Source organism: Ensifer sp. 1H6, from assembly GCF_001976035.1.
In the GTDB taxonomy this organism is placed as follows: Bacteria; Pseudomonadota; Alphaproteobacteria; order Rhizobiales; family Rhizobiaceae; genus Ensifer; species Ensifer canadensis.
The window spans coordinates 1-40,824 of the sequence record NZ_MOAI01000045.1 but is presented as its reverse complement, the minus strand read 5'-3'; the positions used below and the strand labels follow the sequence as shown (position 1 = coordinate 40,824).

The window sequence follows — 40,824 nt, the reverse complement described above, 5'->3', positions numbered from 1 at the left end:
ATCGGCCAGCGCCGACCTGCCCGGCGGCGAGGAAGCCGAAGAATCCGAAGGGGGCAGCGGTGCTTTCTCCGCATCTGTCGGCGTTTCCGTTGGCCGGACTGGCGGCAGTGGCGGGACGGCGGGCACGGCCACAGTCACCACCAGGGGTAAAATCAATACCTCTGGCGCAGATGCGGACGGGGTGCTCGCGCAGTCGATCGGCGGTGGCGGCGGGCTAGGCGGCTCGGTAGGGCAGGCTACTTCTGACGATTCCGAGCCGCTCGACGACGAGGGTGGCAGCGAATGCGCCAGCGAAGACGGCGATGGACATGGCTACTGCTTCAACGTCAGTGTCGGCGCACCATTGACGACGGTGGGAGTGGCGGCACGGCCGCCAATGGCAACACGGTGACGCTGACGCATGGCGGGCACATTGCCACCACGGGCGACTGGGCAGACGGCATCGTCGCCCAATCGATCGGCGGCGGTGGCGGTGCCGGTGGCACGTCCACCGCATCCGGCAGCCAAGCAACGGCCAACATCACCGTCGGTGTTGGCGGCAGTGGCGGTGCGGGCGGTAATGGCGGCACGGTCGACGTCACCTTCGACAGTGACCACGGCACCGCCGGCATCAGTACCGCTGGTTATAGCGCCTATGGTGTGCTGCTGCAGTCGATCGGCGGCGGCGGCGGTTTCGGCGGCAACGCGACCAGTGCTTTCATCGGCTCCAACGGCAATCTCTCGTCGGCCGGCAACAGCGGCGATGTGACGGTCACCCTCGATGCTGGCAAAACTATCCAGGCGACCGGCAAAGACTCGATCGGCATGTTCGCGCAGAGCGATGCAGGGACGGACAACAACGGCAAGATCAATGTGACCGTCAATGGTTCCGTCACCGGCGGCTCCGACAACGGCGCCGGTGTCTGGGTTTCGGCTGGGAAATACAACGTGGTGACCGTCAATTCCGGAGGCAGCGTCTCGGCTGCTTCAGGCCTTGCCGTCAACTATACAGTCGGCAGAAGCTCGCCCGTCGGCAGCACCCTGACCGTTCTTAACTCCGGCACGATCAGCGGCAGCGTGAGAGGGGATCTCATCGAAAGCAAAGTCGTATCCGACGACGACAACTTGCCGGTGGCGGCCCGCTTCGGCAGCAGCATGGCCGTCTCCGTGATCAATGAGGCCGGCGGCCTGCTTACGGATGCGGAGATTTATGAGGCTGACGTGATGAATCATGGCCGGCTGATGATCGGTCATTCCGACGGCATCGACGCCACCAGAATCACTGGCGACCTCACGCAGGACGCGGGTGGCATACTGGGGCTCACCGCCGACTTCGCCGGCTCGCGCATGGATCGGCTGACCATCGACGGTGACGCTACGCTGGACGGCAACTTCGCGGTGAACGCCATCAGCGTCCTGCCCGACATCAGTCTGCCGTTCCTCACCGTCGGAGGCACCCTGGACCATTCGCTGAGCGCCCAGTCGGCAATCTTCGACTATGCCATCACCCGGGCAGGAAACGAGCTGTCGGTTTCGGCTGAGTCGGCCCACTTCGCCGAGCCCGGCGTCGCGCTAAACGACGGCCAGGATAGAGTCGCAGGTCACCTGCAGGAGATCTGGGATGCCGGCGGCGGCTCCTTTGGCACACTGTTCGGCACGCTCGGCTCTCTCGCCGACGGCGATGCGGGCAGCTATGGAGCAGCTCTGTCAGACATGTCGCCCGGTGTCTCCGGTGCAGCTGCGGCCGGCAGCATCGCCATGACGCAGCAGCACCTCGACCTTTTGCTCAGCTGCCCCGTGTTTGCCGCGGGCACCTCGTTCCTGACGGAGACGGAGTGTGGCTGGGCTCAGGCCGGCGCACAGACGCTCGACCAGAAGACCAGCGCCAGCGTGTCGGGCTTCGACACCACGACCTATGCCCTGCAAGCCGGCGCCCAGGTCGAGGTGTCGCCGAACTGGTTCGTCGGCTTCGCTGGCGGCTATGACCGCAGTTCCATCCGCGGCGACGACGCCCGGGTCAACGCCAACGGCGACATCCTCTACGCCGGTGTTTCCCTGAAGCATCAGAGCGGCCCCTGGTTGCTGTCGGGTGCCGTTGCCGGCAGCTACGGTTGGTACGACAATACTCGCACGATCCGGATTCCTGATTTCGCCGGCCAGGCCGAAGGCGACCCTGAGGTTAGCAATGTCAGCACCCGCGTGCGCGCAGCCTATACCTTCGCGCAGGATCCTTACTATGTGCGGCCTCTGGTGGACTTTGACCTGATCTATTCGCATGCCAATGGCTATCGCGAGTCGGGAGCCGGCACCCTCGACCTCCTGGTCGATGATGCCGGCCAATGGAGCTTCCACGCCACTCCGGCCATTGAAGTCGGTACGCGAGTTGACGTTAACAAGACAACGGTCATGCGGGCATTCGCGGCCGCCGGAGTGAGCTTCAGCAGCGCAGATAGCTGGGATACGTCTGCACGGCTGGCCAATGCGCCCGCCGGGATAGGCACGTTCGGCAGTGAGGTGCCGCTGGGCGACGTGGTGGGGCGGCTGACCGCCGGCGTCGATCTGGCGAGCGACAACGGCTTCAGTTTGCGCTTGAACTACCAGGGTTCGTTTTCCGACACCTACACGAGCCACGGCGGCGCGTTGCGCTTGGGTTATAAGTTCTGAGGGGAGACAGGGGCCTTGAGACAGTGCTTATCATCGTGGTTCCGGTCGAATCGGACAATCTTCGCTACCTTCTGCCTGGTGGTCCTGGCCATTGGTGAAACGTTCGCGCAGGAGCACGCCCCGCTGCCGGGCGGTGCGTCCTCTCTGCAGGAAACCTACGCGGACTGGATCGTTAGCTGCGTCCACGGTGCAGCCCTTGCCGAGCTGCGGACCGGAGCGGTGCTCAAGATGATGGCCAAGGCTAACAATACCAACGAACCGATCTCGTTGTCGGCTTCCCTGAAAGGCTTTTCCGCTGTCTTGGATCGGGTGACAGCCCTGATGAAATGACATCTGCGGTGTGTCGCCCGGGCGGACCGTCTTGCTCCATCTTTTTACAGCTCGCTTCCAATCTTTTTCGGCGGATAACGATGTGCACTTTGAACAAGTTCATTTCCAAAACCATCAAATGGTTTCTCATCGTCTTCGGTTTGGCGACCTGTGGGACATTGCCGTTCGCGCTCGACATCAAACTCATCACACCGATGCTCGGTGGACTTGTCGATTTCACCTCTTCGAGCGTACCTGCTCTGCGACACTGGGGAATCATGATCTTCGGAATTGGCGCACTGATGGTGGTCGCGGGGTTCCGTCCGTGGCTACGATTTGAGACCATGGTGTTCAGCACCTTCGAGAAGGCATTTATGGTCTATCTGTATTTAACTAATCTCGGGGAGCCTTGGATAGAAGGTTATTTTGCTGCCTTCCTTGTCGATTTCACGATCGTCGCATATGGCGTGCTGTACTTCATCAGTGCCGAGGGCCGGCCCAGCCGCTGGACCGTGAGGAGATTGGTCTGCCCCCTGAAAAGTGGTCCTTCTTGAAGTATGGCTTGTAAGCCGCAAAAGGACATTGAAATGGCGGCGAAAAGACACAAGGCGGAAGAGATCGTCTGGAAGCTTTGTCAGGTATGCACTGTTCTTGAGCGTCGTTCCACGCAGCGCAAAGTCGCTAAGACAGCGGATGATGAGGCGGCATTGACCGCCAGCATCACAGCGCTCGCCCACAAATATGGCCGATATGGCTTTCGGCCCATCAAGGCGAATGCTGCACCCAGGCGGGCTGGATTGTTGACGTCAAGCGGGTTGGGTGGGCTGAAGGTTCCGGCGGGTCTGCGTTACGTCGTGGACGACATCTACCGCTGTCAAAGCTTGATGCATCGCAGTTCAATTTGTTTCTGAGAGGTACTCTTGCACACACCGCCTATCGTCACAGACCATGCCTCTGTCATACAAACATCCCTTGCGCCGGTGTTTTTGTTGGCTGGCACCGCAGGCTTTGTCAGTATCTACACCATTCGCCTCGGGAGAGTTTCGGACCGGCTGAACGAGGTCGCGGATAGGGGTAAGCAGGGCAAGTTGTTTCGCATGCAGATCGCGTATCTGCGGCGAAGGGCACTTGCACTGGAGGTTGCGGTCGTGCTTGGGGTGATGGCCGGCATTTGCACGGGCGGCGCAATCCTAAATCTGCTTGCTGGCGCTCTTGCCATAGGACTGCGCCAAGAAAATCTCTTCTGGTTTTTTGGTGGTGCCATCGTCTCGCTTATCGGATCGCTTGTCGCGTTCCTGTTTGAATTGCTGATCGCTGGACGGAACATGTTGCGGCAAATACGAATGGACCAAGTTTCCATGGAGCAAGACTGACCACGTGCTTGTCACGTTGGTAACCGACCACAATTGAATTGGTCGCACCCGACCATACCGAAAAACACGGAAACTATTTGGCGGCTTCCGAGAACGTTCTGTGGCTTCGCACGCTTCGACGATCTCTACCCAGTGCGTTGGCAGGGCCGGAGACTAACTCAAAGTCCATAGTCGAGCCTTATGCCGCCTACCCTAAATTGTGGGTTTTGGGTTCGTATCCCTTCAAGGGCTACAATTCTCGCCTGTTACAGTTGCTCAAAACGGGCTCGGCGGTTCCTTTGCCATCAATCCCTACAGATGAAGCTCGGGATGCAAGTACGATAGACGATGATCAATGCCGCATGGTATCTGCCCTCTCGGGTAGGTCGGAAGCGGTGATCCAGATGCGACCGTCGAAGGCGAATTCTCCGCCATCGAGCTTTCGGCTGGCGATCCTCTCAAGCAACGTGAGCTTGGAACGAATATCGCCGATCACGCTGTCATTGACCACGCAGACGGCCTGACAGGTGCTGCCATCCCTCATCACGATCAAGGTGTGGTGGCTGTGCTCCAGAATTCTTCCTGACAATGTCACGAGCCTCATGCTGTTTTCCTTCCGTAAGAGATTGCGGAAAGCCCCCGGGCAGAAGGTTCGGAAAATATGGTTAACGAAAGGTTAACAGGAGCTGCGGCTAGTCGGCCATGGGACGGTCAAACTCACCTTGCACGGTCCGCTGCCTACCGCGTTTCGCTTCGCCGGGCGTGTCCTTCATTTGGAATTACGGGAAGCGCGAACGGTCGGATTTGCCGACAATTTTCCTATGGCAAGGATGCACCTACTCATGGGCAAGATCCTCAATCCGCACTATCAGGCAGTTGGGGTACGCACCGGCTAAGGTTTCCATATCCACAAATACTCGTCGCGCATGAGCTAAAGCGAAAACGGGTCATCGTCGATGCGTGGCGTTTCTCGTCTCAAGGTGAATGACCTTGGCAGCATCTCGGAAAATCGTCGCCCTTGATTACGATCGTGGGGAGGCTTTGAAATCTGAACTATGGCTGGTCCGAAGGTTCAACTCCCTTCAAAAACGTCAAGTTTTGAATTCGCTTGGCTTCAACTCATGCATCCGCTGATCTTACTTCAGTCCTTCGATTTCTCCCGCGCTGATGCCTAAGCGGCCGCTCGTGTGGTGGAGCAAGGTAGATTTCCAACAAACGCAATCCGAGGATCAGTGCCGAATTGATGATCAAATATATGGCGGCTACCATGCAGAATACCTGGATGACGGCGAAGGTCTCGCTCATCAGATCCTTTGCTACACCGGTCAGTTCCATCACCGTGATGGTGCTGGCAAGCGACGTCGCCTTGAGCGACACGACGATCTCGTTGCTGTAGGCCGGCAAAGCGCGTCTCACAGCTATCGGAGCGGTGACGAGAAAAAAGACCTTGATCGACGACAGTCCCAGCGCGCGGGCTGCCTCGATCGCGCCTTTGGGCACGGCGGCCAGACCGCCGCGCATCACCTCGGCCGTATATGCGCCCGAGCAAAGGCTCATGGCGATCACAGCACAGGCGAAAGGCTCCCTCAACAGGATCCATGCTGGACTTTCGCGCAGCCATGCGAACTGGCTGAGGCCATAGTAAAGTACGAAGATCTGAACCAGCAGCGGCGTGGAGCGGAACGCTAGAACATAGGCTGATGCGATAGCCCGAAGAGACCCATGACGCGAAGCACGCGCCCAAGTGGCAATACCCGCCAGGACGAAACCAAGTGGGAGGGTTGCTGCCGCCAGTGCCAATGTGACCCAGATTGCGCCAGCCAGTTCGCTAGCAACGTGTAGTGTCGTTTCGAAATCCATGATCAGCCCCAGCGCATTCTGTTCTCGACGGCGACGAACACCCGCGAGGATACGGCGACAAGCACGAAATAGATGACAGTCGCGGCGCCGTAAAAGACGAAGGGTTGTCCGGTCGTGCGCCCGGCGAGGCCGACGACCCGCATAAGCTCGGCCACAGAGATCACGGAAAGCAGTGTCGTTTCCTTGATGGCCATGATCCAGACATTGCCCAGGCCCGGCAGGGCCTGCCGGAACATTTGCGGCATGATGACCAAATAGAGTCCCAGAAACGGACGAAGGCCGAGCGCGGCGAAAGCCTCAAACTGCCCGGCTGGAATGGTGCCGTGCGCGCCGCGGAACACTTCGGAGCTATAGGATGCCGAGACGAGGGTGACGGCCATCACGCCGACCGAAAACGCGTCTATCTCGATGTAGCCGGTGTAACCGAAACCGCGCGCGACCCACATCAGCGCCCCGTTGGTTCCGAAAAAGAGAAGGAAAATGACGAGCAAGGGCGGCACTCCTCGCATCACCGTCGTATAGAGATTGGCTGCGCCCGCGATCCAGCGATTGCTTCCGAGCTTCGCCAGTGCAATCGCAAACCCAAGGGCGACACCGAGAACGTAGCCGAGGCTCGCGCAGGTTACGGTGACGCCGAGTCCGACAAGGAGCGGCCTGGACCAGCCCTGATCGCCCCAGGCCAGCATTTGAAGAATGGACGCGTCCGCAGCCATCAAAAATCATTCCCCGCAGATTTTCGGGTCGGCCTTGGTCGAGATATCGAAACCAAACCATTGCTGCGAAATCCGTGTGACTTCGCCGTCTTTCTTCAGTTGGCAAAGGGCCACGTCCCATGCTTTGCGAAGCACCGCGGTATCCTTGCGCATCAGTCCGCCGACACCGACGCCGAGATAGTCGAACTGCTCGAAATCAAGATTGGGTGACAGGATCTCGATCGTTTCGCCTTGTGACGAACCCGTGAGAGCTATCCACGGGGAACGCCCCGCAAGTGCGGCGTCAATCCTTCCAGCCAATAGGTCGAGATTGAGGCTGTCCTGATTGTCGTAGAGGCGGACGTTAACTTCGCCCTTCAGTTCATTGTCCATGAACTTTTGACTTTGCGTGCCGGATTGGACGCCGACCGTCTTGCCTACCAGCGCATTCTTGAGCTCTGCCCAGGAGCTTTTCCCGTTCAGGCCGGAATTCTTGGCGGCCGCAAAATTGATCGGGAGGTTGCCGTAGCTCTGCGTGAAGGCAAGGCGTTTCTGCCGCTCTGGGGTGATCGATATCCCACCGACGAGGATGTCATATTTGCCCTGCTCAAGAGCGGGAATCTGTCCTTCCCAGGGTTGGGCGGTGAAGCGGCAGCTGCGCTGCATTCGCTGACACACGAGCCTTGCCAGTTCAATATCGAAACCGGTCAGTTCTCCCGCAGGCGTCATCGAGGTCCAGGGAAGATAGCCGCCATCCGTTCCGATGCGCACTTCAGGTAAGTCCTCAGCCAAGACTGGCGTCGCGCATAATGCTGCAAGCGTCAATGCTGCGACCAGTTCCGTCCATTTTGCATTCATGATTGTCCCCCTCATTGTATTTGTGTTGGCAGGTTCAAAAGCGTTCGGGTCGGTCGTCCGTGCCGAGGTCCCAGAACAGGCCCGCCATGATTGCAAGACCCTCTGCGACAAGTGGCGTCAGCAGATGTTCGTCCGGCGCATGCTGGCAGCATCCCGAATAGGAGTGCGGCACCCAGACCGTTGGAATTCCTAACAGATCTGCGAAGCAATCGTTCGGTAGAGAGCCTCCGGCATTCGGCAGAATTGTCGGTTCCACCGCCGTCGTCCTTTGAACGGACGCGGCCGCCCAGCGCATCAAGGGATGCTCGGGATCGAGGCGTGTGGCGCCCCATTCCAGTTCCGTTGCCTTTGGGACGACGGCGACATTGCCAAAGCCGTTTTCGTCGAGGTAGGCGCGAATTGTCTGCATGAAGCCCGCCGGATCGGTATCGACGGTGTAACGGATCTGCAGTCGTGCAGATGCGCGGGGCGGAATGGCATTGATCGGTAGAGCCGGCGTGCCTGCCGTCATCGCCAAGACTTCGAGTGCCGTCCAGCCGAAGACGCGTTGCGATGGCGTCAATCCCGGCTCGCCCCACCAGCCGTCAAGCTCCGGGCCGCCGCTCTCGGCTTGAAGCTCTATTCGACCGAGTGCGGCCATGACGCCTGGAGGAACTTCAGTCGGAAGAATCCCTCGAACATTGATTTGACCGGTCGCCGACACCAGGCTGGCGATGGCGTTGGCGAGGATCACGGCCGGGTTGGCAATCAGGCCGCCCCAATTGCCGGAATGATGTGCGCCAGCCCTGAGATCGCAGATCAGATCGAAATCAACGGTTCCACGGGTGCCACCATCAAGTGTCGCGCGGTCGCGGGCCAGGCGAGGTCCGTCCGATGAGATCAGCCAATCGGCCTTGAGCTTCGAACGATGTTCCGAACAAATCTGGTGAAGTCCGGCCGAACCGGTCTCCTCAGAGGTTTCGATAAGCACCACGACGTTAAAGCCGAGGGATCCGCGCGTCGCCAGAACCGCTTCCAGAGCCAGCATCACGATTGTGTGCTGGCCCTTGTTGTCGGCGGTACCGCGACCGTAGAGGCGGTCGCCCTCGACACTCACGCGCCAGGGATCACGGCCATTCGACCATGCGCCTTCCATGCCAGCCACCACGTCCGCATGTCCGTAGACGAGCAGTGTCGGCAGATGTCCTGCTTCGTCGCGCCGCGCGATCAGCAGCGGGCCGCCCATGGGATCCGGGTTGTCCAGAATGTCGCCAGTAAAGCCGAGGCTTGTGAGATCCTGCCTGAACTCGTTTAAATAACGCACGCATTCCGGGCGCCGTGCGGGATTCTGGCTTTCGGTCGCGATTGCGACGCGGCGTGTCAAATCGGCCAGAAAGCGCCCGTTGGCCAGATAGGCGACGGCAGTGGCTATAGATTGATCCCTAGACATAATCCTGCTCATTCATTGCGTTGACAGCACGATGTCACGCGGACGAATATGCAAGCAAACCAAAAGTTCTCTCGGTTACCCTTAGCTGGATTGAGTCTCGACATGGCCCGTCATTTACCACCGCTGCCCGCACTGCGCGCTTTCGAAGCTGCGGCGCGCCATCTGAGCTTCGCCAGGGCGGCTGGTGAGCTGAGCGTGACCCCGGGCGCAGTCAGTCATCACATGAAACAGCTCGAAGAGTGGGTCGGTGGACCGCTGTTTGAACGGCGCGCCAATGGCGTGGGATTGACGGAGACCGGCCGGGTCTTTGCAACGCGCCTCGGTGCGATCTTCGATCAACTCACCGCCGTCGGCGCTGCGGCACGAGTACCCGGCGGGCTCAGCACCGTCACCGTTCGTTGCCAGTTTTCACTCGCAACGAAGTGGCTTGCACCCCGCATTGGCAAGTTTCGCAAGGCCCATCCCGACATCTCCGTGGCTGTCATGGCTCTGCCGCACCGGTGGAGCGCTAGGGAACCGGATCCGGATCTTGCAATCTATCATGGCCGTGGAACGATTCCGGGCGTCCGACAGGATACGCTGATCAATGGCAGCCTGATTGTCGTCGGTTCGCCCGACTTGGCGGCCACCCTCCCGCCTGCGTCGACACCTGCTGACTTGTTGTCCCGGCCCCTGATCAAGGTGGATTATGCCGAACCGGGCTGGCACGATGAAGGGTGGGAAGCATGGTTTGCTGCAACTGGGTTTGGGCATCTCGAACTGCGGTCAACATTGTCGTTCAATCTGGTGCACCTTGCGATCGATGCCTGTCTGTCGGGCGCCGGCTTCGCTCTGGTTCCAGATTTCCTGGTCGAGACCGAACTATGCACCGGGCGGCTGGTCGATGCCTTCGGGATATCGCTGCCGATTAGGCAGCCCTATGTCATCATGACACCCGACGCTAATCTTGCGCGACCAGAGGTTGCGATCTTAAGAAGCTGGCTCTTGGATCAAGGTCTTGCGACGGCGAAACTGGGGTAACCAGTCCCGCATGTGCTTTCAGTCCGAGTACTGTTCTCGCCGGCCTCGTTCGAGCAAGAGACGCATGTTGTGCAGGTTGGTTAGTTTCACGTTGGTCCGACGTCTTCGGTTCTCGACGAAGGAAATCGCGGCCGGTGCTCTCTTCAGCCTCAAGCGGTGGGAACGGTCCCGCCGTCGATGACATATTCGGTGCCGGTTATTGCCGCGGCACGCGGGGACGCCACGAAGGTAATCAGATCGGCCACCTCGTCGGGTTTCGCCGGCCGTCCGAGCGGAATTCCGCCGAGAGAATTCATGATGATCTTCTTGCCGCCTTCATAATCGGTGCAGGCATCCCTCGCGAGCCGTTCTGCGAGGGCTACGGCGGCGTCGGTCTCGATCCAGCCCGGCGACACGCGAACCACCCTGATCCCCTTGGGGGTCACTTCCTTCGACAGGCTCTTGCTGTATGTCGATAGCGCGGCCTTCGCTGCTGCGTAGGCCGTTGTCGATTCCGGCAGAGGCAGTTCATGTTGGATCGAAGTCACATGGATAATGACGCCTGATCCTTGGGCGATCATCGACGGTAGCAGCGCGCGGTCGAGCCGGACCGCAGGCATGAGATTGTGATCGATCTCCTTCTGCCATTCCTCATCGGTCAATGCTGCGAAGCCGCCCGCTGGCGCGCTCGATCCTCCAAGCACATCGACGATGATGTCGATGCCGCCGAACTCGCGCAGCACCTCCTCGGCGACTTTCGCGCAACCCTGCCCAGTCATGAGGTCGGCGGCGACGTAATGGATTTTCTCTGATCCTTTCTCGGGGCACGGTCCTGGCTGTCGTCGCGACTCTCACGCCTGCGGCCACCAACGCCTGAACGACCGCCGCACCCACACCCTTGGTGCCGCCCGTCACCAGGGCTCGCTTTCCATCAAGACCGAGTTCGACGCTCATAGGGCGATCTCCAGGCGAGCGATTTCGTTTCCTGCGAGAGTGAAAGCGTAACGAAGTTCCACCGGGCTTCCCGGAAAGTTTCCAGTCAGATGCGCGGTGACGATGATCCTGTCGTCCTGGTCGTCAATGGCCACAGGTTCGCTGTCATAGTCGTATTTTGCCGACGCCTCGGTCTTCCAGCGCGCGATCGCCTCGCGTCCCCGGTGCGTTTGCTTCTCGTCGATGACCACGGCATCGGCGGTGAAGCATTTGGCGACCGCCGTCCCATCCGTCGCATCCGCGGCGAAGTAGTCGGCTATGGGCTTGGGCAGTGAAAGGGGCATGATCGATCTCCGAGCAGAGCTTGTTCGGCTATCGAAAATGGCTTAACCTCCCAAAAATGCAAGAACGTACGAAAAAGTAAGGTACTTACAAGAAAGTATGTCTTATCAATATACGCGAGAAACGGCAGCCGAAGGCGTCGAGAACGCGCTCAAGCTCCTCGAGGGGCGCTGGAAACTCGTGATCCTGTTTCACCTCTTTGGTGGGCATGTTCTGCGCTTCTCCGATCTCGAACGCGCAATCCCGGGAATTTCCCAGAAAATGCTGATCCAGCAGCTTCGCCAAATGGAGAAGGACGGGATCGTGCGCCGCATCGTCCACCATCAGGTGCCCCCGAAAGTCGAATATGGCCTGACGGACTGGGGCCAGGCCCTGTGTCCAGCTTTGGACGCGCTGCTCACATGGGCTGCCCAGCGGGAGAGTGCGGACGGCGCCGATCAGGAGGGCATAAAACGGGGTGGTAAGAAATGAGCTTCATTGAAGGCGAGGACAGAGGACAGGTCGCCTTATTGCACGATCTTAAGCATCGGGCTGTTGAGGCCTTGGGCCGCCATAGGGATGGCCCAATATATCTGGGAGCGAACTGGGGTCGTGATTGCAGGGACTGTTGGGACACTAATGGGTGAAGTCGAGGAACAGGCATCTGCGGTCGGGGCAGAGTTCATTGAGCTCGAAGGCTTTGATTTTGGTTTTTAGGATCCAAGTAAAGGTGCCGCCTCGTTCACCGGCAACCACGATTTTCTGCCGAGAGCAAAGCCGCGCAGTGCGCGTTCAGCCGCATTGTTGGTGACACAAATCAGCCCATCAGTTCCCCAAGCACCGCCGTTTCCTCGAGGAAAGCCGGGTCCTTCTTGCCGCAGGCGAAGTCAGGATCGCGGCTGGGTCGCCGCGCAGCACCGGCCTGGTCGGCGTGGGTGTCACCAGTTTACTTTTTTCTCAAGCCGCACGATGGAATCCGAGCGCCTCTTAGACCTCGGCCCAAACGCTGATAGGGCCTTCGTGACCAAACTTCACGCCGGGCAGTTTGCGCGGGACGATACCCTTAAGCACGCACCAATCGCCATAATGTTTATTGCTCAAGGCCCCAGTGTCGATTTCGTCGTGGGCCGCATCTATTCGGCGGTTGTGCAGAAGACGTTCGATCAGATGGCGAAAAATGACAACAATGGCGCTTCGCTGCCGTCCGACAAATGGATCACCGACGTGTCGCTTTTGAAGCCTATCGCGGAGACCAAGTACCGAGCCGCAAATTGCGATCTGATCAAATAGTCAGCTCTGTCTTAGCAAGCATACGACGGCGAGGTTCAAGTTTTGCGAGTTCCGCCCGTCGCAGAAATGCGAAAGCGCGCTTGTTTGCGCCAAGCGCGTTCAAAGCGGGCGATCGATGGCTCATCAGATTGTCCTCATCATCTCCCAAATCTGGGCCGGGTCTCTGTGGCCGGTTTGGTGAAGCTCGATAATCCTCTTGGCGAGCTCCTCGGCTTCCTTGCTGCCGATCGATAGGTTGCGCTCCTCCAGCGCCTTGTGGAGCACGCCTTCAAGCATCGCCAATTCGTCAGGATGAATGGCAAAATCGAAACTGCTGAAGTGATGCATGGCTGATCTCCTCTCCCAGGGGTAAATCTGCCGGTCGAGGCAGTCTACGCGCTTTTGAAGAGAGCATCGAGCGGCAAACTTTCACGAGCCGATTGGATTGAGAATGTGATCGGGTCGTTCTCGGTAAGCCTCCCTTGCTGCCGATGGGAATCTTGGCCATGAGTTTGGCCGCACGCGATGACGCGTCGGCGGCTGGCGGTGTCGGACAGGTGGTGGCTAGCTCACGATTTCCGGCGCATGGGTTCTTCCGCGTGCCGCAGTTGTTTCTGAGTCAAGGCGTCCATCTTTCGGCGCAGGTAGCGATCGATGCGCTTCGCGTTCCGGATTTAAGCGGCCTACAGCACAGGCGTTGACATCAAGATCGGGTTTGGGTCGCCTGGAGCAAGAGGATCCAACGGCCGCCCAGCGGCGATAATAGCGTCGACATCAAAGAACATGAGATGAGAATCATCCGGGTCGCGGCCGCTCAGACTGCCGAAGGCCCGAGCAATGCGCCTATAACGCGAGCAAGCGCGCGCTCGCCGGCACCGTCCAGACGGCAGCGCTCGAATATTCCGACCGGGGCATACGCGTGAACGCGATCTTCCCTGCTGCGACCGACACGGAGTTGATCCGGCGGCAGGCGAGCATGATGGACGCGCCCGATCCCGTCTGGCATGCCGGCGTCGGGGTATGGGTCAACGGCAATGTCCATGGCTTCAAGCGCGCCGCTGTCCCCGACGAGAACGCCACAGCCATATGAACAGATCGCTGCATTCACTGATGGCGGCATGACCGCGATCCTGTGATGATGAACAACCTAATGAGCAGCGCGACTGCGGCCGATACCGCGGGCTGTCTCTATGAATGCTCGGAGCTTCGGTGCAAGTTCGGCCCGGCGCGGATAATAGAGGAAGAGACCAGCTTCCTCTATCGCATAATCGGTCAGGACCTGAACTAGCCTGCCTGCCGCGATGTCAACCTGCACGAGCGGCTCGAATACGTAAGCCAAACCAACACCGGCCAGCGCCAGTTCGATCGCTGAATGGGACTCGGTCACGATCGACTGGCCACGCACCGCGACCGAGACATCGCGGCCGTTCTCGGCGAACTCCCACTGATAGATGCCGCCCGAGCGCATGAGCCGGTAGCCGATGCAGTTGTGATCCGAAAGGTCAGTGAGCTTCTTCGGGTATCCACGGCGACCGATGTAGGCCGGCGATGCGACCACGACGGATCGAAAGGGCGGTGTCAGCCGGACCGCCACCATGTTCTGTGCAATCATCTCGCCAATGCGTATTCCGGCATCGAAGCCCTCGGAAACAATGTCGGTCAGCCTTTCATCGGAGAATATCTCGATTTCGACTTCGGGATACCGCCCGGCCATAGCAGTGATGATCGGCGTCACAGCGAGGGGCAGGCAGATGCGGGCAGCGTTGATTCTCAAGAGTCCACTTGCCCGCCCCTTGACGGCACGGATGCGGTCGATCCGCTCGTCAATGTCCCGAAGGGCCGGTATCAAGACGTCAACAAGGTTCTGGCCCGCCTCGGTGAGCGCGACGCTTCGCGTGGTGCGGGCAAAGAGCGGCTGCCCCAAACGTTCCTCGACAAGTCTCACCGCGTGGCTGACTGCTGACGCGCTCATGCCGAGTTCCCTAGCTGCCGCAGCAAATCCACCACGCCTCGCTACGGTGGCCACTACTGACAAATGAGGCAGCAAATCGCGATTCATTCATGAATCATATCGCATGATGTATGCAGATTAAACAGTCTAGTTGCCCCCGTCGCCGACGGCTATTCCATGAAAGGTCAAATGGAGGTGCCGGCCGCCCCGGCCAAGCTGGCCCTCTCTCCGCACGGCTTTTGGAGAAAACGATGAACATGACCTATCACACACTCGGAAAGAGCGGCTTGAAAGTCACCCGGCTCGCCCTGGGTACTATGACCTTTGGCACGGAATGGGGCTGGGGGGCGGATAAGGAGACTGCCCGTTCCATGTTCGACGCTTATGTCGACGCCGGTGGCAACTTCTTCGACACGGCGGATGCCTATACTGGTGGAACGGCGGAAAGTTGGCTAGGAGAATTCATAGCAGAGCGCGGCTTGCGCGAGGACGCGGTGATCGCCAGCAAATTCAGTATGAATCTTGAGGCCAGCAGCCCAAATGCTGCTGGTAACGGACGCAAGAACATATTGCGTGCCGTTGAAGGCTCTCTGAAACGGCTCAACACGGATTTTATCGACCTCTACTTCCTGCACTGCTGGGACCGTTTGACACCACCAGAGGAGGTAATGCGGACGCTGGACGACCTCGTCCGTTCAGGCAAGGTGCGCCATTTCGGCCTATCGGATGTGCCGGCATGGTATGCAAGCCGTGCGCAGGCGATAGCTGAGCATCGCGGCTACGAGCCGATATCGGCGCTTCAGCTGGAATACTCGCTGGCAGAGCGCAACATAGAAAACGAGTTTGTGCCCTTGGGTACACGCTATGGTGCCGGGATCATGGTGTGGAGTCCGCTGGCCAGCGGACTGCTGAGCGGTAAATATCGTCCGGGCGAAAGAGGGCAGGCTGTCGGCCGACTCGAGACGGTGCGGGGGAGTAGCAATCCCGGCTTCCAGAAATTCACCGAGCGCAACTGGGCGATCGTTGTTGAGCTTGAAAAGGTATCAGTCGAACTCGGGCGCAGCATGGCACAAATAGCGTTGAACTGGGTAATAACGCAGCCGGGCGTGGCCTCCGTTATCCTCGGTGCAACGAAGCTGGAGCAGATCACGGACAATATGGGCGCGCTGGACTTCGTCATTCCGGCTGAGGTGCGAGAACGTCTGAACACGGTAAGCACACCGCCAGCAACATTTCCCTATTCATTCTTCGGCGCGGAGATCCAGGGGAGCCTGACCGGTGGAAAGACGCTGGGAGACAAGCCCAGCGGCTATTATCCCGACTTGGAAATGTCTGGAAGGTTTGCCGGGGTGAAATAGACTCTGGACCTACTAAGCCTCTTGCGGGAGTGGTGATTGATTGATTCAAAAGGCGACGTAAGGAAGCGTTGCCACAAGCGATCCGATTACTCGTCGATACCGTCTCATTTGTTGACCGGAAGATATGCGGAGAAGCTTGGACAGCATGATTTTCACGGAGCCTCGCGATCCCAGATAGGCGCTTCAGCGCCGACAAGCGCGATTGGAAGAAGGAAACCGAGCGGGTTGTTCCACCTCGCCGTTCCAGCCATGCAAGCAAACTTGCCCGCACATCCGCCGTGATTTCGAACCGAACCGGACGGCCGGTCTTTTGCTGGACGACCATGCCTCGGGTTCGAATTTCCGTTCCTGTCACGAGGCTTCCGATTTTCATGTTTACGAGATCGCACCCACGCAGCTTGCTGTCGATTGCGAGGTCAAACAACGCGCGATCTCTCATGCGTCCCTCCCGGTCGAGGAAGAATCGGATCGCCCAGATCCGGTGTTGTTTCAGCGGCTTCTTGACGCCGACCGTTCGGCCGGCGTTCCACGCCGGACGGCCCAGTGCGGTAGGATCGTATTGTGCAATACCCATTTCAGTTCTCCTTCGGCCAACATTGGCCGTTAGGAGAACGCAGGAGCGCAGGGATCGAGGGGGCCGATGGCCGACCGTTCGCTGCCAGGACGCCCAACACGAAAAGCGGACATCAGAGCTCTTGCCGCCGAGGACTGGGATTGGTCACGCCTGAAATCGCCGCCGAACTTCAAGGTCGTCGCGCGACAGGTGATGCAGAATGTCTTGAAGAGCGCGAAGGCTGCCTCTAGAGGCGCGATCACTGACGTTCCAGTGAGTGGCCGAAAGCAGCATGCGCTCCTCACGACGTGTGGGCTGGAACCAGCAATCTGAGCCGTCGCACGGCGGCTTTTTTAGCTGGATGCCGGCCTAACTGTCTAACTACCGTCGATCGCCTCGCCGATGCGGGCAATTGCCTGCTGATAGACACTCGCGGAGTTCCAGCCAGCGATGGCGCCCATGTTGCCTTGATAGCCCCCGCCGGCCCGCCAACCGTGCGCCCTGAGGAAGTTGGCCGTTGACATCAGGGCAGTACTCGTGTCGCGCATGTTCCTGCTGCCGACGCCGTACTTCAAGACATTCCCGGGCAGGAACCCGGTTTGGCCGATCTCGCCGTGCATGGCGCCGACCGAGCGGGCGCTCAGCACGCCGCTGTCGACCAGCTTGAGCGCCGCGATCGCATGCGGCGCGAAGAATTGTGGACGGCGGCAATCGTAGGCGAGCGTGACGATTGCCGACACAGTGTTCTGGTTACCCATGGAGGCGCCGAAGCCGGTCTCCATACCCCAGATGGCGAGCAACACCCCGGCGGGCACGCCGTACTTACGCTCGATGTTGCCGAAGAGTGCTGCGTTCGCCGTCTTGAGCGATTGGCCCTTGGAAATAATCGCGGACCCACCACGTCGTCTCATAAAGTCGTCGACCGAGCCGCTGAAAGCCTTGTTGACGGAGCGGTCGGCCCGGATGGTCCCTACGGCGTATTTCGCTCCGAGAAGCGCTGCAAGACCCTTCCCCCTGATGCCGGCGGCCTTTGCCGTCTCCGCAAACTCCACTTTCCACTGTTGAAACCCGGCAGCGCTTTTGCCGCATGAGGCCGCCTCAGCAACGCACGTGAGAAGGCAGAAGGCGAGGGCGCCCGCCGCAGCGATCAACTGTTCCTTAGCAAAGAACGCCATGTCGCTCTCCTAGTCGGCCTGATCCATCAAGCATCCGGCCGCATGGCGTCACTCCTTCCCTTGCGGAAGCCCAAATGGTTGCTCGCGCGCTTGAGAAATTTGACCAAATTAATAATAGCGATTGTGCGAAATAAAGCCAGCCATGGCGATTTGGACAAACACAGTGGAAAGCTACTCAAAAACACTGAGGTTCTTGGCTCAGGCGCCGTTCTTGTCAGACGACGGTATAGACCGAGCCGCGGAGGCAATTCGCCAGTCAGATGGTTTCCAATAGCGGACCCAAACGCAATCTGTACGTTGGGCCGACCTCGACATATCGAGCGAAGCGCGATTTCGCGAAAGCGAGTGAACCGAGTGGTGAGGCAGGCGAGGGACGGGCGGTAGAATCTGCTTATCCCAGCCTTTTCCAGGGCCGAACGGATGTCCGAGATGGTGCCAGGCTTAAGTTCCACGCAAGCTCGGAGACGCTAGAGCATGGGGCGCATAGCTATGTCATTCTTCGAACGGCCCAGAGCGACCGGCCCGCATGAGCGATTCCGGACACGAGCCGCAGGCGAGGATCATCCTTGAGCCGCTCAGCCTCAACCGCATCAAGAGTCAGGGCGATCTGATCGGTTTCGTTTGCGTTCGGCGTAATCCACCAGCGCCGACCCTCGCAGCAAAGCCCGGCTTCCGGATGCTCCTGGAGGTACTCAATCGCATATTCGGCGTTCACTTTTCGCGGTCGCGCGTCCTCGGGCATTTGTTTTTTCCTCCATTTCACATTCCTTGAACTGGCTCGACAACAAGGCTGCCGCAAATTATCTATAAAAAATGACCGCGATCAATGACGATACAGTTGCCAGCCGCATCAGCCGCATTCTTGCCGACCGGATCGTGACCGGCCAATTGGAGCCAGGCACGAAACTCCGGCAGGACCATATCGCTGAGGAATTTGGGGCGAGCCACGTGCCCGTGCGCGAGGCCTTCCGCAGGTTGGAAGCGCAGGGTCTCGCCATTAGCGAACCGCGTCGTGGGGTGCGTGTCGCTTCATTCGATCTCAAGGAGCTTCGAGAGGTCGCACAAATGCGCGCCGCGCTCGAAGTTCTGGCGCTGCGTCATGCGGCTCCGCACCTGACGCCGGCGATCCTCGATCTGGCTGAAGAGGCGACGGTCGCCGCGGACAATTCCCAGGATGTGCGCTCCTGGGAGGGGGCGAACCGGCGCTTTCACCGGCTGCTACTGACGCCGTGCGGTATGCCACGTCTGCTTGCCGTGATCGACGATTTGCATGCTGTCAGCGCCCGCTTCCTGTTCGCGACCTGGCGGTCGGAATGGGAGGTACGGACGGACCATGACCACCGAGCAATTCTCACCTTCCTTCGGCAGGGCGAGATCGAAAACGCAGCCGTAGTCCTGGAGCGCCATGTCCAGTGGACAGGCCAGAAACCGGTCAAGAACGTCTCCGGCTCCACGCGGGATGCCTTTGCCATCGTCGGCTGACGGCCGGCGCTTGGTACGCGGTTTTTAAGGCTTTTTGGGCTCCGGTTGAACGACCGCGACGGCCACACAACCTCTTCCTGAACTCGCCATGGTTGAATTCTCCTGCCGTCTCGCCGTTTAGTCGGTTGCGACTCCGTGCTCAACAAAGAATTATAGATAAAATTAGATTCTATTGATAATTCCGGCGTAAACAACGAGGGCAACTAGGTTATGCTGAATGCAGGCGGACCAAACGAGCAAATTTCGGCCAATTCCGCGACCCAAGAGGACGGTTCAAAATCTGCTAAAGCGAGAAAAATCTATAATCTTCCTTTCAATGACCTTCTCTTTCGCGCGCACTCGGTCCATCGCGCGCATTTCGATCCAAATTCCGTGCAAATGAGCCGTCTGCTGTCGATCAAGACCGGCGGATGCGCGGAGGATTGCGGCTATTGCAACCAATCGTCGCACTACCCGACCGGGCTCAAGGCCTCGAAGTTGATGGAGGTCGAAAGGGTCATCGCGGAGGCCAGCAAGGCGAAGGAGGGTGGCGCGACGCGCTATTGCATGGGCGCTGCCTGGCGCAGCCCGAAGGATCGCGACATGGAGGCGATCGTCGCGATGGTGCGCGGCGTCAAAGCGCTTGGCATGGAGACCTGCATGACGCTCGGCATGCTGTCGCCCGCGCAGACGGCGTCACTCGCCGATGCTGGCCTCGACTACTACAATCACAATGTCGATACGTCCGAACGCTTCTACAGCGAGATCATCACTACCCGCACCTTTGCCGATCGTCTCGAAACGCTCTCCAATGTGCGCGGAGCCGGCATCAAAGTCTGCGCCGGTGGCATTCTCGGCATGGGTGAGACAGCAGACGACCGCATCTCCATGCTGGTGACGCTCGCCAATCTTCCGTCGCCACCCGAAAGCGTCCCGATCAACATGCTCATTCCGATTCCTGGGTCGAAATTGGCCGACGCGGCGCCGGTCGATCCTATCGACTTCGTCCGCACGATCGCGCTCGCCCGCATCCTGATGCCGCGGTCTCATGTGCGTCTGTCGGCTGGCCGGACCGAGATGACCGACGAAATGCAGGCACTCTGTTTCTTCGCAGGCGCCAATTCGATCTTCGTCGGCGAGACACTTTTGACCGCCGGCAACCCCGGTGAGGATCACGATGCGGCGCTTTTCCGCCGGCTTGGACTGAAACCGATGGAACTGGAGCCGGCCGAATGAACCCGGAGGCCCTCGGCCGCTACAAGAGCACGCTGGTGGGGCTCGAGCGCAAGGGGCGGCGGCGGCTGCTCTTGGCCCAGGCGGGCGTCGATTTCACCTCGAACGACTATCTGGCGCTTGCCAATTCGCCGCGCCTGAAGGCTGCCGTTGCTGCCGCGATTGACTGCGGTGTGCCAGTCGGGGCCGGCGGATCGCGGCTGCTGCGCGGCAACCATGTGGAGCACGAGGCGCTGGAGGCCGAAGCGGCCGAATTCTTCCGGACAGAGCGGGTGCTCTATTTCGGCAGCGGTTATGCCGCCAATGCCGCGGTGTTTTCCACCTTGCCGCGGCGCGACGACATCATCATTCACGACGCGTTGATCCATGCGAGCGCCCACGAGGGCATTGTGGCGAGCAAGGCGCAGGCACGGGCCGTCAGCCACAACGACGTCGACGCCTTTGCGAACGCACTCCGGCACTGGCGCAGTGCCGGCGGAACGGGGCATCCGTGGATAGCGGTCGAAAGCCTTTATTCGATGGACGGCGACCGGGCGCCGCTTGCGGAACTCGCCGAACTCGCGGACCGCCATGACGGTTTTCTCGTGATCGATGAGGCGCACGCAACCGGTGTTTTCGGTCGCGGTGGCCGCGGTTTCTCGGCGGAGCTTGAGGGCCGGGAGAACGTCGTCGTGCTGCACACTTGCGGCAAGGCGCTCGGATCTTCCGGCGCCCTGCTTGGCGCGAACGGAGTGCTTTGCGACTATCTCATCAACCGCGCGCGCGGCTTCATCTACTCGACTGCGCCGTCGCCGTTGATGGCCGTCGCCGTTCGTGAGGCACTGAGAGTGCTTGCGGACGAACCGCAGCGCTGGGCGGATTTCGCAGAGCTGCGCGCCTTTGCCAATGAGGCGCTTGCCGCAACGCTCGGTGTTGCGGGGAGTGGATCGCAGATCTTGCCGGTGATGATCGGCGACAATGGTCGTGCGGTCAGGATCGCGGCGCGGATGCGCGCGGAAGGTTACGATATCCGGGCGATCCGGCCACCGACCGTTCCCGAAGGTACGGCGCGCCTGCGGCTTGCCATTACTCTGAACGTCGACAGGCCGACGATTTTGTCGATGCTTGAGCGGCTCAAAATCGCGATCGCGGAGGAGCGGTCATGATGCCGCGTTTCGTGGTTGCCGGCACGGATACCGGTATCGGCAAAACTGTGTTTGCCACAGCACTCACCGATGCGCTTGCAGGCTGCTACTGGAAGCCGGTGCAATCCGGCCTCGACGGCGAAACGGACAGCGAAACGGTGCGGCGCCTCGGCCGAATTCCGACTGACCGCATCTTGCCGGAGGGCTACAGGCTGACGACGCCCGTCTCGCCGCATCTGTCGGCGAGGATCGACGGCGTCCCGATTTCGCCGGACAACCTTTCGCCGCCTGCGGTGGATCTCCCGCTCGTCATCGAAGGGGCGGGCGGCCTGCTGGTGCCGCTGACGGAACGGACGGTGTTTGCCGATCTCTTCGCGCGCTGGCAGTTTCCTGTCATCCTGTGCGCCCGTACCGGGCTTGGGACGATCAATCACACGCTGCTGTCGCTCGAAGCGCTTCGTCACCGCGCGATCCCGATCCTTGGTGTCGTCTTCATCGGCGACGCACAGGCTGACACCGAGAACATCATTGCCGAGCTGGGGCAGGTCCGCAGGCTCGGCCGGCTGCCGCGGCTCGATCCGCTGACGCCCGATGGTCTGAGGCAGGCGTTCTGCGACCGTTTCGATATCGATTGTTTCCGTGAGGCGCTGGCATGAAACGCTCGCCGGTCTGGCATCCCTTCACCCAGCACGCGCTGGAGCCGGCGATGAAGCGCATCGCAAAGACGGACGGTGCCTATCTCATCGATGAGGACGGTTCGCGGATCATCGACGCAATTTCGTCCTGGTGGGTCATCACCCACGGGCACCGGCACCCGACGATCATGGAGGCAATCCGCGGCGCCTCGGAAACCTATGATCAGGTCATCTTTGCCGAATATACCCATGAGCCGGCGGAGGAACTTGCGAAGGGCCTGATCGAAATCGCGCCATCTGGGCTTGAGCATGTGTTCTACTCCGACAGCGGTTCGACCGCAGTGGAGGTCGCGCTGAAAATGGCGCTTGGCTATTTCCACAATGCCGGAGCGCCACGCGGCCGCATCTGCGTCATGGAACACGGGTACCACGGCGACACCATCGGCACGATGTCGGCCGGAGAGCGCGGCGTCTTCAACGCAGCCTATCGGCCGCTTCTCTTTGCCGTCGACCGGCTACCATTTCCGCAAGCCGGCCGCGAACAGGAGACACTCGACGCGTTCGAGGCGAGCTGCGTCTCTGGTCAGGTGGCGGCGTTGCTGATCGAGCCGCTGGTTCTCGGCGCCGGCGGAATGAAAATGTACCCGGCTGGTGTTCTCGCCGAACTGAAGCGGATCGCCGAACGCCATGGCAGCCTGCTGATCGCCGACGAGGTGATGACCGGATGGGGGCGGGCGGGCACCCTCTTTGGCTGCGAGCAGGCGGGAATAGTGCCCGATATCCTCTGCACGTCGAAAGGATTGACCGGTGGCGCACTGCCGCTGGCGGCGACCCTTTGCACGGCTGAAATCTTCAACGCCCATCTTTCTGCGGACCGCCGCAAGACGTTCTTCCATTCGAGCTCCTACACGGCTAACCCGATCGCCTGCGCGGCGGCGGTCGCCAACCTGGCGATCTGGAAGACGGAGCCGGTGCGCGAGCGTATTGGCGCGCTTTCGGAGAAACACCGGCAACGATTGGCACGCTTTGCCGCCGATCCGCGGTTCCGCAATGTCCGCCAGGCGGGCACCATCGCCGCGCTCGATCTCGATGTGCCGGCGGGCGGCTATCTGTCGGATGCCGGCCCAATGCTGAGGGCCTTCTTCCGCGAGCGTAATCTGCTGATCCGCCCGCTCGGCAATGTCATTTATCTGATGCCGCCCTATTGCGTGACGGATGCCGATCTCGATCGGGCATACGACGCGATCGATGAGGCGGCATCGGTCTTTGCGGCGGGGAAACTATGATCGCCATCCGCTCCTCTCGACTTGCCGGTTTCGGCCATGCCGTGCCGACGCGGCGCGTCGAAAATGCCGAGATTGAAATGAAACTCGGGCTGGAACCGGGTTGGATCGCGCGCCGGACGGGCATCCGGGCGCGACACTGGATCGAGGAGGGGGATACGCTGACAGGTCTTGCAGCGCAAGCGGGCGAGGCTGCCCTCGAGGATGCGGCCGTAGCTCGGGGCGACATAGCCCTGACCTTGCTCGCGACCTCGACGCCGGATCACTTGCTGCCACCTTCGGCGCCACTACTTGCGTATCGGCTCGGGCTCCGCAATTCCGGCGCGCTCGACCTTGCCGGTGCCTGCTCGGGCTTCCTTTACGCACTGACGCTTGCCGATGGCTTTGTTCGTGCGCAGGGAAAACCGGTGCTCGTCGTCGCCGCCAATATCCTCAGTCGCCGCATCAACCCGGCGGAAAGGGCGAGTTCCGTGCTCTTTGCCGATGCGGCCGGCGCGATCGTACTTGCGCCCTCTGATGACCCCGAAAAAGGCCTGCTCGGGGTCGATCTCGCCTCCGACGGTAGCCGCTACGATCTGATCTCGATCGCGGCCGGCGGCAGCAACCGGCCCTTCGCGCCGGGCATGGCGACGGAAGATTTCCTGATGACGATGCGCGACGGGCGCGAGATGTTCACGCAGGCAGTCGCGATGATGACATCTTGCGGCAGCCGGGCGCTCGCGCAAGCCGGCCTTGGGGCCGTGGATGTCGGCCGCTTTGTGCCACATCAAGCGAACGCGCGTATTTTCGATGCCGTCTGCGACAATCTGGGCATCGACCCGCAGAGAACAGTGCGAACGATCGAGGACTATGGGAACTCTTCCGCCGCGACCATCGCGCTTTCCCTGTCGATTGCGCATCAGGAAAAACCGTTCGCTTCGGGAGAAAGGCTGCTGTTGACCGCAGCCGGAGCAGGGCTGACGGGCGGAGCGATCGTTCTTGGTCTTTGAGACCGGCGCATATGACACGCGAGATGGCGACACGATGGCAAAAATGTCGGCGCTGCAATTCGGCTTCCCGCAATCTTAGTGCATGGGCTGACCAGGCGTGGGGCCTGGTCCTCCTCTCACGTTAGATCGTTCGAGCAGACGAACGTTGGTCTATGAAAGCGGCAACTAATGTTGTGGCGAGGGGAAATGAGAAAGCTAGTCGCACCGACTACGCCTCGTCGTCACCCTGAAATGCTGGACTTCCTTTTTTCACAGAGGTGGTCTTAAATCGTTTCTCCACGGATCGTTCTCGGCCCGCCTAACAGGAACGGGCCGAGTAATCCAACTTAGAGAACGCTGACGTTCTCGGCTTTGGACTTTCCGGTCTTGCGGTCCTGCCCTAACTCGTAGCTGACCTTCTGGCCATCCTGAAGCGAGCCACCAAAGCCGACGGCCGAGATATGAACGAACACATCAGGACCGCCATTGTCCGGGGTGATGAAACCAAAACCTTTGTCTTGGGCGAAGAATTTTACCGTGCCAGTTGCCATAGTGTCCTCCTTGACTGCTTAGCGCTGTCCAAGGCTTTAGCGATCATTGCTGAGCACGGCAAGGTTGCTGCACCGGTGGAAGTGAGCCTCGCTGCGACTGCGCATAGGCGGGGCGACGCCCCCTCCTTGCCGCAATCACGCCGTTCCGACGGGCGCTATACGGCAAGTTTCCGCACTCTTTCCTGATTTTCTTTGGCGAAGTGGGAAGATCAGGATTGGGGCGAAGGGAGCCGTTCTTCACGAGCCCCCCGTGCACGGCCTGTTGCGAGGATGTTCACGGCATGACGACCCTGATCACGAAAATACGCTTGCAACAGTAGTCTTCCGGATAGGGTACCCAATCGATCAGGTGGAGCGTTTATGATCACACCGGCGACGCCCCATGCTTCTTGATGGACGGAACACTGCGTCACGACAAAAGCCGTACGGGGTGATCCGGTATGCCGCCAGTTGCCACTGCGAAATCACACAGGCAAAAGGCCAAACATTCGGTGAGTACCCGTTCGGGATCGCCGCCGCTATGGGTTCAATCGGCGATGGAGACTTGATCGACTTGGGGGCCGGAGCGGGAGAAGTTGCCCCAGCCCCCTCTCGGGAGGACTCAAGCTTTGGGAGCGGTCTTTTCGTGCAGCGGCTCTTTGCGGTGCCAGTTCTCCAATATCCGGCCACTGGTGTGCTTCTGGTCAGCCCAGCGGACGCCATTGGCGATGACCTTGTGAACATGCGGGTTGTGGTAGACCGGATAGGTCTCGTGGCCTGGGCTGAAGTAGAAGATGCGGCCGCGACCGCGCTGGAAGGTGCATCCGCTGCGGAAGACCTCGCCGCCGGAATACCAGGATATGAAGATCAACTCGTCAGGTGTCGGAATATCGAAAGGTTCTCCATACATCTCGGAGGCCTCAACCTCGAAATACGGCGGCAAGCCTTCGGCGATCGGATGAGACGGATTGATGACCCACACTCGTTCGAGATCGCCTTCAGGAAGCTCCCGCCACGAAAGGTTGGCGTTCGTTCCCATCAGCCTGCGAAAGAGCTTCGAGTGATGGCCCGAGTGAAGGATCAACAGACCCATGCCCATAAGGACGCGCTGTTGAATGCGGTCGATCAGGCCGTCGCTGACTTCTTCGTGGGCGACGTGCCCCCACCAGAGCAAAACGTCGGTGTCATTCAGTAGCGTGTCCGGCAGGCCTTCTTCGGGGTCGTCCAGCGTAGTGCGACGGATTTCGAAGTCCGGATGGGCTATACCCTTGGCGATAGCACCGTCCATGCGGTCGGGGTAAATTTGCTGGACGACTTCGTCGGTTTGTTCGTGGCGTCCTTCGTTCCAGATGGTGACCTTGATCGTCATTTCAGTCCTCGTTGTCATTAAACATTGGCCAAGCGGACGGCTTGTCCAGATTGATCGAATAGACGGCAGGCGCTCGGGTCCGCTGTCAGCGATACGCGGTCGCCGGGCCGAATGGACATGTCCCCTTCGGCGCGGACGATCAGCGGCAGATCGGGCGGGCCGACCGTCAGATAGGTTTCGACACCGAGCCGCTCGACGATGGCAACCTCAAGCGAGAACCGCCCTTGGCCTTCTGGCGCGATCTTGAGATGCTCGGGCCTGATGCCCATTCGCACATCTCCCTGGGGTGCGCTCATGCCCGCATCCGGCAGATCCAGCGTCAGGCCGAGCGGGCTTTCCAGATGAACAGTTCCACTTGCCCCACGCGTAGCTTTCGTCGGGATAATGTTCATCTTCGGCGAGCCGATGAAGGTTGCGACGAATTCGTTGTCGGGCTGGTGGTAGAGCGACATCGGTGCACCCTGTTGGGCGACGACGCCCTTGTTCAGGACGACGATCCGGTCCGCCATGGTCATGGCCTCTACCTGGTCGTGGGTGACGTAGACCGCCGTGGCCTTGAGTTCCCGATGCAGCCGCTGCAGTTCGGCGCGCATCTGAACACGCAGCGCGGAATCGAGATTGGAGAGCGGTTCGTCGAACAGGATCAGCGACGGCTTCTTGATGATCGCCCGACCGATGGCCACGCGTTGACGCTGACCACCAGACAGGGCCGCCGGCCGACGATCGAGATAGTCCGTGAGCTGGAGGATTTCGGCCACGTCTCCAACCTGCTTGCGGATTTCGGCATCCGGCACCTTTTTCAGGCTCAGCGAGAAACCGATATTCTCGGCCACCGTCATGTGGGGATAGAGCGCGTAGGATTGGAAGACCATCGCAATTCCGCGCTTGTCTGGCGGCACGTCATTGATGCGCTGGCCATTCAGGATCAGGTCGCCGTCGTCGATCCCTTCCAGCCCTGCAATCATGCGCAAGAGCGTCGACTTACCACATCCGGACGGGCCGACGAAAACAGCGAACTCGCCATCCTCGACAGTGATATCCACCCCTTTGATGACTTCCAGTGCACCATAGTATTTGCGTACGTTTCTCAGTGTGATCATTTTCGAACTCTCACTTTGCCTGTCCCTGACGCGTCAGCCCTTGACGCCGCCGGCGAAGGTCTGGACGAGGAATTTCCGGGCGAAACCGAAGGCGACGACGGCAGGCAGCAGGTAGATGAAGGCCAGCGCGGCCAGCAATCCGTAGTCCACCTGGTTGATGCGCATGAAGGCGCGGAACAGGCCGAGCGGCAAAGGTTGCAGCTCTGGCGAAGACAGGAAGATCAGCGGCATCAAGAAGTCACCCCAGGCTGACATGAAGGAGAACAGTCCTGCGGCCGCCAGACCCGGCAAGGCGAGCGGGATCAGCACCCTGCGGATGCGTTGGGTCATTGTCGCACCGTCCATGAGAGCAGCCTCCTCGTAGTCACGCGGAAGGCCGTCAAAGAAAGTCTTCATGATCCAAAGTGCGAGCGGCAACTGCATGGTGGCGAGCACGAGGATCAGCCCGAGATAGCCGTCAATGAACCCGATCCACTGCATGATGTCGCGCGTGTAGCTTCCAAAGATCGGTCGGAGCAAAGCCCGCTCGCCGTTGTTCAAGGCGAGCAGCACCTTGTAGAGTGGGACCACCAAAGCCGTGGGTGGCAGAACACGGATGAGCAGGATCGCATAGAGGAACGGTAGCTTCCACCAGGCGCGAGTCCGTGAAAGCGCGTAGCCCCCGAGCCCGGCGAGAACCATCACCAGGATGGTCGCGGAGCCCACGATGAACAGCGAGTTGAAGAGCCAGCGGGCACCATCTTCTTGGACGAAGACCTTGGTGTAGTTGCTGACCGTCCATTCCTTCGGCCATTGGAGAAACAGTTGCGCGTTTCCGTCGAAAGATGCGAGCAGAACCCAGAAGAACGGCACGACGCAAAAGATCGAGATGATCGACAGCGATGCGTAGGCGAGCAGGTCTGACCGGACCTTGTTTGCGCTCTCGGATGGAGAAACGGCAGCCATGTCAGACCTCTACCTTCACGGATTTCACATAGGCCACGCCGATCACCACGGAAATGAGGAGCACGACCACCGCCACCGCAGCGCCGTAGCCAAGCTGGAAGGCAGTGAACGACTGGTTGTAGATGTAGATGCTGACGAGTTCGGTCGCGCCGCCGGGGCCACCACGGGTCAGGGCGTAGACCAGGCCGAACACGGCGATGGTAGAGACAGCGGAAATCAGCATGTAGAGCATGATTGTCGGCATCATCAGCGGCAACGTGATCCGCCGGAACATCTGGGAAGGCGTCGCGCCGTCCATGCGCGCGGCCTCGTAAATCTCGTTGGGTATCGTGCTGAGGCCTGCAGTGAGCAGGATCATGGCAGTGGCGATGCCGCGCCAAGTGTTGACGATAATGATCATGGCGAGCGGGAACGTGTTCAGCCAGTCCGACGGTTCAATCCCAAGGAACATAACGATACGGCTGAGAGTGGAGCGCTCCCCTCCCGCCAGCATGGAAATCCACATGAAGCCTGCGACCACTTCCGGAGCCGCGTTCGGCAAGAGGATCATTGACGAGAACGTCTTGTGGAACTGCACGGGCCTGCGTAGCGCGATCGCGGAGACAAGACCAAGAACGAACTGGCCGATGATCGCCGAGCCGAGGACGAACAGGAACGTGACAAGGAGGGAGTTCCAGAACTTCGCGTCATTGAAGAGGCGCACGTAGTTGCGAAAGCCGACGAACCGCGGATTCATCGCGCCGGGACCCGTCAGTGCCTCGTTGGTGAAGCTCAGATACACCGAATAGAGCGCCGGATAGATCACGAATGCCAGCAGCAGCAGGATCGACGGCAAAAGGATGATGAGCAGCTGCCTCTTGAGGCGCTTCTCGTGCATGCTCATGGCAGCCATGGCGAGAATCCGTTTCCATTGGGAACTGGAGACGCGAGCGATGTCGCGCCTCCAATATGGGCAGAACGCGGGAGGCTGGTTACTTCACCATTTCCTCACCGAGAGTTTCCTTGACGTAGTCGACCAGGATTTTCTGCGCGCCAGCGGCATCGGTCTCCTTGCGAAGCAAGGCATCCGTGGCACGCGCTACCCCTTCGGAGACGGCCGAGAAGCCTGGCGCGGTCTTGATGAACGTGCCCTTTTCAACCCCGGCGTGCACAGGAACGAGTGCCGAGAGCTTCTTGAATTCCGGGTCATCGCCGGCGTCCCGGCGGCCGGGGATGTTGCCGATCCGCGCGGCATAGGCGACATCGGCCTTGACTGAGCCGATTTCCAGAAGGACCTTCTTGGCCATCTCGACGTCCGACGCCTGTGAGTTCACGGCCCAGGCACTATCGATGTCGACGATGACGTGCTCGCCGCCGTCCTTGCCCGGCATCAACCAGGTGCCGACCGCATTGGCGACGTCGGGGATCGGGTTTTTGCTCTCCGGACCCCAGTCGTAGATATAGCACCATGAACCGCAGGTCGTGGCCGCGAGCTTGCCAGCCGGGAACATCTCGTACTTGGGAACGACCCACGGCTCGGGTCCGAGGAGCGGCTGTACGGGTGTCAGGTCGTTGTTAACGAGTTCGGCGTAGAAGCCGAGGACGTCCTTGATGCCTTCGCTTGTGAGATTGAGTGTGCCGTCGTCGGTGGCAATTTCCGGGGTCGAACTGCCGACCACCAGATACTGGAAGCCTTCGCCGAACGCGCCGCCGCCCCAAGTGAGACCCGCCGGAAACAAAAGACCATATGCGCCGGTCTTCGCCTTGATCTCCTTGGCGCGATCGAGCAGTTCCTGCCAGGTCTTCGGCTGCTCGGTCGAGATGCCTGCCTTATCCAGGATGTCGCGGCGGAAATAGAGCTGCTGGACATTGAGCATGGCAGGCAGGACGTGGATTTGACCATCCTTGTCGGTGACCAGCTTCTTGGAGACATCAAACAGGGCGTCAAAGCCGTCCCAAGCCTTCACTTCGTCCGTAATGGGGGCGATGTAGCCCGCGGCGGCCATGTCGGCGACATCCTGGCCGCGGGGCGCGGTGAACAGGTCAGGAGCATTCCCGGCACCGAGCTCCGTCAACAGCTTGGTCATGTAGTCTTTTTCAGGGGCTGGATACTCGACGATCTCTATCTCGACGCCGAGCTTCTTTTCGATTTCCGGCACGACGGTCTTCAGCGCGTCGATGCGTGCCTGCCGATGTTCGGCGATGCGGATCGTTTCGCCCAGCGATGTGGTGGCCGACATGGCAAGCGCGGCAACGCTGATGCCCGCCAAGAGAAATTTTCTCAGCATGTGCTCCTCCCTAGAGTCTCCTAAACGACCTCCTCGATCGTTGATGAAAAATGTACACGGTTCCGCATCATAATCAAGCCCATCGATTACGCATCACATTTTGTCGCCATTATTGCGATTTCTATTGTGATTTCGGCTGAGATCGTGGTAGTTCGAGTTGTGTAACCGTTTGCACAAATGGAGGAAGCCGTGCGAAACAAAGTTCGACTAGGGGTCATCGGCGCCGGCCTGAAGGCCGCTGACTACGCGCAGAGCTGGGCGCGCATGCCCGAAGTGGAATTCGTCGCCGCCGCAGATGTCAGCGCTGCATCCCGTGCCCGCCTGAGAGACATCTGTGTGAAAGCCGGACAGAGCCCGCCGCGCGAATTTGAGGACTTTCGGGAGATGCTCGCAAAGTGCCGGAACGATCTTGACGCGGTCTATATATCCACGCCTCACTCTTCCCATGGCGAGCAAGCGCTCGCCGTCATCGAGGCGCGCCTCGATCTATTTCTCGAAAAGCCGATGGTGACCACGGTCGCCGAAGCGAAGGCCTTGATCGACGCGCGCTCCCGAACCAACAACACCGTAGTCATCGCCTTCAACGGAGCGCTCTCTCCTCTCGTCCGCGACACACATAAACGTGCATCCGCGGGAGAGTTTGGCGAATTGGTCAGCGTGTCGGCGTCGATATGGGAGAGCTGGCGTTCGAACTATGAGGGTCATTGGAAACAGATGCCCGAGTTGTCGGGCGGCGGCTTCATGTTCGACACCGGCGCTCACATGATGAACACGGTCTGCCTCCTGGTTGGCTCGGAATTCGAGCGCGTCTCTGCCTATATGAACAATTATGGCAAGCCGGTCGACATCACCTGCGCCGTTGCGGCCCGGTTGGAAAACGGTGCCCTGGTCACGTTCAACGCTGCTGGGGAAGGCCCAAAGGGATGCGCGTCACATATGACCCTCTTCTATTCGAAGGCAATTGTGCGCATTGACGCCTGGGGCGCTTGGCGTGAAATCGAAATCGACGGGAAACCCGTGGTGCGCGAAGTCGCCGAAGCAGCTCACCAGGAGAACCCGCTGAAGTCCTTCCTTGCCGTCCGCGCGGGACTGGAAGAAAATCCGTCCACGGTGGAAAATGGTCTTCGCTTTGCCCGGCTGTGGGATGCTATCAAGGCTTCCGCGGCCCGTAATGGCGAATCCATCCGGATCGCCGATATTGGCTAGGAAAGCCTCACCAGGACTGCGATGAACAAACGCATCACTTCCAAGCAGCTTGCGAAACTTGCCGGCGTCTCGTCGGCGACGATCTCCCGTGCGTTTTCATCGGACGCGCGTATCAGCGCGGCGACGCGAAATCGTATCCTGTCGATCGCTCAGGAACACGATTACCAGCCCAACGCTCTCGCCCGCTCGTTGAACAGCCAGCGGTCGCGCCTGGTGGCGCTGGTCGTCAATTCCATTGAAAATCCGGCGGAGGCCGAGCAGCTCCAATATTTGGTGCACCGGCTCCAGGAGAAGGAGCTGCTTCCGATCATCCTCTGCTGCGCAGGCTACGACGACCGGGCGCAATTGATGCGGATGGCCTCGGCTTATCAGGTGGACCATGTCGTTGTGTTTTCGGACATGGTCTCTTTTGACGACGCCATCCAGATTTTTCGGTCGGCCCGTCCGATCATCGTTTCGAACGAGCCTCTCGCCGACAACAACGCCTCGCTCGTTAGGTTCGATGGCGCGCGCGCGGCGCAGGAAGTGGTCGACAAGGCGGTGGCGGCCGGAAAGAGCCACTTCGCCTACCTTACCGGAAGAACATCCAGCTGGATCGACAAACAGCGTAAGGCCTGGTTTGCGGACGCCCTTGGCAAGCATGGTCTCGCCTTCGTGGCGGAAGGCCACGGAGACTACGGCTACGACTCCGGCTTCAAGGAAGCGGTGGTCTTGCTCCGCCGCTCCAAAGTAGATGCAGTCGTCTGCGGAAATGACGTGATGGCAATCGGGGTCAGGGACGCCGCGACGCGAGTACTGGGCAAGCGCGTGCCGGAAGATATCGCGATCATCGGCCAAGACGGCATCGCCATGGCCTCCTGGGAGTGCCATGACCTGACCACGATGGCGCTCGACGGCACCACGTTCATCGACCACGTCGTCCGCTTGATCGAGCGTGACCAGGCGGACGAAGTGCAGCCTGAAACGGTGGTGCTTCACCTCAAGGTTCGGTGGGGATCGACCTGCTGACCCGGCTGAGGTCATGATGTCGCCGACGCAGGCGCATAGGATGCCCGCCTGGTCCGGTGCAGATGGTTAGGAATTTAAATTAGTCGACGTCTTGCTTTAAATCAGACGGGATATCGTTGATCGTGACGAAGAACCCGGCCGGTTCCTGCTGACTGGATCTGCTAACCTCGCGTGGGTGCCAGCTATTGCAGATTTCCTTGCTGGACGCATGGCAGTCATTTCCCTGCTAACTGCAGGAAGCCGTCGGGGATCGCTTTATCCGTGGCCTGGTGCTTCACGATCATGGTCGCGTGACGCCGTTCGGAGAGAGGTTGCACGCCGCGCCGCCATCGGTTCTCCGGTCGATGTAAGAAGAACGGAAATCGTCGCGCGGCATGCTGCGGAATCGCCAATCCGGAAACTCCTCCCGGAGGCCGCAAAAGGTTGGAAGTCTGCCGTTCGTTTCGAACGATGGGAGGAGCGAGATGGGCCGATTCTCGACATTCATCGCGCGGCGCGCATGCTGTGGCTTTCGATCCACAGCGGTCGTTCATTGTAAATGCGCGAGCCAGTTTAGCACGGCCATTCGATTGCCTGCTCCGTTCTATGGCGGAGCTGTCGTCTGCCGGGCCTCGCTTTCCGGCAGCCGCACGGGCTTGGAGAGTTTCGCCAGCGCATCCGCCCTTGCGCAGTGCGGAAAGCCAGCTGCAACTAACTGTCCCAGTCGGGCGTCGCTATTCTCGAATCTGAGATAGCACTGAGTCAGTGCGACGGGCCGCCCGGAGGTTGGGGCCATGTGCGGCCTTACCGCTTCCTCGCGCAGATTGCATAACGATGCTGGCATTGTCTGGCCAGGCCCTTGAAGAAATTCCAGTTCCTAGCCTGCGTGCGATGGATCTCGCGGAGGTCCCTGTCAAGCTCTATGTCGACGAAGCCGGCCTTGCCAAGCAGGTTGGCGACGTCATCGGCCCGCGCACCGGCGGAGAAGTGCACGCGCGAGAGAATGCTGCGATGGGTCGCCATCATTTGCAATGTTCCACTCGGCGCTTCTGCCGTGAGGAACCCCAAGCGCTGGCCCCAGGTGCTGAGTTTCGAAAACAGCCGTTCGAGCGCACTTGTATTGACGAAGTCCCCGTCGACTATCAGCAGCGTACCGCCGGGCCTCAGGACGCGCTGCCATTCCACAAAGGCTGCTGCGGGATCGACGAGCGTCCACACCAGATGTCGGGTAACGACCACATCGTAGTAGCCATCGGGCTCCATGGTGTTTTCGGCGTCGCCGAGCCCGAAGCGGATGGCGCGACCGCGCTTGCGTGCCTTCTCGCGGGCGCGCTCGAGCATCGGTTCGGCCCAGTCGAGGCCTTGGACCTTGAAGCCGAGATCGTCGAGCAGATGCGAGATGACGCCCGTTCCGCTTGCGAGATCCAGGGCAGCGCGGCCGCCGCCCGGTCCGAGGTGCTTGAGAAACAGCCTATGCCATGCCGCACGCTCTTCCTCCGAGAAGATCTCGTGGCCCGGGGAATGATCGAAGGTTGCGGCGCGCTCCGACCAGTAGGCCTTGATTTCGTCCCTCAGGTTGTAGTTCTGCCGATCTAGGGTGTCGCTCATGCTGGTGCTGCTCGTCTCTGTTTGGAGGCGTTCTAAAAGATAAATGTTGACTAATAAAGTCATGAAACATTAGATCGCGTCGATTTTCCCAGCGGAGCAAAAACAATGCGGCTTTTCAACAGGGTGGCTGCGGCCGCCACGGGACTTTGCGTGCTTTTTTCAACGACAGCCTTCGCTGATGTCGTGAAGTTGAAAGACGTCACCGGCCGCGATGTCGAGGTCAATGTACCGGTCGAGCATGTGATCCTCGGTGAGGGGCGCCAGATCTACTTCCTCGGAGCGCTCGACCGCGATGCGCCGTTCAAGCGTGTCGTCGGCTGGCGCGACGATTTGGCAAAAGCCGATCCGGAAAGCTATGCCGCCTATCTTGCCGAATATCCTGACATCGCCGAGCTACCGACCTTCGGTGGCATGAAGGATGGTACCTTCGATATTGAGCAGGCGGTGGCGCTGAAGCCGGATGTCGTCCTGATGAATATCGATGCCAAGACGGCGACGGAAGAGGCGGGCTATATCGAGAAGCTCGAGAAGGTCGGCATCCCGCTCGTCTACGTCGATTTCCGCGAGAGGCCGATGGAAAATACCGAACCGAGCATGCGGCTGATGGGCAAGCTGCTCGGCAAGGAAGAAAAGGCTGAAGAATTCATCAAGTTCCGCGTCGACAACATCGCCAAGGTGACTGACGCTCTGGCAAAGGCGAACCCGAAGAAGCCGCTCGTTTTCGTCGAGCGGGCCGGCGGTTATTCTGACGATTGCTGCATGTCCTTCGGCAACGAGAATTTCGGCAAGATGGTCGAGTTTGCCGGTGGCGTGAACATGGCCAAGGACATCATTCCCGGCACCTTCGGCACCATCAACCCGGAGCAGATTATCGCCGCCAACCCCGATCAGATCATCATTACTGGTGGCAATTGGCAGGGCTATGTGCCGGGCGGCAACTGGGTCGGCGTCGGCTACGGCGCCGATAAAAAAGAGGCCGCACGCAAGCTGGAAAACCTGACCAAGCGGCCGGCCTTCACCGGCGTCAAAGCGGTCAAGGATGGCAACGTGCATGCCATCTGGCACCAGTTCTACAACAACCCCTATCAGTTCGTCGCGATCCAGCAGATTGCCAAGTGGCTGCACCCGGATCTCTTCGCTGACCTCGATCCGGAGGCGACCTTTACGGAGTTGCACGAGCGCTTCCTGCCGCTTCCCTACAAAAGCGGCTACTTCGTCTCGCTGAACGTCAGCCAATAAACGCATTGGCGGCCGGCGGACGGGAGGTCCCCAGCGCCGCGATCGAAAGGAATGAGAATGTGGATCTTCAGGAAAATCGCTGTTACGCTGTTTGCCGCGATCGTGCTGGTGGCGGTGCCAGTGAGCGCGGCGGAAATCGTCGATGTCACCGGCCGCCGGGTCGAAATCGCCTTACCCGCCAAGCGCATATTGCTGGGCGAGGCCCGGCAGATCCATGTGGCCGCGGCGCTAAAAGGCGAGCATGTCTTCGATACGATCGTCGGCTGGCGCGACGATCTGCTGAAGAAGGATCCGGACTCCTACGCGGCCTATGTCGAGCGCTTCCCCGAGATCGAGAAGCTGCCGCGCTTCGGCTATATTCCGTCGGGCGATTTCAGTCTGGAAGCAGCGATCGCGCTCCAGCCGGATGTGCTGACGCTGAACCTCGAGGCACAGAAGGCGGTCGAGGAATCGGGCTTCATAGAAAAGGCTGCGGCTGCCGGCATTGCCGTCGTCTATCTCGATTTCCGCGTCGATCCGGCCGCAAATAGCGAGAAATCCGTTGAAATCCTTGGCCAACTCTTCGGCGCCGAGGCGAAGGCGCGCGAATTCATCGAATATCGCAATGCTCAGATCGCACTGGTGACGGACCGTCTGAAGAAGGCCGGCGCGATCACGCGTCCGAAAGTCTTCATCGAGCGCTCTCCCGGCATTACCGGCGAAGTCGTCTGCTGCCGAACTTTCGGCCCCGCAAACTTCGGCGAGATGGTGGAGAAGGCCGGCGGCCACAACATCGGCTCCGACGTCATCAAGGGCACCTTCGGCGACCTCAATCCCGAGCAGCTCATCGTCAGCGATCCCGATCATGTCATCATCACCGGCAGCAACTGGTCGGCGGAATCCGATCTCAACCAGTTCGTCAGCGTCGGCCGCGACGCCGATGCGGCCGCAGCACAGGAGCGCCTGCGCGGCCTGATGCAGCGCCCCGGCTTCCCAGGTCTGAAGGCGGTGAAAGAGGGCAATGTGCATGCGGCCTGGCATCAGTTCTACGGCGCGCCCTACGAGTTCGTGCCGATCCAGCAATTCGCCAAATGGTTCCATCCGGAGCTTTTCGCCGACATCGATCCGGACCGAACCTATCGCGAGTTTCACGAGAAGTTCCTGCCTGTGACCTATCGCCCAGGCTACTTCGTCTCACTTCCGAAGGATGGTGAATAATGGTTGCCGTGACTGACGCGATCCCTGGAATCGAAGGGCGAGAGCGCTATCGCGCCCTCGTTCTGCGCCGTCTGCTGTTGATCTTCTGTCTGCTCGGCGCGCTCTTTGCCTCGGTTGCAATCGACATGGCGCTCGGCCCCGCGAACTATCCGCTCGCCGATGTGCTGACGGCGCTGTTTCGCCCGGAGACGGTGAGCGACCAACTCCGGGTGGTGATCTGGGACATTCGCATGCCGATCGCCCTGATGGCGGTGACGGTCGGCGCCTCGCTGTCAGTCGCCGGCGCGCAGATGCAGACGATTCTGGCCAATCCGCTGGCAAGCCCCTTCACGCTCGGAATATCCGCAGCGGCGGGCTTCGGCGCGGCCCTCGGCCTCGTTGCCGGGGTCGCGATCTTTCCCATCGCGGTCCAATACATGGTGCCGATCAACGCCTTCCTGATGGCGATGGTCGCGGCGCTCTTCATCCACTTCGCCTCCACCATGCGCGGCGTCACGGTCGAAACCATCGTGCTTCTCGGCATCGCACTCGTCTTCACCTTCAACGCCGCGCTGTCGCTGCTCGAATATCTCGCCTCCGAACAGGCACTCGCCGCCGTCGTGTTCTGGACGATGGGCAGCCTCACCAAGGCGACTTGGCCGAAGGTCTGGATCACCGGCGCCGTGCTCCTTTTCGCCGTTCCGCTCTTTGCCCGGCGCGCCTGGGCGCTGACGGCGCTTCGGCTCGGTGACGACAAGGCGGCGAGCTTCGGCATCAATGTCCGCCGCCTGCGGCTCGAAGCGATGATGACGGTGAGCCTGCTTGCGGCGATCCCGGTCTCCTTCGTCGGGACCATCGGCTTCGTTGGTCTCGTCGGGCCGCATATCGCCCGCATGCTGGTCGGCGAGGATCAGCGCTTCTTCCTGCCGGCCTCCGTGCTGTGCGGCGCGCTTTTGCTTTCGGTCACCTCGGTCGTCAGCAAGATGCTGATCCCGGGCGCGGTGTTGCCGATCGGCGTCATCACCGCGCTCGTCGGCGTGCCCTTCTTCTTCGTGCTGATTTTCACTAACAGGAGGCGCGCATGGTAAGCCTGACGCTGGAAAAGGTCGGGGCGAACTACGGCCGGCGCACGGTGCTGTCGGACGTCAATACTGGGATATTGCGCGGAGGCGGCCTGACGGCGGTGATCGGCCCGAATGCTGCCGGTAAGTCGACGCTGTTCAAGCGCATTGCGGGCCTGACGTCAGGTCCTGGCACCGTCCATTTGTCCGACGCGGCCAAAGGGCCTGAAGGCATCTGTTACATGCCGCAGGATACCGGTGCCAACGCCGTACTCACCGTCTACGAGTCGGTGCTCCTCTCGGCCAAGCAGGGCTCCGGCTGGAAGGTGAAGGACGGCGAGCTCGCCGAGATCGACCGGGTGCTTGGCGAGCTCCGGATAGCTGATCTCGCCTTTCGCGGCCTCGGCGAACTCTCAGGCGGCCAGCGTCAGCTGGTTTCGATTGCTCAAGCCCTGGTGCGCAGACCGGAAGTGCTGATGATGGACGAGCCGACCTCGGCGCTTGATCTCTTCCGGCAAATCGAGGTGCTCGGCTTCATGAAGCGCCTGTCGGCGCAGTCGGGAATGGCGGTGCTGATCGCGCTGCACGATCTGAACCATGCGCTGCGCTATTGCGACGACACGATCGTCATCAGTGATGGTTCGGTCGTGGCGAGCGGCCGAACCCATGAGGTCATCACCGCGGATATGCTGCGCTCGGTCTACCGTGTGGAGGCCCGTGTCGAGGCCTGCTCGATGGGCCGCCCAGTCGTCATTGTCGATGGGTCTCTCTGAAGGCGACGAATACGGCAGCCCCACGGCGCCGTCGTTCGCTAGACCGAACGGCTCGGCCGCCTAGTCTTAATAAACGATATGGCAATTTTGTTAAATAACGCAGTCGCTTGTTTAACAGGAGCCTTGGTTCGAATCGCCAAGACGGGAGATGATCCCGTGATCAGGTTTGCCAGTCGAGTCCGATAACCTCCGCATCGCTCCCATAACAAGCAAGGGGAACGATATGTCTCATTTCATGATGAACCGCCGAGGGTAACCGGGTGGCAAACGGGTGCCCTCCTAGCCTCACCGCTAGACCGAACATCAAGGCTGTCGGAGCGGTGCCCGAGGGAGCGTTGCTCCTGGTTGCAAATCATTTGGCTCGCTATCGGGCCAGACGGATCGCACCCGGATTGTTGATGGTGTTGTTCGCGAGCGCCGCCTTGCAATCCAGCTTGAAGCTGCTGTTGCCGATCATCGTGATTTCCTGCGCGACGATGCGTACGCATTCGCCGCCGGTGGAGCCATTGCCGGCATACTGGATCTCACGTGACGCCGGCATGTAGATGATGCCCGCAAGCGACGAGGCGCTGTTGCCGTTGATCACGGCCGTCTCCGTGTTGTTCCTGGCGGCAACGATCGAGAAACCTGCCCAGTCACCGGTCAGCGACGGCGTGATCTTGAAGGTCGAGCCGCCGTGAATGTCGAGTTGGGCACCGTTCATCAGGAAGAAGGTGACGCCCTCACCCGTGAGCACCGACTGGCTGGCAAGTTTCAGAGTGCCGCCATTGATGATGTAGGAGCCCGGCCGCAGAAGGACCCCGCCCTTGATCTCCAAGCCGCCGTAGGTGCCGGGCTTCAGTTCGACAGTGTAGCCGGCGGGTGCGTTGTTCGGTGTCTTGCTCGTACCATTGCAGTCGCCATTGCCGCCACCGCCGGCCACGAAGTTCTGTCCGCATCCGGACAGGTTCACCCAGCTCCCGGTCGTCGGCATTTTCTTGAACCGGAAGGGGTCCGGGATCGGTGGAACACCTTCCACCGCCTTGCCGCAGGCGAGCTCGAGATTGGCAAGCGTCGCCGAAACCTTGCCCGTTGCATAAAGACACTCTGCCTTGAGAGTGGCCGACCCACTGAGATAGATCGACTGTGCGTCGCTCGAATCCGACGTGATGGTACAGCCGGAGGTATCGACAGTGGCACTGCCGCTCACTTCGAACGCCCGGGATGCGGTCGGGTGGAGTGCCAGAATGCAGGCTTCCCGCCCCGGCATGCGCGCCGCAACGCTTTCGCGATCGATCGTATAGGGTTGGAGTCCCCAGAACAGCGGAGCGTATTTGAGCTCATAGGTCGTCGTCGCCGTGCTTTCGACGCCGAGGGTGCCAAAAGTAACCTTGATCGCCTGCGTTGCCACCGGCGTCGAACTGCCCAACCCGATATCGTCGATAATCTCCGGCACGCCGAAATTGGCGAAGAAGATGTTGTTCGCCAGGTCCTTCGCTTTGGCTTCATCCTCCCCTTCGCCATAGGATTTGACCGCGGAAAAGGCGGCCGCATCGAGCGCGTCCTGCATCTTGGCGGATTCGAGATTGATGCGGGCGAGATTGATGGCGATGGAAGCGCCCGTGAACAACGGGATTATCACCAGAGCAGTCATGACGGCAAAGTTGCCGTTTTCGTCCTTAAGGATGCGGACGAGGTTGTTCTTCAGATCGCTTAGCATCTTGTTTGTTGCCCCCTCAACAGATCACGACGACTTCGGAGCCAGGTGGCCCCAAAGCAATAGAGGTAATCTATTCCAATGAGTTGGAGCTAGATGCGGCCAGCTGGCTACGTCCCCTCCCTGCGCTCCAAAACAGATTGCTAATTTAGTTATCAATCGTAGAGAAATAGCTTCAGAAATTGTTAAACTTTGTGGCATCCGGCGCTGTGCGGGGGAATCCACCGCGGAAACGGGCGGGTGCCTGCCCGTGCTGCCGCCCTGGGTATCGTTGGGGCCGCTCTGCGGCGGTGTTTGTTTCCGATTTGTGCGTCTGGGATCGCATAATGTATCGGGCCTTTATCAACCAAAGACAGCAAGAAGCTTGATGCTCAAGGGCTACCATGCGATTCTTCGGGCATGATCAGAAGGAGACGAGAATGTCGGAGATGCTTGCAGCGCTTACCAACATTCGGACCGCG

The 40,824-nt window shown here is 60.1% G+C and carries 40 protein-coding genes and 6 pseudogenes; 24 read left to right on the top strand and 22 right to left on the bottom strand.

The window, feature by feature from the left end; genetic code table 11:
* The 6 genes and pseudogenes from BKP54_RS36955 to BKP54_RS32025 form a co-directional block, all read left to right on the top strand.
* Positions 1–391, top strand: a 391-nt coding sequence (locus tag BKP54_RS36955; protein ID WP_245317984.1) for a hypothetical protein, incomplete at its 5' end; no start/stop codon positions are given.
* Positions 388–2,643, top strand: coding sequence for an autotransporter outer membrane beta-barrel domain-containing protein (locus BKP54_RS32045; RefSeq protein WP_245317982.1), 2,256 nt, complete (start codon positions 388–390; stop codon positions 2,641–2,643). The genes BKP54_RS36955 and BKP54_RS32045, both read left to right, overlap by 4 nt.
* Before the next feature lie 15 nt (positions 2,644–2,658).
* Entirely contained in the window at positions 2,659–2,973 is a 315-nt protein-coding gene (locus BKP54_RS36950) for an invasion associated locus B family protein (RefSeq protein WP_245317979.1), read from the top strand.
* Between the two features lie 89 nt (positions 2,974–3,062).
* Complete coding sequence (locus BKP54_RS32035) at positions 3,063–3,506, top strand: hypothetical protein (RefSeq protein ID WP_128090549.1); 444 nt, start codon at positions 3,063–3,065, stop codon at positions 3,504–3,506.
* Between the two features lie 96 nt (positions 3,507–3,602).
* Positions 3,603–3,769: pseudogene (locus BKP54_RS36945) on the top strand (IS3 family transposase); the annotation flags it as partial.
* A gap of 103 nt (positions 3,770–3,872) precedes the next feature.
* Positions 3,873–4,325, top strand: coding sequence for a DUF2721 domain-containing protein (locus BKP54_RS32025; protein WP_084815500.1), 453 nt, complete (start codon positions 3,873–3,875; stop codon positions 4,323–4,325).
* Between the two features lie 331 nt (positions 4,326–4,656).
* On the opposite strand, the gene BKP54_RS32020 is transcribed toward BKP54_RS32025, so the two are convergent.
* From BKP54_RS32020 to BKP54_RS32000, 5 genes are all read right to left on the bottom strand, one after another.
* On the bottom strand, positions 4,657–4,908 hold the full coding sequence (locus BKP54_RS32020) for a hypothetical protein (RefSeq protein WP_025430969.1): 252 nt from the start codon (positions 4,906–4,908) through the stop codon (positions 4,657–4,659).
* Between the two features lie 515 nt (positions 4,909–5,423).
* Positions 5,424–6,164, bottom strand: a complete 741-nt coding sequence (locus BKP54_RS32015) for an ABC transporter permease subunit (protein ID WP_025430968.1) — start codon at positions 6,162–6,164, stop codon at positions 5,424–5,426.
* Between the two features lie 2 nt (positions 6,165–6,166).
* Positions 6,167–6,877, bottom strand: a complete 711-nt coding sequence (locus BKP54_RS32010) for an ABC transporter permease subunit (protein WP_198956898.1) — start codon at positions 6,875–6,877, stop codon at positions 6,167–6,169.
* Between the two features lie 6 nt (positions 6,878–6,883).
* Positions 6,884–7,714, bottom strand: a complete 831-nt coding sequence (locus tag BKP54_RS32005) for a transporter substrate-binding domain-containing protein (RefSeq protein ID WP_158071744.1) — start codon at positions 7,712–7,714, stop codon at positions 6,884–6,886.
* A gap of 34 nt (positions 7,715–7,748) precedes the next feature.
* The gene (locus tag BKP54_RS32000) at positions 7,749–9,143 is read right to left on the bottom strand and encodes a M20 family metallopeptidase (protein WP_084815498.1); all 1,395 of its coding nucleotides are present in this window, start codon (positions 9,141–9,143) and stop codon (positions 7,749–7,751) included.
* A 90-nt stretch (positions 9,144–9,233) separates the two neighbouring features.
* On the opposite strand from BKP54_RS32000, the gene BKP54_RS31995 reads away from it, so the two are divergent.
* Positions 9,234–10,163 (top strand): LysR substrate-binding domain-containing protein, encoded by a 930-nt coding sequence (locus BKP54_RS31995; RefSeq protein WP_158071743.1) that lies wholly within the window; start codon positions 9,234–9,236, stop codon positions 10,161–10,163.
* Between the two features lie 149 nt (positions 10,164–10,312).
* Here BKP54_RS31995 and BKP54_RS31990 read toward each other — a convergent pair.
* Positions 10,313–11,096, bottom strand: a pseudogene (locus BKP54_RS31990) (SDR family oxidoreductase).
* Positions 11,093–11,419, bottom strand: coding sequence for a nuclear transport factor 2 family protein (locus BKP54_RS31985; protein ID WP_025430962.1), 327 nt, complete (start codon positions 11,417–11,419; stop codon positions 11,093–11,095). The pseudogene BKP54_RS31990 and the gene BKP54_RS31985 overlap by 4 nt, the downstream one beginning before the upstream one ends.
* A 97-nt stretch (positions 11,420–11,516) precedes the next feature.
* On the opposite strand from BKP54_RS31985, the gene BKP54_RS31980 reads away from it, so the two are divergent.
* On the top strand, positions 11,517–11,888 hold the full coding sequence (locus BKP54_RS31980) for a helix-turn-helix domain-containing protein (RefSeq protein ID WP_084815497.1): 372 nt from the start codon (positions 11,517–11,519) through the stop codon (positions 11,886–11,888).
* A 240-nt stretch (positions 11,889–12,128) separates the two neighbouring features.
* Here the strand turns inward: BKP54_RS31980 and BKP54_RS35555 are convergent.
* Positions 12,129–12,223, bottom strand: a pseudogene (locus tag BKP54_RS35555) (transposase); the annotation flags it as partial.
* Positions 12,224–12,416: 193 nt separating this feature from the next.
* Between BKP54_RS35555 and BKP54_RS31970 the strand changes: the two are divergent.
* Positions 12,417–12,686, top strand: a complete 270-nt coding sequence (locus BKP54_RS31970; RefSeq protein WP_128090546.1) for a hypothetical protein — start codon at positions 12,417–12,419, stop codon at positions 12,684–12,686.
* Positions 12,687–12,809: 123 nt separating this feature from the next.
* On the opposite strand, the gene BKP54_RS31965 is transcribed toward BKP54_RS31970, so the two are convergent.
* Positions 12,810–13,013, bottom strand: coding sequence for a hypothetical protein (locus tag BKP54_RS31965; RefSeq protein ID WP_025430958.1), 204 nt, complete (start codon positions 13,011–13,013; stop codon positions 12,810–12,812).
* A gap of 490 nt (positions 13,014–13,503) precedes the next feature.
* Here BKP54_RS31965 and BKP54_RS31955 point away from each other — a divergent pair.
* Positions 13,504–13,755: pseudogene (locus BKP54_RS31955) on the top strand (SDR family oxidoreductase); the annotation flags it as partial.
* Between the two features lie 57 nt (positions 13,756–13,812).
* On the opposite strand, the gene BKP54_RS31950 reads toward BKP54_RS31955, so the two are convergent.
* Entirely contained in the window at positions 13,813–14,724 is a 912-nt protein-coding gene (locus BKP54_RS31950) for a LysR substrate-binding domain-containing protein (protein WP_025430956.1), read from the bottom strand.
* Between the two features lie 143 nt (positions 14,725–14,867).
* Between BKP54_RS31950 and BKP54_RS31945 the strand changes: the two genes are divergently transcribed.
* Entirely contained in the window at positions 14,868–15,974 is a 1,107-nt protein-coding gene (locus BKP54_RS31945; protein ID WP_084815496.1) for an aldo/keto reductase, read from the top strand.
* A gap of 226 nt (positions 15,975–16,200) precedes the next feature.
* Here BKP54_RS31945 and BKP54_RS36935 read toward each other — a convergent pair.
* The 3 genes and pseudogenes from BKP54_RS36935 to BKP54_RS31925 form a co-directional block, all read right to left on the bottom strand.
* Positions 16,201–16,548: pseudogene (locus tag BKP54_RS36935) on the bottom strand (integrase); the annotation flags it as partial.
* A 356-nt stretch (positions 16,549–16,904) separates the two neighbouring features.
* Complete coding sequence (locus tag BKP54_RS31930; RefSeq protein ID WP_025430952.1) at positions 16,905–17,702, bottom strand: lytic transglycosylase domain-containing protein; 798 nt, start codon at positions 17,700–17,702, stop codon at positions 16,905–16,907.
* Positions 17,703–18,189: 487 nt separating this feature from the next.
* Positions 18,190–18,444, bottom strand: coding sequence for a hypothetical protein (locus BKP54_RS31925; RefSeq protein ID WP_084815495.1), 255 nt, complete (start codon positions 18,442–18,444; stop codon positions 18,190–18,192).
* Positions 18,445–18,515: 71 nt separating this feature from the next.
* Here BKP54_RS31925 and BKP54_RS31920 point away from each other — a divergent pair, with 71 nt between their 5' ends.
* The 6 genes from BKP54_RS31920 (at position 18,516) to BKP54_RS31895 (ending at position 24,427) form a co-directional block, all read left to right on the top strand.
* On the top strand, positions 18,516–19,184 hold the full coding sequence (locus BKP54_RS31920; RefSeq protein WP_084815494.1) for a GntR family transcriptional regulator: 669 nt from the start codon (positions 18,516–18,518) through the stop codon (positions 19,182–19,184).
* A 210-nt stretch (positions 19,185–19,394) separates the two neighbouring features.
* On the top strand, positions 19,395–20,399 hold the full coding sequence (bioB, locus tag BKP54_RS31915; RefSeq protein ID WP_245317975.1) for a biotin synthase BioB: 1,005 nt from the start codon (positions 19,395–19,397) through the stop codon (positions 20,397–20,399).
* The gene (locus tag BKP54_RS31910; RefSeq protein WP_084815493.1) at positions 20,396–21,541 is read left to right on the top strand and encodes an 8-amino-7-oxononanoate synthase; all 1,146 of its coding nucleotides are present in this window, start codon (positions 20,396–20,398) and stop codon (positions 21,539–21,541) included. The genes bioB and BKP54_RS31910 overlap by 4 nt, the downstream gene beginning before the upstream one ends.
* A complete protein-coding gene (gene bioD, locus BKP54_RS31905; protein WP_084815492.1) occupies positions 21,538–22,176 on the top strand; it encodes a dethiobiotin synthase in 639 nt (212 codons plus the stop codon). Before BKP54_RS31910 ends, bioD begins: the two co-directional genes overlap by 4 nt.
* A complete protein-coding gene (locus BKP54_RS31900) occupies positions 22,173–23,441 on the top strand; it encodes an adenosylmethionine--8-amino-7-oxononanoate transaminase (protein WP_084815491.1) in 1,269 nt (422 codons plus the stop codon). The genes bioD and BKP54_RS31900 overlap by 4 nt, the downstream gene beginning before the upstream one ends.
* On the top strand, positions 23,438–24,427 hold the full coding sequence (locus tag BKP54_RS31895) for a beta-ketoacyl-ACP synthase III (RefSeq protein ID WP_084815490.1): 990 nt from the start codon (positions 23,438–23,440) through the stop codon (positions 24,425–24,427). The genes BKP54_RS31900 and BKP54_RS31895 overlap by 4 nt, the downstream gene beginning before the upstream one ends.
* 326 nt (positions 24,428–24,753) lie before the next feature.
* Here the strand turns inward: BKP54_RS31895 and BKP54_RS31890 are convergent, their stop codons facing one another.
* From BKP54_RS31890 to BKP54_RS31865, 6 genes are all read right to left on the bottom strand, one after another.
* Positions 24,754–24,957, bottom strand: coding sequence for a cold-shock protein (locus tag BKP54_RS31890; RefSeq protein ID WP_025430944.1), 204 nt, complete (start codon positions 24,955–24,957; stop codon positions 24,754–24,756).
* A 601-nt stretch (positions 24,958–25,558) separates the two neighbouring features.
* The gene (locus tag BKP54_RS31885) at positions 25,559–26,305 is read right to left on the bottom strand and encodes a ThuA domain-containing protein (protein ID WP_084815489.1); all 747 of its coding nucleotides are present in this window, start codon (positions 26,303–26,305) and stop codon (positions 25,559–25,561) included.
* Between the two features lie 17 nt (positions 26,306–26,322).
* Positions 26,323–27,405, bottom strand: a complete 1,083-nt coding sequence (gene ugpC / locus BKP54_RS31880; RefSeq protein ID WP_084815488.1) for a sn-glycerol-3-phosphate ABC transporter ATP-binding protein UgpC — start codon at positions 27,403–27,405, stop codon at positions 26,323–26,325.
* Positions 27,406–27,438: 33 nt separating this feature from the next.
* On the bottom strand, positions 27,439–28,350 hold the full coding sequence (locus tag BKP54_RS31875; protein WP_025430941.1) for a carbohydrate ABC transporter permease: 912 nt from the start codon (positions 28,348–28,350) through the stop codon (positions 27,439–27,441).
* Between the two features lies 1 nt (position 28,351).
* Positions 28,352–29,233 (bottom strand): sugar ABC transporter permease, encoded by an 882-nt coding sequence (locus BKP54_RS31870; RefSeq protein ID WP_128090550.1) that lies wholly within the window; start codon positions 29,231–29,233, stop codon positions 28,352–28,354.
* Positions 29,234–29,321: 88 nt separating this feature from the next.
* Entirely contained in the window at positions 29,322–30,614 is a 1,293-nt protein-coding gene (locus tag BKP54_RS31865) for an extracellular solute-binding protein (RefSeq protein ID WP_084815502.1), read from the bottom strand.
* 192 nt (positions 30,615–30,806) lie between these two features.
* On the opposite strand from BKP54_RS31865, the gene BKP54_RS31860 reads away from it, so the two are divergent.
* The 3 genes and pseudogenes from BKP54_RS31860 to BKP54_RS36930 all read left to right on the top strand — a co-directional run.
* Positions 30,807–31,823 carry a Gfo/Idh/MocA family oxidoreductase gene (locus tag BKP54_RS31860; RefSeq protein ID WP_128090545.1) on the top strand — a complete coding sequence of 339 codons (1,017 nt, stop codon included), beginning with the start codon at positions 30,807–30,809 and terminating at the stop codon, positions 31,821–31,823.
* A 21-nt stretch (positions 31,824–31,844) separates the two neighbouring features.
* On the top strand, positions 31,845–32,831 hold the full coding sequence (locus tag BKP54_RS31855) for a LacI family DNA-binding transcriptional regulator (RefSeq protein WP_084815485.1): 987 nt from the start codon (positions 31,845–31,847) through the stop codon (positions 32,829–32,831).
* Positions 32,832–32,916: 85 nt separating this feature from the next.
* Positions 32,917–33,060, top strand: a pseudogene (locus BKP54_RS36930) (AAA family ATPase); the annotation flags it as partial.
* Here the strand turns inward: BKP54_RS36930 and BKP54_RS35965 are convergent.
* The gene (locus BKP54_RS35965) at positions 33,047–33,223 is read right to left on the bottom strand and encodes a hypothetical protein (RefSeq protein WP_158071742.1); all 177 of its coding nucleotides are present in this window, start codon (positions 33,221–33,223) and stop codon (positions 33,047–33,049) included. The pseudogene BKP54_RS36930 and the gene BKP54_RS35965 sit on opposite strands and share 14 nt — an antisense overlap.
* Positions 33,224–33,614: 391 nt before the next feature.
* The gene (locus BKP54_RS31845) at positions 33,615–34,418 is read right to left on the bottom strand and encodes a class I SAM-dependent methyltransferase (RefSeq protein WP_084815484.1); all 804 of its coding nucleotides are present in this window, start codon (positions 34,416–34,418) and stop codon (positions 33,615–33,617) included.
* A 105-nt stretch (positions 34,419–34,523) separates the two neighbouring features.
* Between BKP54_RS31845 and BKP54_RS31840 the strand changes: the two genes are divergently transcribed.
* From BKP54_RS31840 to BKP54_RS31825, 4 genes are read left to right on the top strand one after another with little or no spacing between them, the layout of a single operon-like run.
* On the top strand, positions 34,524–35,657 hold the full coding sequence (locus BKP54_RS31840) for an ABC transporter substrate-binding protein (protein ID WP_025430934.1): 1,134 nt from the start codon (positions 34,524–34,526) through the stop codon (positions 35,655–35,657).
* 51 nt (positions 35,658–35,708) lie between these two features.
* Entirely contained in the window at positions 35,709–36,854 is a 1,146-nt protein-coding gene (locus BKP54_RS31835; RefSeq protein ID WP_084815483.1) for an ABC transporter substrate-binding protein, read from the top strand.
* A complete protein-coding gene (locus tag BKP54_RS31830; protein ID WP_084815482.1) occupies positions 36,854–37,921 on the top strand; it encodes an iron ABC transporter permease in 1,068 nt (355 codons plus the stop codon). Before BKP54_RS31835 ends, BKP54_RS31830 begins: the two co-directional genes overlap by 1 nt.
* Positions 37,915–38,667, top strand: coding sequence for an ABC transporter ATP-binding protein (locus BKP54_RS31825; RefSeq protein ID WP_084815481.1), 753 nt, complete (start codon positions 37,915–37,917; stop codon positions 38,665–38,667). The genes BKP54_RS31830 and BKP54_RS31825 overlap by 7 nt, the downstream gene beginning before the upstream one ends.
* Positions 38,668–39,031: 364 nt before the next feature.
* Here BKP54_RS31825 and BKP54_RS31820 read toward each other — a convergent pair whose 3' ends face one another.
* Positions 39,032–40,366: a TadE/TadG family type IV pilus assembly protein gene (locus tag BKP54_RS31820; RefSeq protein WP_084815480.1), complete on the bottom strand. Its 1,335-nt coding sequence runs from the start codon at positions 40,364–40,366 to the stop codon at positions 39,032–39,034.
* Between the last annotated feature and the right edge of the window lie 458 nt (positions 40,367–40,824).

What these genes read in the sequence shown, in the direction of transcription:
- BKP54_RS32015 (WP_025430968.1), bottom strand. Translation starts at nt 6,164, where the DNA reads ATGGATTTCGAAACGACACTACACGTTGCTAGCGAACTGGCTGGCGCA.
- BKP54_RS31840 (WP_025430934.1), top strand. Translation starts at nt 34,524, where the DNA reads ATGCGGCTTTTCAACAGGGTGGCTGCGGCCGCCACGGGACTTTGCGTG.
- BKP54_RS31870 (WP_128090550.1), bottom strand. Translation starts at nt 29,233, where the DNA reads ATGAGCATGCACGAGAAGCGCCTCAAGAGGCAGCTGCTCATCATCCTT.
- BKP54_RS31855 (WP_084815485.1), top strand. Translation starts at nt 31,845, where the DNA reads ATGAACAAACGCATCACTTCCAAGCAGCTTGCGAAACTTGCCGGCGTC.
- BKP54_RS31875 (WP_025430941.1), bottom strand. Translation starts at nt 28,350, where the DNA reads ATGGCTGCCGTTTCTCCATCCGAGAGCGCAAACAAGGTCCGGTCAGAC.
- BKP54_RS32010 (WP_198956898.1), bottom strand. Translation starts at nt 6,877, where the DNA reads ATGGCTGCGGACGCGTCCATTCTTCAAATGCTGGCCTGGGGCGATCAG.
- BKP54_RS31950 (WP_025430956.1), bottom strand. Translation starts at nt 14,724, where the DNA reads ATGAATCGCGATTTGCTGCCTCATTTGTCAGTAGTGGCCACCGTAGCG.
- BKP54_RS31985 (WP_025430962.1), bottom strand. Translation starts at nt 11,419, where the DNA reads ATGCCCCTTTCACTGCCCAAGCCCATAGCCGACTACTTCGCCGCGGAT.
- BKP54_RS32005 (WP_158071744.1), bottom strand. Translation starts at nt 7,714, where the DNA reads ATGAATGCAAAATGGACGGAACTGGTCGCAGCATTGACGCTTGCAGCA.
- BKP54_RS31825 (WP_084815481.1), top strand. Translation starts at nt 37,915, where the DNA reads ATGGTAAGCCTGACGCTGGAAAAGGTCGGGGCGAACTACGGCCGGCGC.
- BKP54_RS31900 (WP_084815491.1), top strand. Translation starts at nt 22,173, where the DNA reads ATGAAACGCTCGCCGGTCTGGCATCCCTTCACCCAGCACGCGCTGGAG.
- BKP54_RS31920 (WP_084815494.1), top strand. Translation starts at nt 18,516, where the DNA reads ATGACCGCGATCAATGACGATACAGTTGCCAGCCGCATCAGCCGCATT.
- bioD (WP_084815492.1), top strand. Translation starts at nt 21,538, where the DNA reads ATGATGCCGCGTTTCGTGGTTGCCGGCACGGATACCGGTATCGGCAAA.
- BKP54_RS31895 (WP_084815490.1), top strand. Translation starts at nt 23,438, where the DNA reads ATGATCGCCATCCGCTCCTCTCGACTTGCCGGTTTCGGCCATGCCGTG.
- BKP54_RS31925 (WP_084815495.1), bottom strand. Translation starts at nt 18,444, where the DNA reads ATGCCCGAGGACGCGCGACCGCGAAAAGTGAACGCCGAATATGCGATT.
- BKP54_RS31830 (WP_084815482.1), top strand. Translation starts at nt 36,854, where the DNA reads ATGGTTGCCGTGACTGACGCGATCCCTGGAATCGAAGGGCGAGAGCGC.
- BKP54_RS31930 (WP_025430952.1), bottom strand. Translation starts at nt 17,702, where the DNA reads ATGGCGTTCTTTGCTAAGGAACAGTTGATCGCTGCGGCGGGCGCCCTC.
- BKP54_RS31965 (WP_025430958.1), bottom strand. Translation starts at nt 13,013, where the DNA reads ATGCATCACTTCAGCAGTTTCGATTTTGCCATTCATCCTGACGAATTG.
- ugpC (WP_084815488.1), bottom strand. Translation starts at nt 27,405, where the DNA reads ATGATCACACTGAGAAACGTACGCAAATACTATGGTGCACTGGAAGTC.
- BKP54_RS31910 (WP_084815493.1), top strand. Translation starts at nt 20,396, where the DNA reads ATGAACCCGGAGGCCCTCGGCCGCTACAAGAGCACGCTGGTGGGGCTC.
- BKP54_RS31890 (WP_025430944.1), bottom strand. Translation starts at nt 24,957, where the DNA reads ATGGCAACTGGCACGGTAAAATTCTTCGCCCAAGACAAAGGTTTTGGT.
- BKP54_RS31820 (WP_084815480.1), bottom strand. Translation starts at nt 40,366, where the DNA reads ATGCTAAGCGATCTGAAGAACAACCTCGTCCGCATCCTTAAGGACGAA.
- BKP54_RS31980 (WP_084815497.1), top strand. Translation starts at nt 11,517, where the DNA reads ATGTCTTATCAATATACGCGAGAAACGGCAGCCGAAGGCGTCGAGAAC.
- BKP54_RS31835 (WP_084815483.1), top strand. Translation starts at nt 35,709, where the DNA reads ATGAGAATGTGGATCTTCAGGAAAATCGCTGTTACGCTGTTTGCCGCG.
- BKP54_RS31845 (WP_084815484.1), bottom strand. Translation starts at nt 34,418, where the DNA reads ATGAGCGACACCCTAGATCGGCAGAACTACAACCTGAGGGACGAAATC.
- BKP54_RS32020 (WP_025430969.1), bottom strand. Translation starts at nt 4,908, where the DNA reads ATGAGGCTCGTGACATTGTCAGGAAGAATTCTGGAGCACAGCCACCAC.
- BKP54_RS31945 (WP_084815496.1), top strand. Translation starts at nt 14,868, where the DNA reads ATGAACATGACCTATCACACACTCGGAAAGAGCGGCTTGAAAGTCACC.
- BKP54_RS31885 (WP_084815489.1), bottom strand. Translation starts at nt 26,305, where the DNA reads ATGACGATCAAGGTCACCATCTGGAACGAAGGACGCCACGAACAAACC.
- bioB (WP_245317975.1), top strand. Translation starts at nt 19,395, where the DNA reads ATGCTGAATGCAGGCGGACCAAACGAGCAAATTTCGGCCAATTCCGCG.
- BKP54_RS32000 (WP_084815498.1), bottom strand. Translation starts at nt 9,143, where the DNA reads ATGTCTAGGGATCAATCTATAGCCACTGCCGTCGCCTATCTGGCCAAC.